The organism is Thalassotalea montiporae, assembly GCF_053485855.1.
The window spans coordinates 634386-692056 of record NZ_JBQRUO010000002.1; the positions used below are offsets into that span (position 1 = coordinate 634386).

The window sequence follows — 57671 nt, forward strand, 5'->3', positions numbered from 1 at the left end:
ATTGAAGCGGTGCATGAGCGTAGCTCCGCGCTCAGCCGCCCCGATGTTTACGATGGCTTAAAACCCGTCGCTGCCAATATCAGCCAAATCATTATTGTCACCACGGTGCTGCCTGCGTTTAATCCAGATATTATCGATCGCTACATCGTGGCTTGTGTGCAAACCGGCATCAAACCCGTTATTTTGATGAATAAAGCCGATCTTATTGACGAAGAGTTAGCGGAAATCGTTGAAGATCAGCTCGATATTTATCGCGCGATTGGCTACCAAGTGTTATATGCCAGCAGTGAATCCGGTGATGGCATCAAAGAACTTAGAGCCCAGTTGGTCGATGAAACCAGTATATTTGTTGGCCAGTCTGGCGTTGGCAAATCCACCTTGGTTAACACCTTAATGCCAGAGCTTGGCTTATTAACACAGCAAGTGTCGGAAAACTCAGGACTCGGTCAACATACGACAACAGTTGCCCGCCTTTATCACTTTGAGCAGGGGGGCGATTTAATTGACTCGCCCGGCATCCGTGAGTTTGGCCTATGGCATTTAAGTCCAGAGCAAGTGGCAGATGGTTTTATTGAATTTGACGACTATTTAGGCACCTGCAAATTCCGTGACTGCAAGCATGTTAACGATCCCGGCTGTGCCCTGATTGCCGCCGTTGAAAGTGGCGAAATTCACCCCGAGCGATTGGCGAGCTTCCAGCGCATTGTCGAAAGTTTATCGAGCAATACGCTAACGACCCGTTTTAAAAACTAAGCTTAGCCGAACGAACATCAACAGCATTAACATTAACGAATAAATAAGAAGTAACGAGGAAGACTCAGTGATAGACAAAATCAAAATTGCCTTTCAATACCTGCTACCTAAGCATGGCATTTCACGCTTAGTCGGCAAATTTGCCGCAGCAGAAGCTGGCTGGTTCACCACACAGGCAATTAAGCACTTTATTAAGGCTTATGACATTAATATGGAAGAGGCCAAGCTAAAGCGCCCTGAAGATTTTGCCACCTTTAACGACTTCTTCACCCGCGAGTTAGAAGATGGCGCACGTACCATTGACGACAACCCGATGACACTATGTTATCCCGTTGACGGCACCATTAGCCAACAGGGTGATATTGAGCAGGGCCAGCTTATTCAAGCAAAAGGCTTTAATTACAGCCTACAATCGCTACTTGGCGGCGATGAAAAAACAGCTGCGCCTTTTCAAAATGGTAAATTTAGCTGTATCTACTTAGCGCCAAAAGACTACCACCGCATTCACATGCCAATGGATGCCACCTTGCGTGAAATGATTTATGTGCCAGGCGAGCTATTTTCTGTAAACCCGTTAACGGCCAACAATGTGCCTAACTTATTTGCTCGCAATGAGCGCGTGGTAACGATTTTTGATACCCCGCATGGCTCACTTGCCATGGTATTGGTAGGTGCAACTATTGTTGCGAGTATCGAAACCACATGGGCGGGCACCATTACGCCACCTGCAGGCAAAGATATTTTTAGATGGCAGTATCCAGCGGATGGCGCTGGCGCCATTAAATTTAAAAAAGGTGACGAAATGGGCCGCTTTAAGCTGGGTTCAACCGTTGTTTCAACCTTCTCACCTAATATGGTGGAGTTTAACAGCCAAGCTCATTCGGGCATGACAACACGTTTAGGTAAGCACTACGCTGATGTGGTTGCTCAACTAGAAGAAGCAGTTAAATAACGTGTAGCAGGAAACTCAACTATGCTGGTTATCGCGCATCGAGGTGCTAGTGGTGAATACCCTGAAAATACCAAAACCGCCTTTGAGCAGGCGATAGCCCAGCAAGCTGATGGCATAGAATTAGACATTCAGTTTCACGCCGAAACTGGCACTTGGTGGTTAATGCACGACCTTTACGTGGACAAAACCACCAATGGCCAAGGTCAATTACAAACTCTACCAGATGAGCAATTAGCTGAGCTGCGCACCCAAGATAACCAGCCCGTATTGCAATTAGCGCAGGCGCTCAAAATCATTAATGGTGCTTGTGTTGTGAATATCGAAGTAAAGATCGCTAATGGCAACGCCACAGAACTATCGAAAATTACAAAGCACTTAATTGATGAATTACACCTTGTTGTAAAACAAGGGTTTTGTGATTGGTCAAAACTCTTAATATCGTCATTTAATCACGGCTTCTTGGCTGCTTTAAAGCAACAACAGCAGACGCTAGCAATTGGTGCTTTAATTGCTCATTGCCCATATGACCTTGCCGCTAGCGCCCAATTACTTAACGCTAAAAGTATTAACCCAAGTATTGATTGCCTCAACAAAGAGCTGGTTGATGACGCTCACCAGCGTGGCTTAGCCGTTTGGGTATATACCGTCGACCGCCCGCAAGATATAGCATTTTGTGCCCAAATAGGTGTTGATGCTATTTTTACTAATTATCCCGCAAGAACTCAGCAGTATTTGCAAAGCCTGAACTACTAGTATAAATACCAATTTCAATAAATACTTGATCATTATGCCTGGTTAAAATGCTCATTAACTGCGTTGTTATTTTTGAAATTAGTAAGTTCGACCAAGCTGACCTTTCATAAACACTATTTATGAAAATAATTTGCTCATTTATTCGGCAGAGGATACGATTAATCTCGTACGTGTACTTAATATACAAAATGGAAGGAAGTTTACATGGCGAGAGATAAGTCTAGTATCAAGCCGACTGAAGCTGAGCTCACATTGCTCAATGTGTTATGGAAAATAGGCCCAGCAACCGTTCGACAAATACATGAAGCAGTGAGCGAAACGCAAAAAACTGGCTACACGACTGTACTCAAAATTTTGCAAATCATGCACGAAAAAGCATTGGTGATTCGCGACGAAAGTAATCGTGCTCATGTTTATGCTGCCGCGAACAGCGAAACCCAAACACAATCATCGTTGATCAAAGACCTGATCAGTAAAGCTTTTGGTGGTTCAACATCAAAGCTGGTAATGCGTGCCTTAAACGAATCAACCAGCAAACAAGAAATTGAAGATATCCGTCAGCTGTTAGACACTTTAGATAAATAACACAAAAAGTTAAAATAACAGCAATACTTAATAAGTAATGCTTGATATGTACTACTTTTAAGCGAACGGGCACACAACAATATCGTTAATACAAATTAAAAAATATTGCGAATTAGAGCAACATGATATCAACACTGATCACTAACAGTCCTGAGGTTCAAGCGTTTACACAGGCGCTGACCATGACATTGCTGCACTTTCTGTGGCAAGGGCTAGTGATAGCTGGTGTGCTAAAAATTGCATTGTCACTGATTTCAGTGCAGCGCTCTAGATTGCGATACGGGTTAAGTTGTTTAGCCATGGGGGTAAACTTATTACTTCCCGTTGCGACTTTTAACTATTTGTTCCAGCCATTGAATAGCTCGATCCTCAGTCCAACAAACTCTATGCCCATCGCGCAATTTCAACATGTATTGCAACAACAGCATGGGGTGACTTGGTACAGCCAAAGCCTTGACTATGTGCCGTATCTATCCGTCGCTTGGTTTGTTTGTGTGCTGTTCTTAACCAGCAAGCTGTTAATTGAAGTAACGACTACGGGGCGGTTAGCACGTAATCAAACAATACCAACAGATCCGAAACTTTTAGCGAGACTTAGTGAGCTCGCAGCGCAAATTGGGTTAAACCATACCCCACGTTTAGTTATTTCACTGAAAGCACAAGTACCAATGGCTATCGGCTGGCTAAAACCTGTTGTATTGATGCCGGCACAAATGCTAATGGGGCTAAACCAAGCGCAGTTAGAAATGCTACTACTGCATGAACTGGCCCATATTCGCCGTTATGATTACCTTGTTAACTTCCTGCAAACACTGATCGAAATATTATTATTCTTCCATCCCGCGGTGATCTGGGTGTCTAAGCAAATGCGCCAAGAACGTGAATATTGTACTGATGACATTGCAGTGTCGCATTGCGGCAATGCTGTAGCTTATGCTCACACCTTGGCCGACACAGCATCATTGTGCCAAAGCCACCATTGTCAGAACCGTCGCCATGAGACTATTCCAGCGATGGCCGTGGCGGCATCTGGCGGCGATTTAAAAGCACGCGTGGTTCGTTTAGTTGACCATTCTTGTACTAACGAACAAGCCCCAGGGCGATTGCTTGCTGCACTGGTCATAATTGGCTCGCTGCTAGTGTTAAGCATTAAGCAGCTAGTGAATTCACCCTTGCTAGAAATATCAGGTCTAAAAGTGGCTGCTTTTTCAGATAGCTATGGCCAATCTTCAGGTTATAACAGCCACCAACAAAGCTTTAACGACGCTTCGCTGCAACAAGACTCTATTGCTGGTCACTTATTGGCAGATCATTTATTGGCGCTGCCGAGCTGGTCGGCAAAAACAGAATTGAACTTGCGCAAAGACACAAGCCTAGAGCAGTCGGAGCTCGCTTTTGTTCCCAAAATGGAAAAAGAGCAGCAAAGCAAGGATACAAGGACTTCTCATGTAAGCGATCACGCACAAAGCGAAATTGCCTTGGCATCGCCAAGGAAAGAACAAAAATTACCTGCTAGCGAAGAGCTGCCTAGCGCTACGCAAAATGTTAAAACCGCAGCAACTCATTTAAACATCGACGCTAACACTAACATCGACGTAAACGCTATCGCATATAACAAACAGAAAGTTGGAAACTCTGAGATAAATAAATCGAGCGCACCAGCGACAGAACTGTTAGCGTCAACAAGCAATAGTTCAGACGGTGAGCAAAACCTAGCAGCTCAGTCTTCATTCATTAATGAAAATGATAGCATCGGTACAACTGAAAATAGCTTAGCCAATGATGATAGTGAACACGTTACGCTAGCCAAAATCGTACCTACATTGAGCAGTCCGCATCAGTCACTGTTTGAAGCTCCGGTATCAAAAGTAAGCTTATTTGAACAACGTTACCAGCGTACTCCTACCCCACAATCGAATGTCATTCAAAACTTGGCACCAGCTAAATTGATGAATGCCATTGACCCACGTTATCCATCAGTCGCTAAACGCAAAGGAATTGAGCTTGATGTGCAAGTCAACTTCACCATCGATGAATTTGGTCGGGTGACTAATATTGAATTTGAGCAGCAAAGCAAGCTCAGCTACTTCCGCTCGGCAATTATTAGCGCAATCGAGCAATGGCGTTTTGAGCCAGCTCGCGCAAATGGCGAACCAGTAGACAGTAAAATGTCAAAAATTTTCTCATTTAGTATGAGTTAAATTTGGCGAATTTGATTGAGCTAGCACTGCCCTCAGCTAGCTCAACCTGCTCTCATTAGAGAGTGATCTAACCTCTATTAGCTTCGCTCTGAACTTCTACGAGCTTTACGTTTTTCCTGAAATGCTTGCCATTTCGTTTGTTGCTCTGGCGTTAACACTTGAAAAATAGCATGACGAGTTTTCGCTTTTTGCAGTGCAAGTTGTGCAAAAGTCTCCTGATATTGCAGGTAAGTAGCGCTGAAAGCCGTCTCATCAAATTCACTACCCGATTGCTGATTTTTAACCTCTGTTTTAAACGCCTTCATGGCCGTGCGCAGTGGTTCGTTTTCTGTTTTGCTTTGGCGGCGAATTTCTTTAATTTGAGCAACCTGCTCATCGCTCAAATCTAGATAACGCGCCATTTTCCTCAACATCTTTACACCGTGTTGCCCTTGTTTCATGCGATGACCGCTATGTGCCTTTTTATGCTGATGCTCATAGCCTTGTTGATGCTCATCACTAAACGCAGCGGGAGCTGCCAGTAAACCTAACGCTGTAAATAACGCAGCTGCCTTAACGGTTGTTTTTCTCATTGCTGTTGTCATGTTATGCCTCACAATTTGCTTCAAGTAATAATTCAAGTTCAGTATAAAAACTGCAATGCAAAGATGCGCAAAGCCAGTGTAAAACTGTGTAAAGATAACAATCGTTGGATTAATAAACTGATAAAATGATGGCTATCAACCATAGGGTAATACCAAAACGTTATGACAAAGCATATCTTGATTATTGATGACGATATTGAATTAAGTGAGCTACTTACCAGTTATTTATCTGCAGAAGGCTTCACTATTACTTGCCGTCACGATGGCGCCAGTGGTTTGGCAAAAGCCTTTGACCAGAATATCGACTTGATTTTGCTCGATGTCATGATGCCTAAGTTAAATGGCTTTGATGTCTTAAAAGCCCTAGGCGGTAAACACCATATCCCCATTCTAATGCTGACCGCCAAAGGGGATGACAGTGATCGTATTCTCGGTCTTGAATTAGGGGCCGACGACTACCTACCTAAGCCTTTTCACCATCAAGAGTTGCTCGCCCGAATCAAGGCGATATTTAGACGCATTGATATCACTCAGCAACAAACAGGAACAGGGCATGTACTGAACGTCAATGGTGTACTCATTGACAATGCGACACGTCAAGTTAAGTGTGAAGAACAACTTATTGAACTAACTGGCACGGAATTCGAGATTCTATTCGAGTTGATGACGCAAAACAGCGTGATTGTCAGTAAAGAGCAACTTTCGGAGCAAGTACTTGGGCGAAAACTTAGTCCATTTGACCGCAGTATTGACATGCATGTCAGCAATATTCGCCGCAAGTTAAGCCAATATACGAGTGACGATAAGATTAAAACCGTACGCGGCTCAGGTTATATATTTTTAGCAGGAGAGTCGCTTGTATAACCTTACCAAGACGAATGCGATTGGCAGTATTCGCCGCCACTTGAGCTCCATCAAAGTAAAGCTGTTTCTCTGGTTTTGGATTGTCACCATTTGTGCAATTGCCGCCACGCGATTCGTTTCTATTCAATTGAGCCAGCAGTATGTAGAAATTGATACAGATAAAGGTGATTTGCGCCGGCTAACGCGAATATCTGATGTCATACATCAAGCTCAGCCCAGAAATTTGGCAAAGTTTATCCACAACAATCGTCACCGTCGAACCAAGCGCAGTTTTAAGCATTTAATGGTTAAGCCGCTGAGTAACAATCAACCTGTCATAGGCGGTCATCCTGAGCATCCGTACGTAAACCAGTTTATTCAGGCAAATGTATTTGATAACACCACGACTTGGATATTTCCACATTCACAAATCACGGGGCCTGTAAAACTCGAGGTACGCGGCCAACAGTATTTAGCCTTTTACAAACGCCACACCAGCCGTATTCGCACCATAGGCTTTTTTATGCAGCAATTGCCTTATTGGGCAAGAATTGGTACGCCAGTCATTGTCAGTTTCGCGCTATGTTGGCTGCTCGCCCGCTCACTTAGCAGGCCACTGTCAAACATCACCAAAGTGGCTGACCGTTTTGGTCAAGGAGACCTAGCCGTTCGAGTAGAAAATGACGATAAACGCAGTGATGAATTGGGCACACTCGCTAAAGCCTTTAATCAAATGGCGGATAAGCTATCTGACAACGTTTCAGCGCATCAACGTTTGCTCGGCGATGTCTCTCACGAGTTACGCTCGCCATTAACCCGATTACAAATGGCATTAGCACTTGCGCAAAAACACAAGGACGATCACGAAACCTTAGAGCAATACATTGCGCGCAGCGAACGTGAAGTCGCTCGCTTGGATGAAATGATCGAACATGTACTTACCTTATCTCGCCTTGAAAATAGTGCTCAAGCAATAAGTAAACAGCCATGCTACCTTAAGCCTTTACTCGATCATTTAGTCGATGACGGTAACTTCCTTGGCCAAGATAAGCAGGTTCAAGTCAACCTTAATGCGGCAGGCAATCCGCAATTAAACCTTGATGAAGCCCTTATTGCGAGTGCCGTAGGAAACATTATTTGTAATGCTATCAAGTACTCACCATCAGCAAGTATCGTGCTAGTTGAACTAACCGAAACTGCCGAGCACGTTGTGATCAGCGTCAGCGATCAAGGTAATGGCGTGCCTGATTTAGTACTTAGTAAGTTGTTTGAGCCTTTCTATCGAGTCGCTTCTGCCCGCGATAGGTTAACAGGTGGTACAGGATTAGGATTAGCGATTGCCAAGCAAGCAGTGCTGGCTCACCGCGGTGAAATTTCCGCAAAAAATAATAGTGAAGGCGGCCTAACGGTCACTATCAGCTTACCTAAGGTTTAGTTAGGGCGTGTTGACCATATAATGACCTTTGAATAAAACCGAATAGATCGGCAAATAGCTCATTGAGGTGTGCGTAAATGGGAACGTAAATTTAACAGGCTGCAATGCTGGTTTTTTCAACAAAATTGCGTAACATAATGCAGGCATTTCACAATATTAATAACAATATGAAAGATTTACTGGCAGGATTACTCGCAATTTCTATGACGCTAATATCAGTAACGGCATCAGCCATGAGCTCACCTTGGTCGATTACCTCAGAGCAAGAGCTTACCACTCGCTACGAGCGGGAAATAAAAAGCTTTTGGCAAACGGGCCAATTTAGCCAATTTAGCGGTGTTGACGACATTAATATTCGTTATGCGCAATTTGTATCGCCTGATCGCGACAAATGTTTAGTACTAGTGCCAGGGCGCTCTGAAGGTTATTTGAAGTACCAAGAACTCGCTTTTGATCTTACCAATGCGGGCTACAACTTATTTATCATCGATCACCGTGGCCAAGGGTTATCTGGGCGCATGCAAGCAGATCAACACAAAGGCTATGTCGCTATGTTTGATCACTACAGCGACGACCTCCACTACTTCGTGAGTAACATCGTTCAGACACAATGCCAACAAGATATCTATTTGCTTGCTCACTCCATGGGTGGAGCAATCAGCGCGCGTTATATGCAGCGCTACCAAACGCCAATTAAAGCCGCAGTATTAGCTTCGCCAATGATTGCAATAAACAGTGGCGGCATCCCCAATTGGCTCGGCGAATTTATTATTAGCGGCGGTGATACCTTATCTAAATGGTTGAGCAATGACTCTTGGTATTTTCTTGGCCAAGATGGTTACAGCAGCAGGCCGTTTGCCGACAATGCGTTGATGCAATCTTCTGTGCGCTATGAAATTTTTACTAACCTATACCAATCGACGCCTGAGTTGCAGTTGGGTGGTGTCACCTTCCGCTGGTTGGATGAAGCCGTCAAAGCGAATAAAGACATATTTGCCGATATCAATAAACTAACCACGCCGACCCTAGTACTTCAAGCTGGCAGTGATACGGTTGTTGATAACGGTGCTCAGGATGACTTTTGCCGCGCATTGCATGCAGCTCACCCACAGTCATGCCCCAATGGCAAACCAGAGGTCATTGCTGGCGCTCGCCATGAAATCTTTTTTGAGCTAGATGAATACCGTGTTGATGGTATTGTTAAAACCCTTAACTGGTTCGAACAAGCAAACAACTAATACCGATTTGCTATAACACACGCTAAATAGAGCCATGCCATTAACTTAAGCGGCGGATTAACGATATAATGCGTCGCAGTATTCGCTTATTGATTATTTGTTATGTTAGATGTTGTGCTGTTTCAGCCAGAGATTCCACCAAACACTGGTAATATTATTCGCCTATGTGCCAATTCAGGGTTCCGTTTGCACTTAATTGAGCCACTAGGCTTTTCAATAGAAGACAAGCGACTAAAGCGTGCTGGGCTTGATTACCATGAATTTGCGAACCTGAAGCGCCATGAAAACTTTGATGCATTTCTCGCTAGCGAACAGCCCCAAAATTTATACGCCATTACCACTAAGGCAACACGTTACCATCATCAAGTTTCCTTTGAACAAGGTGACTATGTAATGTTTGGCTCAGAAACTAAAGGTTTACCTGATGTCGTGCGCGATCAAATTCCTGACGAGCACAAAATTCGCATTCCTATGGTCACTGGCAGTCGCAGTATGAATTTATCTAATTCAGCGGCAGTGATTATTTATGAAGCGTGGCGTCAGCTTGATTTTGATAATGGGATCTAGTCAGCTTCAAATAACTAAATGTGGTTGAAGATACGAAAAGCTGAATGAAAGAGTTAGTAAGATAAAGAGAAGTAACAGCAAACGCTGTTACTCAAATTTCTTTTCGCGAGATAGTAAATCAGAAGCTGCTTTTAAGGCGGGTTTACCTTGATAAAGCACTTGGTAAACTTGCTCAACAATTGGCATTTCAACCCCTTGTCGCTCAGCCAGCATAAAAACTTCTTTGGTATTGCGATAGCCTTCAACTACTTGGCCAATATCAGCCATCGCAGTATCCACATCTTTACCCTGTCCCAACGCTAAACCAAAACGACGGTTGCGCGATTGGTTATCAGTGCAGGTTAACACCAAGTCACCTAAGCCAGCCATGCCCATAAAGGTAGCAGGCTCGGCTCCCAATGTTGCCCCTAACCGCGTCATTTCAGCAAGACCACGTGTGATAAGCGCTGTTCGAGCATTAGCGCCAAAGCCAATGCCATCAGCCATGCCAGCACCAATGGCAATCACATTCTTGACTGCGCCACCGAGCTGAACACCAATGAAGTCGTTATTGCTATAAACTCGAAATGCCTTTTCACAATGCAGCAATTCAGAAAGCTCAGTAACAAAACTATCGTCAGTTGATGACAACGAAATAGCTGTTGGTAAGCCCGCAGCCATTTCTTTGGCAAAAGTTGGCCCAGATAACACACCAAGGCTAATATCATCACCGAGAATATCGCGCGCCACTTCTTGCAATAAATGGCCAGAGTCAGGATCTAACCCTTTAGTTGCCCATGCTAGCTTAGCGTTGTCGTTCAGGTGGGGCTTAACTTGGCGTAGCATATCGCCAAAAACATGGCTTGGCACCACCACTAAAACAATATCGCTGGCCTTTACCACACTGGCAAAGTCAGGCTCGATAATTAAGCTTTCAGGAAACTTGCTGCCAGGCAAATACTTTTCGTTACTGCGAGAAGATGCCATTGCTTGCATTTGCGCTTGATCTCGCCCCCACAACACCGTTGGGTGGCCATTTCGGGCAAAACATATAGCAAGGGCAGAGCCGTAAGACCCTGCCCCTATCACAGAAATTTTGGCTGTTTGCACAGTCATCGCCTCAACTAGTGAGCTTCTGTGCTCGCCGCTTCTTGTTGTGCTTGACGCTGTTGCAAGTAAGAAGCAAATAATGCATCGAAGTTAACTGGTGCTAAGTTAAGTTGTGGGAATGAACCACGGTTAACTAGGTTAGCAATCGTTTCACGAGCATATGGGAATAAGGTATTCGGGCAGAACGCACCAATCATATGCGCTAATTGGCCTTCGTCAATATTACCAATAGTGAAAATACCCGCTTGTTGAACTTCCGCTAAAAACGCTGTTTGACCTTCAACAGTTGCCGTTACGGTTACTGCTAAAACCACTTCATAAGTTTCATCATGTAACTTGTTTGAGCGAGTGTCGATGTCTAACTTAACTTCTGGTTTCCATTCTTTTTGGAAAATAGCAGGAGAGTTAGGCGTTTCAAAAGAAATGTCTTTAGTGTAAACACGTTGAATCGCGAACTGTGGTGCCGCTTGCTCTGCTGGGTTTTGATGTTCATCAGCCATTTGAAATATTCCTATAATTTACTGCACGGCAAGGTTCACTGTGCGTTTTCTAACTAAAATCTGTTTTGGTATTAGACAAGCTTACTTTTCAAGTAAAGCGTCCAATTTCTTCGCGTACTCTAATGCTACCAAGTCATCACAGCCGCCAATATGCTTGTCGTTAATGAAAATTTGAGGGACAGTGCTACCACCGTCAGCACGCTTGATCATCACATCACGCAATTCGCGTTGCTTATCAATGCGAAATTCTGTGTATTCTACTTCTTTGTAATCAAGCAATGATTTAGCTCGGCTACAGTAAGGACAATAACCTTTCGTGTAAATTTCAATTTTTACTGCCATAACGACCTCTTAAAATATTCGCCTACTTCTTGGTTACTGGCAGGCCAGCACCAACCCAGGCATTCATGCCACCTTTTAGCAAACTTACTTGTGAGAAACCCGCTTTAAGTAACTGATTTGCCACTTTAGTTGCCGTTAAGCCAGCAGTACATACGACAATAATGGGTTTGTCTTTATGTTTTTCAAGGGCAGCAAAGTCATTTTTATTAGCTTTTTCTTGAGACAGGTGCAGCGCATCAATAATACGGCTTGTTTTGAATTCTTTGTCTGTGCGGATATCAACAACAACACCATTTTCTTTGTTCACCTGAAAGGTTAACTCTTGCGGTGATACCTGTTTTACCGGCGACATTTTAATCATCACTGTAATAACAATAATCGCAACCACAAGCGCAACCCAAGCGGTGCTTAACAATGGGTGATTTGCGGCAAAAACCATTAATTGATCCATAAATACGTACCATGGTGGAATGAAATTTTAAAACGGGCACAGTATACAGACTTCATTAACCAAACCCAAATGACAACAGGATGTTCAAATGTACACCAATAAATTTGAGGGCTTGGCTAGTGCTATTCGCCGCTAACTGTGTAAAATAATCTCAGTTTTTCGCCAATCTAGATTTAGGAAATTTCGAATGCCAACTAAGAAGCCAATGGTTCTGCTTATTCTTGACGGTTGGGGCTATCGTGAGCACCAAGAGTCAAACGCCATTTTTCACGCAAAAACTCCGGTGTTAGATGACTTAAAGGCACGTTTTCCTAATATGCTAATTGGCACCTCAGGAATGGCCGTTGGTCTTCCTGAAGGTCAAATGGGTAACTCAGAAGTCGGTCATGTTAACTTAGGTGCTGGCCGTATTGTTTACCAAGACTTCACCCGCATCACCAAAGCAATCGACGATCAAACCTTTAGCCAAAACGCTGCGCTTTGCAATGCCGTAGATAAAGCACAGCAAGCCGGCAAGGCGCTCCATATTTTTGGCTTAATGTCTCCAGGTGGTGTGCATAGCCACGAAGATCATATTTTTGCGATGATGAAATTAGCAAAAGCTCGCGGCGCTGAAAAGGTATACCTGCATGCATTTCTAGACGGTCGTGATACTCCGCCACGTAGCGCTCACGAATCATTGCTTAAAGCCCAAGAAAAATTTAACGAGCTTGGCAATGGCCAAGTAGCTTCAGTGGTAGGGCGATACTACGCAATGGACAGAGATCAGCGCTGGGAGCGTGTTGAAGCGGCATATAACTTAATGGTTAGCGGCCAAGCACAATACCAATTTGGCTCAGCCGTTGACGCGCTAGCGGCAGCTTATGAGCGCGATGAAAATGATGAATTCGTGCAGCCAAGCGTGATCACTGACGCGCAAGGCCAAGCAATCACCATTGAAGATGGCGACGCCTTGGTATTTATGAATTTTAGAGCAGATCGCGCACGTCAATTTACACGTGCTTTTGTTGATTCTGACTTTAATGGCTTTGAGCGCAGTAAAGTGCCTGCCATCAGTGATTTTGTCATGCTAACCGAATATGCCGCCGACATTCATACGAGCTGTGCCTTCCCACCTGAGCCACTGAATAATGTTATGGGTGAATGGTTAGCGAAACATAACAAAACACAACTACGTATTTCAGAAACAGAAAAGTACGCACACGTAACTTTCTTCTTTAGTGGCGGCAAAGAAGATGAATTTGACGGTGAACAGCGTATTTTGGTGCCATCACCACAAGTAGCAACCTATGACTTGCAGCCAGAGATGAATGCACCCTTACTTACCGACAAACTTGTTGCTGCAATTGAAAGTGGTGAGCATGATTTCATCGTTTGTAATTACCCCAATGGCGATATGGTTGGCCATACTGGTAAATTTGAAGCAGCAGTAAAAGCTTGTGAAGCTGTAGATACCGCCATTGGACGTGTAGTTGACGCACTACAACAGGTAGGCGGAGAGTGTTTAATTACTGCCGACCACGGTAACGCTGAGCAAATGGTCAACCCAGAGTCAGGCCAAGCGCACACTGCCCATACTTGCGAGCCTGTACCTTTGATTTATGTTGGTCGCCAAGCGACGCCAGTTAACGATGGTGCGCTTAGTGATATTTCACCAACACTGTTAAGTTTAATGGGGCTTGAACAACCAGCTGAGATGACTGGCAAGGTCTTAATGCAGTTAAACTAAACCCTGTCGTGCGTTTTTTAAAAAAACTAACAACCACTGTGCAATGTCTAGCGTGGCTAGTCATTGCCAGTGCGTTTACTCTCGTATCTGCACAAGCTCAATCTGCATCATCAGAAGACGCAAAAAAACAGCGTTCAAGTGAGCAGTTATCAACGGTCAAAAGCGAAATTGCCAAGCAAAAATCGGCAATCGTGCAAGTAAGTAAAAAACGCCGTCAACTCAATGCCCAGCTGAAAAAAGATGATTTTGCCATTGCGAAGGTGGCAAAAGCGATGAACAACACGCGCAATTCGCTCAAAGCAACCCAAGATAAACTCACCAGCCTCGCAAAAGAAAAAGCACAACTCAATCGAGATAAAGTACAACAAGAAAATGCATTAGCGCATCAACTGAGAACGGCTTACACCACTGGGCAGCACGACTACCTAAAAATGCTGCTTAACCAAGAAGAGTCAAGCCAAGTTCAGCGCTCGCTCACCTATTACCAATATTTAAGTAAAGCGCGAATAGCTGAAATTGAAGCGTTTCAGGCGACCATTGCGCGACTGTCTGAGGTAGAGGTAGAGCAACAGCAAAAAGCTAAACAATTAACCCAACTTCAGCAAACTCAACAATCACAACGCGCTGCACTAGAGAAAAATAAAGCGCAGCGCAAGAAAACCTTAACAGCATTACGCAAAGAACTGCTTTCAAACAAGCAACAATTAGCAAAGCTAGAACAAGAAGAAGCAAACTTAGTTGCAGAACTTGAACGCTTGGCACGCCAAAGCGCATTGGCAAAAAATTTACCTGGCCTAGATAAGCTAAAACGAAAGCTGCGCTGGCCAGTTTCAGGTCGCATTAAGCACTCATTCGGCACCCGAAAACAAGGCTATTTACGCTGGAAAGGGGTATTACTTTCGGCGGCTGTTGGTAGGCAAGTCACCAGCATCTATTCCGGCAAAGTACTATTTTCAGATTGGTTAAAAGGTTATGGCTTAGTCACAGTGATCGATCATGGCAAGGGCTATATGAGCTTGTACGGCCATAACCAAGCTTTATTAAAAAATGTTGGCGATACCGTTGAACCGGGTGAAGCAATAGCCATTGTTGGTCAAAGTGGTGGGCAAAGCGAGCCTGGCCTCTATTTTGAAATTCGCCATCACGGCAAAGCAGTTAATCCGAAGCTTTGGTGTAGATAGCCAACTGTCTGCATTAATAATGCGTCGACCTGTTTCGGTAAAGCTGCTAGGCTAGTCTTACAAAAATAAAAAATAACTACATCCGTGATTCGTTTTCTCTCATTTTTATTGTTTATTACAGGCTCTGCTGCGTTTGCTAACGCCGCACAGGTTGCCATTGTAATTGATGACATCGGTTATCGCATGACCGATAAACAAGTGCTCACTATTCCCGGCAATATCACCTATGCTGTACTACCAAAAACCCCTTATGGTAAACGTATTGCCGAGGCAGCTAACCGTCGCAACCAAGACGTCATCTTGCATATTCCAATGGAATCAAGCCAAGGTAAAAAGCTTGGTCCTGGTGCGTTGACTGCTGATATGAGTGAAGCGGCAATTAAAGCCAGTTTGAATGAATCACTGCAAGAAATTCCCTTTGCTGTCGGCATTAATAATCACATGGGCAGTCATCTCACAACGTTGGCTAAGCCAATGTTGTGGACGATGAAATTTCTTAAAGAACGCGAGCTGTTGTTTCTAGATAGTGTGACAAGTTCCAAAACACTAGGAAGAACCATCGCTGATCGTATGGGCGTACCTGCAATGAGCCGCCATGTATTTCTCGATAACCAGCTCTCTCACCAATATATCGAAGGCCAATTTAAGCAACTGATTAGCAAAGCGAAACGCCAACAAACAGCAATCGCGATTGCTCACCCTCACCCTGAAACCGTGGCAGCATTGACGAAGCTTATTCCGCAACTAAAACAACATAATATCGACTTAGTACCATTGTCAGCACTTTACCAAAAGCCCAGCTTTAGTGAGCCATTAACCGCGAGTACCGAGTAGCGACTCGCTTATCAACACGCCCTAGTATTCAGGTACCTGATTATCACGCATTAATTTGCGTAGGTGGCGCACGGGAATGGCATAGGTAATACCGCTCGGATTAGAAATCACCGCCTCTTTGGTGCTTTGTACAAAAACCTTGTTAATCACCCCTATAACCTTGCCCGTTTCATCATAAAGTGCGCTACCACTGTTGCCTGGATAAGCCGTTCCATCTAATTGATAAACCATGTAGGGATCGCGTAATCGCTTCAACATGGCTATCGACATTTGCCGTGTATCTTTCACCGGAATCACCACGGGCGTAATACTCGCTAACATGGCCTTATGGGTTACTGGAAACAACCCTAAAATCGCGCCAATTGGAAAGCCGGTAAAGCCAACTTCACTGCCTTCTGGATAAAATTCATCCCCAGCTAATGGCATAGCAGGTAACTTGTCACCTTCAACCTTGAGAATCGCCAAATCGTGATAGCGAGAGGAGGCAACAATTTTAGCTTTGCGTGCCTTGGCTTTTTTACCAACCCCAACAAATACCACCATTTCCTGTAAACGTTCAGTATCAAGTACCTCAGGCAAAACATGGTGATTGGTCGCCACGTATTGACCATTACTGATCACAAACCCCGTTCCACGCAATTCATTTTTAGGTTGTCCAAGTGGCGTATAAACACCAATACCCACCACAGATGGCTTGACCTTCTTTACTAGGCTAACCATGTCGTGTCCATAAGCTGTTTTTACAATAAAAATTAATGCAAGCAGTGCAGCAAAAAGGCGCATAAACCTTCCTTGTGTCGTTTTTCGTTCAGTTGTAAGTCTGTCAATTTTAGGCAAGTTTTCCAACTATAAACCATAATATTTGTAATTGTTGGCGAGGTAGAGTTATGACAACAAAAATTATTCCCATCATGGCCGGTGGTGGCACACGTTTGCCTGCTCATATCGGTATTTTAAAAGCGCTCGAGCAACTGGGCGTAGAATTTGGTGATATTGTCGGAGTATCTGGTGGCAGCATTGTCGCCAGCCTATATGCAGCCGGTCACTCATTGGAAACAATGAAGCAAATAGCGATTGAAACCGATTACAATCAGTTTAGAGAATTCTCGTTGTTAAAATTGCTCCGCAATGGCGGCTTAAGTTCTGGGGACGTTTTCGAGCGCTGGGTAGATAACCTCTTGGACGGGAAAACTTTCGCACAAATGGACAAGTCACTACACATTGTTGCTACCGACGTAAAAAGCGGCCAGCCCGTTGTTTTCGATCGAGAAACTTCTCCCGACATGAAAGTGTCTCTAGCCGTACGATTTTCGATGTCGATACCTCTAGTCTTTAGTTTCAAGCCATTTGGTAAACGTATTATGGTTGATGGCAGTATTCTTTCCGAAGATGCGTTACACCGTGATTGGGATGGCCAGGCGACGCCAGTACTTTGCTTTAGGCTGCGCGGTGAACACGAATACCAAGATCTAAAGGTAACGGGTTTCTTGCCCATTTTTAATTACATTACGCTGTTAATTCGCACCTTTATGACCACCCTTTCACGCGAGTATATCAATGAGGCTTTTTGGCACAGCACAATTGTTGTTAATACTGGAGAGTGCTCAGCTGTCGACTTCAATTTGACCAGCGAGCAAAAAAATCAACTGTTTGAAACGGGTTACCATACGGCAATGGACATCATCCCCATCAAAACTAAAATTAAAACGGCGCCATTGCAACACTTATCAGGTATTAATGGCTAATTTAACCTCAGCTCTGGACAACTAATGTGCTTCTAGCGGCTATTTTTGATGCTACCAGCGTTAGATTTAGTTGCAATAGGCCAGCTATTGACGCGCAAATTTGCCTTGATATCAGAAAAAACTTCTCGCTAGAAGATAGAGTTGAGCATAACCACTTGAATTGATTTGCTATTCACTATTTTTTATCCAAATCTAAGGTTAATTTAGCAGCGTCAAAGCCTTGTTAATAGCCTGTGAACATGGTCATAATAATAGGTGAAAGTGCGAGTTAATGCGCTTTGACTGACATTGTTTTCAGGATGAAGAATGACCAAACTATTACACGAACTGATTGAGCTAAGTGCTAAGAAAACACCAGAATCGATTGCACTGCACCTTAAAAATCAGCAACTGACATACAAAGAACTCGCGCACGAAATAAAGCATATCGCAAAGTGCTACCAATCATTAGGGCTAACTCGATACGGCCGCGTTGGCATTTATCTTCCCAAAAGCCTAGAAACAGTTTCCGCTTTGTTCGCCTGTTCTGCAGCCGCAGGGGTTTTTGTACCAATTAACCCTGTACTCAAAGCACCACAAGTAAGTCATATAGTGGCTGATTGTGACATTCAAATATTAGTCACTAATAAAGCAAGATTATCGCCTTTAATCGAAAATTTAGCGTCACTGCCCAGCCTAAAATACATAGTACTTGTTGACGGAAAGCCAAATGACGAACGCCAATTAGCGCAGGCTCAGGTCATTAGCTGGGATAATTTCTATGCTGACGCGGCAAAGCAATTATCAGTACCTGCACAAACATCTAACGATATGGCTGCCATTCTATATACCTCTGGCAGCACTGGAAAGCCGAAGGGTGTTGTGCTCTCTCACAGTAATATGGTTATTGGCGCACACTCAGTGGCAGAGTACCTAGAAAATACCGCTGACGACGTTATTCTCGCGGTATTACCACTGAGCTTTGATTATGGCTTGAGCCAGTTAACGACAAGTTTCTCTGTCGGTGCCACCTGTGTGCTGTTGGATTATTTATTGCCTCGGGATGTGCTCAGTGCCGTTGATAAATATCAAGTTACGGGCCTCGCCGCGGTCCCCCCTTTATACAGTCAATTATGTAGTTTGCAATGGCCTGAAAACAGCGGTCAATCCATTCGATATTTTACCAATAGTGGTGGCGCGCTAACCCAAGCCAATTTAACAACCCTGCGAGAAAAGCTACCGCAAGCAAAGCCTTATCTAATGTATGGTTTGACCGAAGCTTTTCGCTCAACTTATTTACCGCCAGCGCAAGTGGCTCAAAAGCCAGGTTCGATGGGCAAAGCAATCCCAAATGCCGAAGTAGTCGTTGTCCGTCCTGATGGCAGCTATTGCGAGCCGGAGGAACCAGGCGAACTTGTTCATATGGGGCCACTGGTAAGCTTAGGCTATTGGAATGCACCGGAAAAAACCGCAGCACGCTTTAAACCAGCACCGGGAAAGCCAGCGGGAATTATGCTGCAAGAAATGGCGGTGTGGTCAGGTGACACGGTAAAACAAGATAAAGACGGTTTTTTGTATTTTGTTGCACGAGCTGATGAAATGATCAAAAGCTCAGGTTATCGCGTCAGCCCTATGGAAGTAGAAGAGATACTCTATCAGTATCCAAGCATATCCGAGGCAGCGGTCATCGGCGCACCACACCCAGAACTTGGTCAAGCTATTGTTGCCTTGATCTTGGCAAGTGATACTGAAGGCACTGAAGACCAAGAAACTTTAACTAAGTCAGTGACTAAGCACTGTCAAAAACACTTAGCAAATTACATGATACCCAAACAAGTTATCGTGCTCGACAGCATGCCTCACAACGCCAACGGTAAGATAGACCGTGCTGCACTTAACCGAGATTACCAAGGACTTTTTACGGATTAACTTTATGAAAGCACATGACACGCTAACCCCGTTCGAGCAAGAAGAGCATCAATTAAAAATTGGCAATAAAACGCTTTCACAGATTGAAATGTTAGTCGGCAGCACCCCTTATTACGCTTACGATCGCTCAATTCTTTCAAAGACCGTTAGTTCACTTAAAGAAACATTACCAGAGCAAATTTCACTGCACTACGCAATTAAGGCGAACCCTTACCCACCACTGGTAAATTTTATGCGCCCGCTAGTGAGTGGCTTTGATGTTGCCTCAGCCAAAGAGATGCTGTTAGCTATTCAATCAGGTATGCCACCCAGCGATATTAGTTTTGCTGGCCCAGGAAAGACCGAAGATGATATTCGCGCAGCAATTGTTGCCGGTATTACCTTGCATGCTGAGTCGACAACAGAAATTCAACGGGCAGTAGATATTGGTAAACAGCTTTCGATTAAGCCCAATATTGCGATTCGCATTAATCCCGCATTCGAGCTAAAAGCATCAGGCATGAAAATGGCAGGTGGTGCCAAGCCATTTGGAATAGACGAGGAACAAATACCAAGCATTCTGGCAGAGCTAGACTACCAAATGCTGAACTTTCGTGGTTTTCATATTTATGCCGGTTCACAAAACCTCAAAATTGAAGCCATTATCGAAATGCATCAAAAAACCTTTGCACTAGCGGAGCGGCTCGTTTCCATTACCCCAGTTCAAATTGATTACATTAATATTGGTGGTGGTTTAGGCATTCCATATTTTGCTGGTGAAACACGACTCAATCTTGCCCCTGTTGCCGATAATCTAGCCACACTAATAGCTCAACATTCATCACTGTGTGATATTGAGCTCATTATGGAATTAGGGCGTTACCTAGTTGGTGAAGCAGGTGTGTATGTGAGTAAAGTCGTCGATATAAAAGCCTCTCGAGAAACGACCTACGCAGTTTGCGACGGCGGCTTACATCATCACTTAGCAAACTCTGGCAACTTCGGCCAAGTGATCCGGAAAAATTACCCAGTCGCGGTTGGCAACAAAATGGACTTACAAAACGCTGATACGGAAACCGTCACTGTTGTTGGCCCACTTTGCACACCGCTAGACATTATTGCTGATAAAGTTCAATTACCAGCACTCGAAATTGGTGACTATATCGCCGTTTATCAATCTGGAGCATACGGCGCATCAGCAAGCCCACAAAGCTTTCTAAGCCAACCAGAATTGAGTGAAATTTTACTCTAATATCATTAGCTTAGGCTGTTGTAAAATTTTCAGACATTTGCAGATTAATGGGTGAAATATCAAAATAACTTGTTATAGTTAAACAAAGGCGTACAAATAAGCGTCAATTTTCGAAGTAACAAAAGTGGGAAAAGTATGGCCGGATATTCATTAGCAGAAAATTTCGCCCAATATTTTCAGGTAAAGTTCGCAAATACTAAAGCGTTACGCCAAGAAGCTTTCAAAATTAGGTATGGTGTTTACGCAGCTGAACTTGGATGGGAACCGGAAAACGACAGTCATATGGAAACAGATGACTGTGACGATTACGCTTTCCACTGTTTACTCGAACACAAAAGAACTGGCGTTCACGCAGGTTGCGTAAGATTAGTGATTCCTCCAGCCAATGAACCTGATAAAGAACTCCCGTTTGAAGCTCATTGCCTAGAGAGTGCGCGTAAAGACGTTATAGATTCGACTCAACTGCCACGCGGTAGTTTCGGTGAAATATCAAGGTTAGCTGTGCTTTCTAGCTTTAGACGCCGTGAAAATGAGAAAAATGTTCCATTCGTATTGAATAGCATCAACCCGAAAACTGTTTACTCTGAAGAAGAACGCCGCAATTTCCCGAATATCGCAATGGGCTTGTATCTTGCTGCGGTTGCCCTTTCCGATATCTGCAACCACAAAGGCATGTTCGTGATGATGGAGCCAAGACTCAACCGTCGCCTAACACGTTTTGGCTTGCCCTTTGTTCAATGCGGAGAGGAGATGGATTACCACGGTATTCGCGCTATGTTCTACCTCGAGCGTGCTGGTTTTAATTCCGAACTAAGCCCCGAAATATTAGAGTTTTACAACTTGATATACCAACAGCTAGTAGATCAGATTTTCCTTACCCCTTTCACAAATCCTTTAGACAAATAATTTGGAAGCTTTATGAGCCATATGTTTGATTACGATGTCGCCTTTTCTCGCAATATTGGTTGGGTTACAGAAGAAGAGCAGCAAATCATAAAGAGCAAACGTATTGCGATTGCTGGTATGGGCGGTGTCGGTGGCGACCATGTATTAACACTAGCGCGTCTCGGGATCACCAAGTTTAATCTTTCCGACTTTGACGAATTTGGCTGTGAAAATACCAATCGACAAGTAGGTGCCACTGTTGATACCTATGGTCAGAAAAAACTCGATACCATGATAGCAATGGCGAAAGCCATTAATCCGGAGATTGAGTTCAAAACCTTTCCTGAGGGAATAAACGAAGAAAATACCGAAGAATTTTTAAAAGATGTAGACTGCTATGTCGACTCACTCGATTTTTTTGCACTCGAAGCGCGTAAACGCGTATTTCGACTTTGTGCAGAGAAAAATATCCCTGCGACAACAGCCGCCCCAATAGGTATGGGCACCGCCTACCTCAACTTTTTGCCTGGCGGAATGACATTTGAAGAGTACTTTCGCTTAGATGGTTATAGTGAAAACGAGCAATATCTACGCTTTTTCCTTGGCCTTACGCCCGCTGCATTGCAGCAAGCCTACCTAGTTGATCCAACCAAGCTAGATCTCGCTAACAAAAAAGGGCCTTCTACCACAATTGGCTGTAAGTTAGCCGCTGGCGTCACGGGTGCTAATGTTGCCAAGATTCTTCTAAACCGCGGCGACGTTATACCAATACCTCACGGCTTGCACTTTGATGCCTACACTAACCAATATAAGAAAACTTGGCGACCGGGCGGGAATAACAACCTAATCCAAAAGCTGGCATTTAAGGTTGCTAAAAAGCGCTTACTAGCTCCACAATCAAATCAGGAGGCAGCGTCTAGCGCTGAGCCGACTATGTCCATAGTTGAGAAAGTTTTAGATTACGCAAGATGGGCTCCTAGTGGAGATAACACACAATGCTGGCGTTTCAAAATAACTGGTGACAACAGCTTTACTATAATTGCTAACGATACTCGCTCGCATGTTGTTTATGACTTGGACGGCCATTCAAGTCATCTAGCGCACGGTATTTTAATCGAAACTATCTCTATTGCTGCCACTCAGTTTGGGCTAAAAGCTACTTATACAGAAGACCTAAGCAACCCTGAGCAACTATTGTTTGATTTTACATTAGAAAAAGATAACGCAAACATAGTTAGCCCACTTGTTCCCTATATAAAAACTCGTTGTGTGCAACGACGTGCAATGGGAACGCGCTCGCTGTCGGCTGCAGAAAAACGAGAGCTGGAAGACAGCTTACCTAAAGACTATTCAATTCAATGGTTCGAGAGTAAACAAGATAAGAAGTCTATTGCAAAGCTTAATTTTTGTAATGCGAAAACCCGCCTAACAATGGAAGAAGCGTTTTATGTTCATCGTGAAATAATAGAGTGGCATACGCAATATAGTAAAACTAAAATCCCTGAACAAGCACTGGGTGTTGACTGGCTAACAGCGAGAATAATGCAATGGATGTTTAAAAGCTGGTCTAGAGTTAAATTCGCCAATAAGTTTTTGGCTGGGACTTACGCACCAAGAATAGCGCTAGATTATATACCCAGCCTAAAAAGCTGTGCTCACTTTGCAATTAGAGCAGATAAAGAGCCTCAATGTATTGAGGACTATATAGATGCAGGTAGAGCAATTCAGCGCTTTTGGTTAACGTCAGCCAAACTTGGATTCGGCTTCCAACCAGAGCAGACTCCAGTCATTTTCGCTAAATACCTAAGAAATAATATTAAGTTCACAGCTCAGCAAGAAGTAATTGACAATGCCCAACAGGGAATGAAAATGTTCAATTCTATTGTCGACAAACCAGAGCAAGTGCACTTTTTGGGGCGATTAGGCCGTACACAACTTCCGAGATCCCGATCAACACGAATGGATTTAAAAGATCTTATCATCGAGTAGCTATGTTTGAGTTTTTGCTAATAAATGAGGGAACTCAGACAACGTGTTAAACGCATGGGTGGGTGTATACTCGTGCTTGGATAAGACAAATTAACACCTAGATAATCTTGTAGCAGTATTTTCACACAACCTAGAGAGTATCTTTACTCTCCAGTATACTATCTATTGCGATACAGCTTTATCGCAATGTTAAATTACCATAGTGTTGCAAAAGAGCTGACATAATTAAGCTTAATGCAACAGATATTCAAACAGTATTATTCATACGAACACTTTAGTATTCAGGAGTGCACATAGATCCTTTGGGCTAGCTGGGTCATTCTAAAAAACTGTCATACAAGACTCCAGCAGCGTGACATCGCGTTAGTTAACAACAAAATAAAAGCAACGAATATATAGCTATAATTGGCAATCCAAAAACCTGATTAAATTCAGTATTAAAAGTAGGCAACTTGGTTTATTGCTCTTAAACCACAACTAGCTTTAAGATGATTCAGATGTTAAAGAGATTAAAGAGCTCTAAATTATCTTAGTTCTCCAATCTATCAACTAAAAGTTATTTAAGTAGATAATAGCCAAGAACGAATTCTTACAATGAACTATCAATAAAAAAGCCGATAACTACAGAGTTATCGGCTTAATCTTTATATTCGACTTTAATAATCTGTTATTTATGATTTACGACGTAAACCTGCAACACCAAGTAGGCCCAATGCCATGATTGCAATTGAAGCCGGCTCAGGTACAACTTGTGCAATAACCGTTGTACCATTGTCTTTTGTAAATATAGTTAAGAATGGAGTCGCATCGCCAAGGTTAGCTGTATCAAAAGTACCATTTGGACCAGCAGAACCAGTTAACTGAAGTGTGAAGTTTGTAGGGTCAATTAAATCACCTCCATCTTGGCGCCAAACATTGTCAAGGGTTGCTTGATTTGCAAGCACCCATGCTTCATCAAAAGCAAACTCAAATACAAATGCAGAGTTTGTGTTTGAACCATCTAATGTTACAACAGGAGTATTTACTTGCTCTACCAAGTCAAATTCACCTATAACACTGCCCAACCAAGAGACAGTAAGCGCAACATTTGCGTTAGCAGAGCTTAAATCGAAATTAGTTTCAAACGAAGTTGCTGCCAGATCGGTGAATAAATCTGCGTCACCGAGAGTTGGAATGCCAGCACCATACATTACGTTTTCAATCGTGCCTTCCAAGTTCAACGAGAACTCTAACGCATTTAATGGAAAAATGACGTCTGGGCTACCCGTGTTGTTATTATTGTTGTATGTGAATGACTCTGTAAACCTATCACCAGAGTCTAATTGTGTATCATCTGCACCGCCATCAAAAAACTGTTGCACTGATACAGGATCATTTGGGAATAAGCCTAAAGTCAATACTTCAGAATCCAAAAAAGTACCGTCTTGATCGGGGTCAAACTCAAATGTAATGGCAGAGGCATTAAACGCCGTCGCACTCGCTAGCAATAATGCTGTTGTTAATTTTTTCATTTCCATTCCCTTCTTTATGAAAGTTGTCTGTTATGAAGTCTAAGCAATTTATTTTCGAATCCGAGTAAACAAAAGCAAAGACAATACCAGCTCAAAAAAAACCATAAAATACAATGCAATAAAATGAAAATCCGTTAATTTACTGTCTTAACAAATAAAAATTGTAAAAAATATAGACAATTAGCTTACTAATAGGTTAATCGCCCTATTAGCCCTTATTTATTAATTCAAAGTGCGACCTTATTTCTTTGTTGTTTGGCGCGAGTTTTTTAGCTTTTGCAGACGAAGTTTTTGCTAGCTGAAGGTTCCCTTTTTTAAAATAAATCATTGCTAGAGTATCTAATATAATTGCTTTATTGGGCGCTAAATCATTAGCTTTCTCAGCATACTTCAGCGCTTTGTCAAAATTATTTAATCGATACTCAAGCCAAGCTAAATTATTTAAAAAAACAAAATTACTTGGAAATTCGCTAACAAGTGACTGATATAGCATGCGAGCCTTAGCTTCATTTCTGCTCAGCAAATATTCGGCGTAGAAAGCGGTTGTTACAGTATCTCTAGGAAACACTTTTAAGTGACTTTCAATAAAAGATAGACTTTCTTCTATTCGACCTAACTTAAATAAAGATGTATAGATAAAGCCTGCTCGGCGGAAATTAGGTCGATACTTGTAATAAGCTTCTAGCTTAGGAAGGGCTTCTTCATAATTACCTTCAGAGAACATTACCTCAGCTTTCATTCCCTCAATAAAGACAGCAGGAAAAAGACTAGTATCAAGTTCACTTAGGCTCTTTTTGGCAGCTTGAAACTCTTTATTTAGCAACTGATAGTAAGGTAAAAAAACTGCCAATTTCGGTCTGTGAGGCAAAACAGTAAGCATCTCTTTTACAGCTGCGACTGTACCAGCTGTATTTCGTGAATTTTCTAGGATAGACAAGTGGTTGACCCAAGCCATTGAATCTACCGGATACTTTTCAATCCATTGTTGACTGACTTCAAGCGCATCAGAGTACCGTTCGATGCTAGTTAAACTGCCTACCAATAACACATAATAGCGTCTAGGCGGCTCAACTCTGTTAACCTCCCAAGTTCTTAATACCTTCTCAGCCTGCTCAAAGCTTTTATTCATAAATAGGACACTAGCATAAAACAACTTAACGACATGGTTAGTCGATTGCCGCTGATATGCTTTTGATATTAATTCAAGCGCTTGTGTAGTATCTTTTTGCGCCAGCTCCATTTTGAAAAATAAACCAAGTAAACCAATATGGTCAGGAAACTCTACCAACAATCTGTTTAATTGAATTCCTGCTTGTTCGTATTCACCAGTGTTAATGTGTTTACCAATAAAGTATTGGTGAGCGTATAAGTTTTTGCTATCTAACTTAAGTGATTCACTAAGCACTTGATCTGCTTCATTAATTTGTTTGTTCTTTATAAGTAATTTAGCCAGCATATTTACAGCAGTTATACTTGTTGGAAAGTCTACGATCCACTGCTTAGCGAACTCTATACCTTTCTGCAATTCATCAGCGTTGTAATACGCACTAGCAAGCGCTATTCGCGCTTGCTCTGAGGATGAATCAAGCTCAACTGCCTTTATAAGCAAATCAAAACTTGCTTCTTTATCAATGCCAGCTTTTAACAACCCCAATTGGCTCATTTGCTCAGCAGGGCTTTTCGAAACTACTTCTTCATCAGAAAGTATCTTCTCTACTTCAGCAATCAAACCTGCACGCGCTAAACCATAACTGTCAGAAACTAATTGCTGAGCTTCTTCCTTAGTTAGCTGCAATCCATCTTCTTCAGTAAAGTAGCCTAATTTGATTTTTACAAAATTAGTAATACTACTAAGTGGGCTATTTTCTGCCAAATGAGGTTCTAACATGCTCAAGTGCGCAAACGCCTGCTCATATTTTTCTAGATGGAAGGCACTTAAACCAGCAACACTTCTTGCCATGATCATATTTTCACTAGACTGAAGCGACTTCTCTGCAAACTCTTGAGCAAACGCATAATTTTTCTTCTGAAACTCGGATCTGGCACGATAATAAAGGGCAATCGCAGAGTTAGGTTGCCTAGCTAAATATCGATCAATATATGTTTCAGCATCACTAAAGTTTTCGTCAGACCATAAGCTATTTATAAGAAAAAGTAAGAATTGGTTGTCTACTGGAGCTTTTTGATGAACAACCTTAAAAGCTTCAGATGCCTCTAGAAATTTCTTATCAGCAAATAATAGATGCCCCTTTGCAAGCATTGCTTCAAAATAAAAGCCACTTTCATCTGATACCAGTGAAGCCTCTTCTAATCCGAGCTCATATTCTCCCTGCGCGTAGTGTTGATAAGCTTTGGCTAATTTAACGACATCATACTTAGAATCAAAGACACTAGCTTGCGCCAAAAGATCTGACGCACGTTCTAACTCGTTGTTGTTGTATGCGGCAATGGCTGCATAAAACAATATCGTTAAATATTGCTCATCTTCTAAAGAAACGCCTTGCTCCAGAAATGCATAGAGTTTTTTAGTGTTACTTTGTCGAGAGTATAACTGCGAAAGCTCACCGGACAACTCGGAAAAGTCAATCCCCAAACTTTGAGCACGTTCTAACTCTTTTTCTGCGCTTACATAATTGCCAATCTTTAGATAGAGCTTCCCAAGCGATAATCTTACCGCTGCATTCTTTGGCTCCATTTTTATTGCATTTTTCAGCTCTATAATTGCAGTGTCAAACTTATTACTTGCAGCTAATTTTTCAGCAGCGGCTACATATTGTTCCGCTGTCTTATGCTCACTACAAGCTGTCAACGACAATGCAACAGCAATAGCGATTGCAGATATTGAAACCTTATTCATAGCTAAGTCCCTCTATGATGAAATTTGTTTTTCCAGTACTGCTATTTTTTCTTTTTGTATTTGCTCTTGTGCATTAATAGAAGCAATAACCTTGCGCGCTTGATTGAAACGGTTATTGGCAATTAAAGACTCAACATAGTTTATTGCTATATCTGTATCACTAGCATTGGTAAGTTCGTAAGCTTTTTGAGCTTGAACTAGTGCTTTGCGAATTTGACCAGACTTCAATAGAACTTTGCCATAAGTATCAATAACACTTGCCACTTCAGGTGCAAGAGCAACCGCTTTCTCAGCATACGTAAGTGCTTGCTCTAGCTGGCCTTGTTCCATAAAAAGCCACGCAGTATTGTTAAGAGCAATGACATTACCCGGCTCTTTGTCTGCCATTTGCTGGTAAACGTTTAACGCATCTGTCGATAGACCTGACTCTAACATTAAGCTACCAAGCAATGAGCCAACCCGAGAATCGTAAGCATTTTCAGCCAAGTAAGATTCTAATATAGCAATTGCCTGTGGCTTTTGCTTCGCTCCAGTATGAGCACCAGCTAGCAATAACGCATTTCTAGCACTTGGTTGAACTTTATAAAATTGAGATAAATGCAATTCAGCGGTTGTAAAATCACGCTCGAGTAGCGCTAGTCGACCGTATAAACCATGTCTAATTTGGCGATTAGCAATATCCTCTTCCAGCTCAGCAAGTAATTCGCGAGCCTCCCTAGCCTTGCGCGCATTAATTAACACTTCTGTCTTAATTAACTTCAACGGTAAACTTTCAGGCTGTTTTATCAAGCCGCTTTCAATTGTGCGAAGAGCACCGTCAAAGTCTTTTTCCAGCACATACACTTCAGCCAAATAAATATAAGGTTCTATGTGATATGGATTGACCTTTCGCCATTCATTTAACGTTGTCTTTACTAAACTGCTGTTTTGGCTATAACGATACCCAGCAACTTTTAACTGCCAATAGAACTTAGGCGTCTGGATATTGGGTGTAATTGTGTTTAGTTGGGTTAACGCGACTTCAATCTGTTCTTTTCTATATAGCGCTTCTGCATAGACAAGAATCAAGTTAGTGTTTTCAGCACTTTGGTTTATCTTTGCTTTTATCTCATTCAGCGTAGCATCAGTTTGGTCTAGCTGAAGAAGCGAACGTAAAACTCTAATGTTATCAGGAGAAATAGTATTTGCTTGTTGCAGCAACTCTAGTGCTTTTGCTTGATTTTGTTCAATTAACGAAAGTTGAGCTAATTGCAATAAGGCATAAACGTTGGGCTCTACCGTTATTGCCTGCTCTAAGAGCGCTTTACCCACTTTACCCTTGCCCTGTTTTAAAGCGATGGCTGCGGATAGGTTTAACCCGTCCGGTTTGTCAGGGTAAACTTTTTGCCATTTATTAGCGATGCTCTCTGCTTTAGCGAAGTCACCAGCATTTAACGCCATATAGGCGATAGCTAATTCTGCTTTTACCAACTCAGGGTCAAGCTCAACGGCACGCTCTAATGAGGCAAGGGCTTTTTCATCATTCACCATTAGCTTTAGCATGCCATCTTTAAGTAGCTGCTGTGGCGAGTTCTCGTCAATATTGACCGCTTCAATAATTGCTTTGGCTTCTTGTTGCGCGCCCGCTTGCAGCAATTTAAAGCTTAACGCTGAATAAAAATCTGCCCCAGTTACTGCGTTTTCATCAACGCTGCCAAGCGTTGCCGCAACACCTTCAATGATACCGAGCTCAACTTGACTCACTACCAGCATTTTTCGCGCAAAATGATCTTCAGGGAGGTATTTGACTAACGGCTTGATGTAAAGCATTACTTGTTCATATTTATTTAAGTAAAAAGCACTAACACCTGCTACTAACCTCAAATTGGCTTGGTTCAAATTGTTATTAATTGCCTTTTCAGCATGTTGCAGCGCTAATTCGTAGTCTTGATCTTGTACTCTAACCATAGCTTTAACATAATTTGCCAGTGGTTGGTTAGGTAAAGCTTTTAACATGCGATCTGCGTAATTCTCGGCTTGCTCAAACTTTTCAGCCTTTAAAAATGCATTGGCAACGAGTAACTCTACTACTCGCTGGTGAGGTTGAAGTTCTAAATATTTAAGAAAATTTTCACTCGCGAGTACGTAATTTTCGTTAGCTGCTGCAATGTTACCAAGCAGTAAGATAGCCTCTGGCTGACCAGGTACTTTTGATAATGCCCCTAGCGCTTCTTGCTCTGCTTGCGCTAAGTCTTGCTGTTCGTAATGGATAAATGCATTGGCCAGAGCGGTGTAGCCATTTGCTTCGTTGGCCTGCTGCATTTCTTGCTGTACTGAAGTTGCTTGCTCTAAGTTACCCTGTCGAATAAAGGTTAGTAATTTATAAAAATGGGTGGTTAATAAAGCGTCAGGGGTCAGTGACGACTGAGGTAATGCTGAAACCGCTTCAAAATCTTCAACTAAATAATAGCTTCTCGCGATGAGAGGGCTAACTAAATTAGCGTCATACTTGGCCTTTTGTGCACGTTCAAATTCTTTGGTCGCGTTGATTGCGTTGCCCTGACTCAAATAAAGTTGGCCAAGAAGAAAACGTGCCTCGCCATTATTAGGCTCAAGTTTAATCGCATTCTTTAAAGCAATTATTGCGTTACTCGGTTGCAGGTTTTGCTTGGCAGCTTTAGCTTGTTCAAGGTAACTAGCCGCATTCTCCTGTTCGCTGCAACCTGCTGCTAATACCCCAGCAACGGCTAAGGCAATAATTGTACGTTTATTCATTATTATTTATTTCCATATACTCTCTTATACAAAAAAGCTCATCATGTGATGAGCTTCTTAAAATTTTATGTCATTAAGACCTAGTATTGATTAAATACGAGTCAACTTGCAACTCTCTGTAGTCAGAATGATCTGTCACAAGAATTAATACATCTGCCCAACTATCGAGTTGTGAAAGTTCTGTTTCACGCTCGCATAGCCATTCTGGTACATAAGGGTCATGATATTTCACTTCTATACTTGCTTGATTAAAGTAATGCAGAATAGGTTCCGCGGGTGTTTCACGACAATCATCAACGTCTGCCTTATATGCAACACCAAGTATACCTATCTTAGTCTGTCCAGGTTGGAGCCTCTCAATAGCTTGCTGAGCGACTAATGCTGGTCTTGCGTCATTGATAGCTCGAGCTTTGCGTACTAGCTCACCAGATTTCGTATTTTCGACCAAGAACCAAGGATCAATTGGGATACAATGACCACCAACACCTGGGCCAGGATTCAGCACATTTACCCTTGGGTGACGGTTCGCTAGTTTGATAACTTCGTAAACATCGACGTTTAACTCCTGACATATCTCCGCCAACTCGTTCGCAAAGGCGATGCCAACATCTCGTGACGTGTTTTCAACCAATTTCACACACTCTGCCGTGGTCAAATCGGTCAAGAAGACTTCACCTTTTACGAAGCTTTGGTAAATACCCTTAACTTTTTGTTGAGCTTGGCTGCTAGTCGCGCCAATAATGCGATCATTATTGACCAGTTCATGCAATGTTTGCCCTGGTATTGCACGTTCTGGACAGTGAACAAGATCAACTGATAAACCAGCAGATTTAAACCTATCTGCCGCGGCCAAACTGGTTTGCGGCGAGATCGTCGACTCAATAATAACCGTTTGGCCATTGCTTGCGACTTTCGCAATTGCATCAACCGCACTAAATACATATGAACGGTCGCACGCATTTCCCTTATGTGGAGTAGGAACAGCAACTAAATAAGTATTACTGTTCACCACTTGGGTTGATGCCTTTAATAAGCCTTGGCTAACAACTTTATCTAATAATTCAGGTAAACCAACCTCATCAAATGGGCAAGTTGCACTATTAATAGCTGCCACTTTTTCTGCATTTAAATCAACACCTGTGACTTGATAACCAGCCTGCGCTAGTAAACAAGCAATAGGTAAGCCCATATACCCCATGCCAACGACGGTTATCGACTCTCCATTGCGAACAATTTCTGTTTGTTCGTTACTTGCTGTTGCCGTATCTCCTAAGCAAATATCAATAATGCGCTTAGCAACATGCCCGTCACCAAATGGATTTTCCCAGCTAACACTGCCCTCTGTATTTAACCACTTAGCGGCCGCAGCAAGCGCTTTATCAGCATCACGGCCAACTAAAACATTAGCGCCGACTTCAATCGACTCTGGACGTTCCGTATTTTCTCTCAGTGTAATACAAGGAACACCCAGTAAACATGCTTCTTCTTGAATACCGCCTGAGTCAGTCAAAATAAGCTGAGCATTTTGCTGAAGCTGAATAAAATCGAGATAGCCAATTGGTGGGCTTAACTTAAGATAGTTGGGAACTGGAATACCAAATTCCGTTAGTTTAGCTTGAGTACGCGGATGAATTGGCCACACGATAGGTTGCTCATACTTCTCATGCAAGCGTTCAAATAGAACTAAAAGCTCTCTTAAGTGAGCAGGAATATCGACATTAGACGCACGATGCGCCGTCACTAAGAAGTAATCCTTTTCAGTTAAACTAAGGTCGTCTAGGATTTCGCTTTTATCAGCAGCAATTTCAAGATGTTGGAAGAGCGAATCAGAAACGGTATTGCCAACCGTATGAATCTTGTCTGCTAAGATACCTTCTTGATTTAAGATCTGCTCTTGATTTGGGCCAACGGCAAATAAGAACTCGCTCATATGATCAGTAAGAATACGGTTTGTTTCTTCTGGCATCATACGATCATAGCTTCTTAGGCCAGCTTCAATATGACCTACTTTGATATTAAGCTTTGACGCAGCAAGAGCACCTGCAAGAACCGTATTCGTGTCACCTTGAACTAGCACTATATCTGGCTGCTCATCAAGCAAAATAGGCTCCATTTTGATCAAAATATTGCCTGTTTGATTACTGTGCTGCCCTGAGCCTACACCTAAATTGTAGTCCGACGCTGGTAGCTCTAATTCATCAAAGAAAATGCTATCCATCTCCTCAGAATAATGCTGATTAGAGTGAATAATAAAGAACGATATCGAACGCCTTTGGCACTCACGAATTACAGGTGCCATTTTAATTATTTCTGGTCGCGTACCGACAATAATCCCAATTTTCATCTAAATTTCCTTTTGAATTTGTAACCCTATTCTTAACTTTACACTTTAAAGCCTTTTTATAGACGTTTATCAAGACTTCATTAATAAATTTAACACTTCTTGTGTTTTTTCTTTCATCAGCCCAATATCGCCTTTTGACTCAACATTTAAGCGCACAACGGGCTCGGTATTACTGCTGCGAAGATTAAAACGCCATTTGGGAAATACCATGCTGATGCCATCAGTTTCGTCAGCGCCTATAGCCATTGGCTGATAAAATGCTTTCACTCGTTGAATGGCTTGAGGAGCGTCTTCAACCCGATTGTTAATCTCACCAGAAGAAGGGAACATCGCAATTCGTTCGTCAACTAACTCAGATAGCCGTTTACCTTTAACACTGACTAACTCGGCTATCAAGAGCCAAGGAATCATGCCGCTATCACAATAGAAAAAATCTCTAAAATAATGGTGGGCGCTCATTTCACCGCCATAGACAGCGTTTTCCTTGCGCATACGCTCTTTGATAAAGGCATGGCCTGTTTTACTTTGAATAGGGTGGCCACCAGCATTACTGACAATATCAATCGTATTCCAAGTCAGCCTAGGGTCGTGAATTACCGCCGCTTGAGCATTCTTGGCAAGAAAGTTCTCTGCCAGCAAACCCACAATGTAATAACCTTCAATAAATTGCCCATGCTCATCAAACAGAAAACACCGATCAAAATCTCCATCCCAAGCGATACCAAAATCGGCTTGATGCTCAATCACTGCTTGTTGTGTTGAATCTCTATTCTCGGGCAGCAATGGATTAGGAATGCCATTAGGGAAAGTACCATCTGGTTGGTGATGCACTTTGATAAATTCGACTGGTACTTGGTGAGAGTGAAAATACTGTTCAATAAAATCTAACGTTGGTCCTGCAGCGCCGTTGCCCGCATTAACGACAATTTTCAAAGGAGAAAGCTGCCCTGAATCAATATAGGTCATCAGGTGCTCAGTAAATGCCGCATCAATGTTCAATTCGCGTTTAGTACCAAGGCGTTCAGGCTTTTTAAATTTATTGGCTTCTGCTAGCGCTTTAATATCAAACAGTCCAGAATCGCCGCTTATTGGCTTACTTTCACTGCGCACTAGCTTCATACCATTGTAATCAATTGGGTTATGGCTCGCTGTCACGCATATGCCACCATCGCAGTTTAGGTGAGAAGTCGCAAAATAAATATGTTCAGTCCCGCACAGGCCTAAATCAATAACATTAGCCCCACCATCCATTAACCCTTCTGCAAGCGCTGCCTTAAGCGATTCTGTACTCAGGCGAACATCCCCCCCGATAACAACTGAGCGAGCAGCTAAGTGTTGTGCAAATGCTCGCCCAACACGGTAAGCAACATCTTCATTGAGTTCATCGCCGAGTTTGCCGCGAATATCATATGCTTTAAAACAGGTCAGTGCGGACACTAGTTTTGCTCCTGTTCACGGCCGTATCGATCTTCCAAGCGCACTATATCGTCCTCTCCCAAATAGCTTCCCGATTGCACTTCAATCATCTCTAAAGGCAACTTGCCTGGGTTTTCCAAAGCATGAACAGCGCCCACTGGAATATAAGTTGATTCATTCTCAGTCATCAAAAAGGTGTCGTCATTAATTGTCACCTTTGCCGTGCCAGAAACGACAATCCAATGCTCTGCACGATGATGATGCATTTGTACAGACAACTTAGCGCCAGGTTTGACGACAATTCGTTTCACCTGAAAGCGGGATCCGTTGTCGATTGAGTCATAACTACCCCAAGGTCGATATACCTGACGATGATGATCAACCTCACTGCGTTGCTTCAGTTTGAGTTCATTGACAATATGCTTTACTTGTTGAACCTGAGACTTCTCAGCCACTAGCACCGCATCTGAGGTATCAATCACAACTAAATTGTCGATACCAACAGTTGCTATCAGCTTGTTGTCACTGTGCAAATAACTGTTGGAGGTTTCGTGGGTCAGCACATCACCTTTGCAAACATTACCATCTCCATCTTGCTCACTAACTTCCCAAAGTGCGCTGTATGAGCCGACATCGCTCCAACCTGCATCTAACGGCACGACCACAGCTTGTTCGGTATGCTCCATCACAGCATAGTCAATTGATTCATCAGGACACTGTTCAAACGCCGTTTTATTCGGGCGAATGAAGTCTAAATCCGTGACACAATCAGACATGGCCGCTTGACAGGCCTGGTAGATATTCGGTCGATATCTATTCAATTCCGCTAAATAGCGACTTGCTTTGAACATAAACATGCCGCTATTCCAAAGATACTGACCGCTAGCTAAATAGGCTTGGGCAGTAGCTAGGTCGGGCTTTTCAACAAAGGTATCAACATCAGCGATTCCCTGATCCAGCACGCCATGTTTAATATAGCCATAGCCCGTTTCGGGCTTGGTAGGCACAATGCCGAATGTTACCAATTTGCCTGCTTCAGCAGCTGCTTGTGCCTGTACAACAGTATTTTGAAAGGCAAGCTGGTCATGAATAACATGATCCGCCGCTAAAACGAGTAAAACTGCATCGTCATCTTCGGCAATTGCTTTAAATGCAGCTAACGCTACCGCAGGTGCTGTATTTTTTCCTTGTGGCTCTAATAAAATACTACCTTTGTTATCAACAGCATTAATTTGCTCAGCAACCGTAAATCGGTGGGCCTCGTTACAGATAAAGATTGGCTGCTGACAGCCGCTAGGTAGTCGCCCTAAAGTATCTTGCAGCATAGTCGTTTGATTGACTAGCGCTATGAACTGCTTAGGCAGTAATCGACGTGACAATGGCCACAAACGGGTTCCGCTGCCGCCACACATAATCGCAGGGTAGATTTTCATAGAACTTTAACTCCTTATTCCTGCCAGCAATGTAAAAAGCTTAGCCATGCAAGTTCAAGCCATATTTTTCAATTAAGCTATATAAGGTCGGGCGAGTAATGCCCAGTAATGCAGATGCTTTAGACATATTCCCGTCAGTTAATGCGTAGGCTTTTTGAATTGCAATGGTTTCAGCCTGTTCGCGTACAGTGCGTAAATTCAACGACAGCTCATAGTTATCGTCACCTGAATTTAATAACCCTAAATCTATCGCACTGACTTGGTTGCCTGCCGCCATAATGACTGAAGATTTGACCTTGTTTTGCAGCTCGCGAATATTTCCTGGCCAGCGATGCTGTTTGAGCGCTTGTATTGCATCATCGGCAAACCCTTTGATGTTGCGCTTATATTCAGCCGCATATTGTTGAAGGAAAAACTGGGCAAGAATTATCACATCCTCCTCACGATCACGCAGTGGTGGGATATTAATCGTAATTTCGCTGATGCGATAAAACAAATCTTCTCGAAACTCTTTATTAGCAACCATTTCTTGGAGGTTTTGATTGGTTGCACACACCACTCTGACATCGACAGGAATTTCCTGCCGCCCGCCAATACGTTCAATTACTTTTTCCTGTAAAAAACGTAATAGTTTGGCCTGCAAATTAAATGGCATATCCCCAATTTCATCTAGAAATAACGTACCACCCTGTGCACACTCTATTTTTCCCTTTGTGGTGCGATGGGCGCCAGTAAATGCCCCTTTTTCAAAACCAAATAATTCACTTTCTAATAAAGTTTCAGGAATGGATGCACAATTAATCGCAATAAAAGGTTTTTTAGCGCGATCGCTCACACTATGCACAGCTTTTGCGGTGACTTCTTTACCTGTGCCACTTTCACCCAATAACAGAACAGAAATTTCTGTTGGTGCAACCCGTAAAATCATTTCTCGCATGCGATCTATCAAGGTGCTATTGCCGATAATCCCTGTTTCAGCACCGGCAAATTGCTTCATCGTGCGATTTTCTTTCTCCAAGTTCGCGAGTGACATCGCACGAGAAACAATGACATTAATCACATCGGAATCAATAGGTTTTTGATAAAAGTCATATGCGCCAAGCGCAATAGCTTGCAGTGCAACATCGTGATTATCGTTACCTGTTATCACGATAATTTTGGTATGTGGCGCTATTGCCAAAATCTCTTGCAAAGCAGCTAGTCCCTCGCTCGCATTGGCTGGATCTGGCGGCAGCCCTAAATCTAACGTAATTACGCTAGGCTCAAAGCGTCGAACGGCGGCAATCGCTTTCTCACGATTTTCTGCAAACACCACATCGTAATCCGATAAGCTCCATTTTAGTTGCTTTTGAATACCGGTATCGTCATCAACTATTAGTAATTTTTCCATAAATATTGTTTTGCCTTATTCAATCACGCACATGGTATGTTCAAGATAAAGGTACTTCCCTTGTGTTCTTCACTCGTCACCGAAATTGTTCCACCTTGAGACTCTACGAATTGCTTCGCCTCAAACACGCCAATCCCCATGCCAGCGTTACCTTTAGTTGTATCGAAGGGCTTAAACAAACGGTGCTTGATAAATGACTCACTCATACCTATGCCACTATCGCTAACAATGATCTCTACTTTATTATTTTTAGAAGCGATCTGCACTTTCACCCAACCCTCATCGTCTGTCGCCTCCTGCGCGTTTTGCACAATATGGTTTAGAACAGGGCTAAGCTCTTCATTTACTTCGATGTTTAATTCTCCATCAATTTGAACGTCAACACTAGGTTTATTTATATTTCTTTGTGCAAGCACTTTATCGACCAAAGACGACAATAAAACATTTTGATTTCTATGTTCAGAGTGTTGTTTATTGCGCAGTTGTTGAAGCACTTTATCAAGCCGCTCTGTGGCGGATAACACAGTTTCAAACACATCATCAACAAAAGCAGGGTTATCACGATGTTTCGAAACATTGCTGTTAATCAAAGCTAGTTGGCCCTGAATATTCTTAAGATCATGTACCAAGAATGCCGACATTCGATGAAAAGCTTCAAACTGTTTTGATTCTGCAAGCTCGCTGTTCGCTTCATTCAGCGAGATAAAATTGCTTAATTGTTTAGTGACCGCAAACAGCAAGTCGCGATCTTCCCAATTGAGGAATGTTTGATTTTTTCCTCTCGCCAACATGAACAGTCCCCATATCTCATTGTTATGAATTACAGGAATAATCAAATCAACATTGGCTTCACGCAATGCAGTTAACTCAAGTGATAATCCTTGGTACGCATCCTCAACAAACAGATATTCTTGCACATCGATGATCCAGCCAGACTGATGGCAAAAATCAGCAATAGTCGTCAAATTTTTATGCACTTTTTCATCAACTGACATATCCATATTGATGGTACTAACTACTTTAAAGTGGTGATCCGCGCTTTTTTTAACTAAACAGCCGCCAGGTGCATCAATCGATGAACAAATAACTTTTAAAGCCGTTTGATAGCTGTCTTCACTTTTACTTGCTTCAATTTGCTCAATTGAGCGAAGCCACTCAATGCGATAATCATACTTATTGGCAAAAAAATGTTTAGTAATAAAGACTTTAACTTCTCGACGTAACTTCTCAGTTAGTAGCAAGGCTGCCAGTACAGCCATTCCAAGTGCCGCAAAAGAGATACTGAGCACATCGCCCCATTCACCACCAAACAGTTTCAACGCGTAGCCTGCGAATGACAACGTAAGTAAGTAGCCACCGGCGATTAATATCATTGAGCTGTAAAAAACGACTTCGCGCGAGACAAAAACATCAACAGACCAGTCTTTAATGCGCCGAGCACTAACCAAGAAAAATGGCATGCCTAGCGCAATAACATACCCGCGTGCATACCAAAAATTGAAATCAAGCTGGTCGAGCATTGAGGCTTGCGCAAAGATAATAAAATCAACCACAGTAATTACACCAAGCGAAATCACTAATGGCCAAAGCATCCATTTTTCTCGTGATTCGGCGTTACGATAAAGTTGCTCTAGGAGCACAATGACAAATAGATTTAAGACGAGAAATAACAAAAAGAGTGAGTTACTGCCAAGTTCTGTGTGATGAGCAAGCCCCCAAGTAGCTGCGGATAATACAATTAGACTCACTACATACTTGAGCAACCAAGTTTGCTGTAGTAACTGTGACCATGCAGTTAACCTAGCACGAGCCGCAAACAAAAATATGATTAAGCTTAATAATTTAACATTTTCTGCAAGCAAAACCGGCTTCAGCGAGTCACTAAAATAAACTTGAACCAAACCAGCTACGGTGGCGATCAAAGTAAAGAATACGCTGCTGGCAATCAACACCGCGATGAATGACTTCTTTCGAATAACAATAAGTAAAAAGAAAAAGACTAAATAAGCAAGCGACGCCGCGCCATAGCCAGTAATAGCAACCCAATTCATATTATTCCCTATACGTTATAGGCTAACTACAATGATATAGTTGCCTCATCTTTCTTCTTAAATACTCCAGCAAATGCTTTATATGTTAAGTGTGGCAGCAAGATATTGATCGGCATCTTTAACCAATGAGAGCGTACAAATAAGCACAGTGACGCCCATTTGTATTTAAAGCTTTGCCTCACTTTTAGATCAGGGTTCAACACGGTAGTAAATGCGTTAACTATTCGATTAGCAATAGTTTTTGATGGCAACCCTGACTCTAGATTTTTCATAACGAATGCATCCACTTGAAATGAAAAAAAGGCTTGTTGCAACCTAAGAGAGTAATACAGAAGAAAGCTAACATTCAGCGCTTCAGCACGTCGACAAAGTCGCATTTGAAAATCATCATCGCTTTGTTGAAATTCAATTAGCATCAGATAGATATCATGAATATCACGAAAGCCATGATTAAACTCACCATCAAGTAACAAGTGAATTATGCTATGAAGTACTTTATCCTCATTACACAATGTGTTGGTGCTATGCTTATTTTCGGTGTCAATTTCCAATAGCTTATCTGAGTTAAATGAAACTCGGCTAACAATTGGTAATAAATGATGATGAAGGTCTAATGTCATACCCGTTTTGGTGTTCACCATCGGCGGTAACTCATGCATCCAATCTCGGTAGTACTTTTGGTCATGCTCATCAAGTGACTTGACTTGCCAACCATTCCAACCAAATATTTCCTCTGCCGCTTTGAGCTCTTCTTTTTTAACAAATACATCGATATCAGAAAACAATCGACCTTCACTACAAGTGAGCTTTTCCAGCAAATACGCACTGCCCTTTAAATAAACAGGTGTGATGCCTACCATACCTAACGTATTGTTAATTTTTTCAACCTCCCTTATCGCATCGTCGCGATGAGCAATGAAGACCTTATTCGCTGACTCAAAGTGCCATTTCATTTCATCCGGCACATGACAGAACAATTGTTGCTTAATAAGCATGGCATATACTCGAGCTAGCATGCCCGTATAATAGCTTTGCTCAATCAATTGTTGCCACTGTTCAGGTCGCCAAGCTTCCACTTCAGTGGGAGTGCTAAGAAATTTAATCAGAGGAGTTATCGGTATACTCATTCCACCAAAGAGTCCATTACACTAATCGCATACTCTAAATTACCGTCATAGTGAAAACTATAACACTCCACTCGGTCGTGGAGTTTGCCTAAGGCACAAAATCCATCGTTAGCTAACACATTATAATTGAAAGAATTCTCAGCTAGTCTCATAAAGCTCTCACCTTTAGAGAGTTCGTTTAGGCTATTTTCAATGTTACGTTGAAACTTTGGGTAAACAATAATTGACGGAATCGCCAATTCACTTTTTGCTTTAAGACTTTCAGAAGGAGCCCTGATATGGGCAACTGAGCCTTTTATAGTATCTTTAACTACGGCAGAAAAATGATCATTGCCAATATAAGATTTAATCAAATCAATAGACTGATTTTTTAGACTGATTGGTCTGGGGTTGGGGTGAATATATGAATCATTTATATTTACCATTGTGAGTTCATCAGATAATAAGCGCCAGCCGCCTAATTCGACTAAGGCAGCGCACAATGTGCTTTTTCCTGCTCCAGGACTGCCAGGAAGAATCAACGCCTTACCATTTTTTTCGACGACAGCGGCATGAATAATCAAATATCGATGATCATGACTCGTCACACACCAATTAAGCCCCCATTCAAATAGCGGGAAGGCTTGAGTGCATGGTAATGGGCTAAAAGGCTCTATTCCATTAAAGCTGAATTGAACTTGTGGCTTTAGAAGCTTACGAATACCTGACGATCGTTGCAAAGAAACATTAAAATCAACTATTCCATCAACAATGGCGGCATTGCGATAAAGCTTTTTAATACCTCGCGCAACACTTACTATGTTCGACGAAAGTTTAACCGCGTAAGATCCTGCTTCGAATCTCAATCCAGTTGTTGTTAATTGATAAATTAACTCTTTCTCAGATAAATCTTTGATAATCACTCAATACGCTCAATCAACTGCAATCGCTCCAGTGTATCAAGAGATTGTGACAAAGAATCCAGTTCAAACCTTTGATGATTTTCTAACGACATCAGTAACTGCTCTAGAGTCAACAAACGCTCATCTTCCAATGCAAAAAAAACCGCTGTTTCAATTGCTGGCAGCAATATAGTTTCTTTAGATAGCGTATCAAATAACACCAATTCAGGGGGGCAAGCATAGGATAAAAGCTGTCTATGCTTGGTTTTTGTAACTCTCAAAATACTGATTAATGGTATAACTGAGCAAAGAACTTTTGTAGATCGAGTGTATCTAAGTTCAACACAGCACCAGTTGTTGTTGTGTAGGTTTGTTGCATTGAAGTGTAAGCCATGTAGACACCACGAATATCAATGGCATTGATTTTACCGTCGCCGTTACCCCAATTATAGTAATTGGCATTAAGGAAATTAGAAATCATATGGAATTCTAAAGTGCCAGGGTTTTTTAATAATACGTCGTGCAATGTATCTGAAGGGTCTACATACACACTAGGCGTTGCACCACTAAAGGCTTCCCATGCATAAAACAAAGTACCATCGGGATCGTCGGGATATATACCTTTCTTAGTATTGTAGCTTAACGAACCAGCTTTTCGTGGATTAGGGTAAAAACCAGCCTTAATCCAATTATCTCTGCTGCCATCTTGGTTTCCAGTCTTGTAACCATTTTCTTTCCAACCACCAGGGCTGATTCCACCACAACCAACATTATGGCGAGCAACCCCCGAAGGATTAACAGATTGGAACCCGGAAAGGCTGCAGACGGCACCATAAGCTGGGCGACTAGCTAGCGTAATAGCCAAAGGCGTACCAATCACAGCCTTTTTGAAAAGGCTTCTACGCCCTTTCTGTTTCTGTGATGCTGAATTCACTTCCGCTGTAGACTTTTTAACGCTCATATACCTTCTCAACTCTAAATGCCGCTAATGACTATTGGGGGCAACGACTTTTACAAAATTCAAGCAAAAAACAAACCATGTCATGAATAACGCATAACTACAGCGCTTCAACAACTATAACGATTTTTAGAATCCCTAAATTGTCAAAATTACTGACACTAAATGTAGTTAATTCACTGACTTTTAGTATAGTAATCTCATTAATAAGAGCTATCAATAAATAACATTTATTGCAGTAACCGCCTAGACACATGGCTTCATTATCTATACTATTTCGCCCGCTGCACCCATAGCTCAGCTGGATAGAGCGCTGCCCTCCGGAGGCAGAGGCCGCAGGTTCGACTCCTGCTGGGTGCGCCATCGCTCTATTATTCTCTTCTTGCTTAGCTTTCATAAATTCTTCAATGATTCCATTCGTCACTAACTCGTAAGTAAACCGTAAGCATTTGTTTAAAAAAACGTCACAACTCTGACATAAAGCACTTCTAGCATAGCCCCCGTAAGTTCGGTTATCGGCAATACGACACCAGCAAAATTTACCGACAGCATTATTTTCCAACGGCATTGAGCAGAGCGCACTATGAGGCAACATCATCGCACGGTTTGGTTATCTGATATTCATTTGGGCTGCAAAGATTGCAAAGCAGACTTGCTGCTCGACTTTCTTCAATATAACACCATGGACACACTCTACCTAGTGGGTGATATTGTTGATTTTTGGGCATTAAAGCGTCAGTTTATGTGGCCAGAAAGCCACAACCGTTTACTTCACGTCTTGTATCAAAAGTCGCTTGATGGCACACATGTGGTCTACTTACCAGGCAACCACGACGAAATCATTAAGCCATATGCCAATATGCTATTCGGCAATATCGAAATTAAAAAACGCCTTGTGCACACTACAGCACAAGGTAAGAAACTATTGGTATTACACGGTGATGACTTTGATGGCGAAGTTTGTTTGGGCAAATGGCAAGCTTGGCTTGGCGACAAACTATATGATGTGCTGCTCTGGCTAAACCGCAATCTCGATCATTATCGCAGAATGCGTGGCTTTCATTATTGGTCACTGGCCGCTTACATTAAAAAACGCATCAAAAAAGCAAACGAAGCCATCGCCCGCTATCGTGACGCAACACTTAAGGAAGTTGCCCGAAATAATTTAGATGGCGTGGTATGTGGTCATATCCACCACCCCGAAATTGTTGAGCAAAATGGCTTGCTATATTGCAATGACGGTGACTGGATTGAAAGCTGCAGCGCCCTTACTGAAAATGCACATGGTGAGCTTAATTTATGCTACTGGACCACAATGCAACCTAAGCTGACCGTTGTCTCTATGGCGAGTTAATCGTTACGCTAAGAATTTTAGCTTAAAGCTCGTTAAGCACTTTTTAGGCATAACTAACAGCCCCTTTAGAGTCTCACTAACAATGGTCATAAAAGCATCATCTAGCTGTCACCTTTTATTCATCTGCTTCACTTAACGTGCACAAAAGCTTGCCACAGAGCGAGTATTTCAGGTGTAAGGAAAGAATATGTTTCGAGTTGATGATGTAGTTGCACAAAACCTACCCACACTTAATGATAAGCCTTGGTTAGCCAAACCAGTAAAAGCGGCTTTAAGAGGCTTGTTGCACGAAAAAGAGTTCTTAGATTTCGAACAAAGATATCCTCACCTCACCGGCTTAGACTTTGTCGAACAAGTGCTGAACATGTTCAATACCAGCTATTCAGTGCGTGATTCAGAACGTGAAAATATCCCCTCAACAGGACGCGTCGTTATCATTGCAAATCATCCTATTGGCTCGCTCGACGGCCTTGCGCTAATCAAAATGGTTGCCGATATTCGCCGTGACGTCAAAGTAGTAGTTAACAGCTTGTTGATGAACATCAAACCGCTCAGCCCGATGTTATTACCGGTTAATAATATGGGCGGCAAAACTCCCAAAGAAAACTTGCAAGCTATTCACGAGCACCTAGCGCAAGACAGCGCTATTATTGTGTTTCCAGCTGGCGAAGTGTCGCGTATTCGCCCAACTGGTGTTAGAGATACCAAGTGGCACTCAGGCTTTCTAAAATTTGCACAAGCGGCGAAGGCTCCCATCGTACCTGTTTATATCAAGGCGAAAAATTCCGCGGCCTTTTATGGCGTTTCTATGATGTATAAACCGGCATCAACTTTGCTCCTAGTCAGCGAGATGTTTAAACAACAGCAAAAAGACATCCCGATGCGCATTGGGAAGCAAATTCCATTTGATAGCTACCACGGTATGCCGCTTGATATTAAAACCAAAACTAAGCTGTTTAAGAAGCATCTTTATCGCCTGAAAACTAATAAGGCCGACATATTCCAAACACAAAGCGCAATTGCCCCGATTGAAGATCGAAAAGTGCTGAAAAAAGCTATTAAGCAATGTGAATACCTAGGCACCACTCAAGATGGCAAAGGAATCTACTTACATCGCGCAGTTGAGAATGACCCGATCATGCGAGAAGTCGGTGTGCTGCGTGAAATTGCCTTTCGTATGGTCGGCGAAGGTAGCAACTTACGACGTGATATCGACAAATACGACAGCCACTATTTCCACTTAATTTTGTGGGACAACGAGGAGCTAGAGATCGTAGGCGCCTATCGCCTAGCTGACACGCAAGCGGTACTTGAACAGCAAGGATTATCCGGTTTATACACTCATTCGCTCTTCGAACTAACAGAACAAATGTCACCTTATTTAACACAAGGTTTAGAGCTTGGTCGCAGCTTTGTGCAACCTAAGTACTGGGGTAAGCGCAGCCTAGATTATTTATGGTATGGCATCGGGGCTTTCTTACAAAAGTACCCGCATTATCGCTATTTGTTTGGACCAGTAACCATGAGTAATGCACTGCCGCAATCGGCCAAAGAACTGCTAGTGTATTTCTATCAATTGTACTTTGGTGCAGACCGCGATATCGCGCCATCGCGATCTCCATTTACTTTAAACCAGCCAGCGATGGAACAGCTAAAGTCACAATTTGTCGGCGATGATTACAAAGCGGACTTCGCCAAACTTAAGCACCTACTTGCCAATATGGGAACATGCGTGCCAACACTTTATAAACAATACAGTGAATTGACTGAAGCTGGCGGAGTGAAATTTATCGACTTTGGCGTCGACAAAGACTTTAACGACTGTATTGACGGTTTAGTATTGCTCGATATCACTCAACTTAAACGAAAAAAACGCGAGCGCTATCTCGGTGAAAACGAATAAAGCGTCACAAAGGTTTACTTAATAGCACCGATTGATTGACAGTATTTCAGGTGCAGTTTAAGTGCTGTCATATAGCTGCCGTAAATCTTTCACAAAGTAAATACAGGGCACTTTTCGTCTATTAATCAATGCCCATCAAGCGTACCAATAACGTTTGATAGATTGCTTGTAGTTGTTGCAGGTCAGAAATTTTTACACGCTCGTTAACTTGATGAATTGTGCAATTTGGCACACCTAATTCAACAACCTGACAACCAGTCTGAGCGATAAAGCGCCCGTCAGAAGTACCACCTGAAGTCGATAACCTTGGAAAACGCTTGGTTACTTGATAAATCGCTTGTTCGACCTCGCCAATTAAGTTCTGCTTATTATCCACCACTTCAGTCAAATAAGGACGGCAAGGGCGCAACCATTCAATCGCGACCGTTTTTTGAATTTGACGTAAGCCATCCTCTATTCGTTGCACTATGGTTTGTTCGCTGTAAACATGGCTATAGCGAATGTTGAAACACAATTTACTTTGGCCAGGAATGATATTGTCAGTCCAACGACCAGTATCAATAGCGGTAATTTGCAAACTTGTACCTGGAAAATCATCACTCCCCTCATCCCAAGATAAATGATTCAACCAAGAGGCAATATCCGCCACCGTATGTGCTGCATTGTCGGCGAATTGGGGGTAAGCAGCATGACCTTGTCTGCCACTAATAGTCAATTCGGCAGAAATTGCGCCACGCCGCCCAACTTTGATCACATCACCCGTTTTCTGGCTGGCCGTAGGTTCGCCGACAACACAGTAATCAGGCAATAAATCATGTGCCGCTAAGTGATTCACTATCGATTTTGTGCCAAATTCAGCTTCACCTTCTTCATCGCTAGTGATCAATACTAAAAACGTGAATTTTTGTGTATTAATGCGATTAATTTTGGTTGCTATGGCTGCAAGCATCGCGGCGACTCCACCTTTCATATCGGCTATACCGCGACCAATAATCTCATCACCTATTAAGGTTGCAACAAAAGGGTCAGTGAGCCAGTTATCTTCATCGCCAGCAGGCACCACATCGGTATGACCAGAGAAAGCAATTTTCGTATCACCTTCGCCTATTGTCCCAACTAAATTAGCAACACCGTTATCGGTAAATTGATGTGTTTTAAAACCAAGCCTACGCAAAACCTCACCAATGTAGTCCTGACAACCGGCATCCATAGGCGTTATCGAGGGGCGATTGACTAAATTTTCAATGTGTTCGAACAGTAGATAGTGTTCAGACGAAGAAAATTTTAGTGATGAAAGAGACATAACAACTCATACACTTTGCCAATTTTATCGTCAGCTTAGAAGACGTTATTGACAGTTCGGTGACAGTTCGGTGTCAATGGTATGAAACACTGACAAACCTCACTTTGTAGTAATTTGTATCAAGGCTTTTAAAGCACCTTTTAGGTGAGTAGAATGCCGTCAACTACAACAGGATCAATAGAAGTATTTAAGCTATGTCTGCAGAAACTTTCGCTGAAAACAGTGCCCTACAAAATACCGCAACCTATGCCGAGATTACTGGCTGGGGTAAATGTGTACCACCAGCTGAATTAACTAATGATGATTTAGCTACATTTGTTGATACCAGCGATGAGTGGATCACCACACGTACCGGCATTAAAGCGCGTCGAATTTCCCACGTAAATACGGCTGAATTAGCAGCGCTTGCCGCAAAGCGTGCTATGGCAGCGGCCGGCATTAGCCCAGAAGAAGTTGACTTAGTTGCGCTAGCTACCTCTTGTCCAGACACCATAGTGCCGAATACAGCTTCTAAAGTGCAGCAATTGATTGGCGCTAAAAACGCCGCAGCGTTTGATTTAAACTCAGCATGTACTGGCTTCCTTTACGCCCTGCAAAATGCGACTGCACAAGTACGCTCTGGCATGATCAAAAAAGCAGTTGTTATTGGTGCCGAACGTATGAGTTGGTGGGTAAACTGGGCGCTACGTGAAACCGCAGTTTTATTCGGTGATGGTGCAGGCGCAGTCGTGATTGAAGCTAGCGATAAACCAGCAGGATTAGTCCACGCTAAGCTCGGCTGTGATTCAGAAGCTAGAGATATTCTTGAAATTCGCGGTTTTGGTACTGATATGGATCGTTACGAAAACCCACCTTCAGCCTTAGATGTACACTTTATGGGGCCTGACATTTTTAAACGTGCTGTACGTGCAATGGGGCAAGGCTCTGAAACCGTGCTTAAACAAGCACAGCTTAATGTTGAAGATATCGACCTGTTAGTCCCGCACCAAGCAAACTTGCGCATCATTGCATCCCTACAAAAACAGTTTAAGCTAACTGATGATCAGGTCATGGTAAATATCCACAACTACGGCAACACATCGGCGGCTACGGTGCCAATTGCACTTTGTGAAGCCGTTGAATCTGGTCGTGTAAAACCTGGCGCGAATATTATGACAGCTGCATTTGGTGCGGGTTTAACATGGGGTGCAGGTTATATTAAGTGGGGCGAGCGCGTGACACCAGTGAGCACCTGTGATGAAGAGCTGCCAGCCAACGATAAGTCAGCGAAAGAGTTACTGTCGATTGCAATTAAGCACTGCCTTAACCAATAAAACAATTAACCGTCTAATATCAATTAATTAATTCAATTGGTATGAAACTATGTTTTAATTAAAAAGCCGTAACCACGGCTTTTTTTGTTTGTGTTGAAGAGCTAAAACCTATGTCTAGATCTCGCCATCAGTTATGTCAGGTAACCTTACTGGGCAACCTGGTCGCTAAGCCTGAAATTCGCTATCAAGCGAATCCCGTACTTGCTGTTACAGAGTTAACACTGGCGACAACTCATCGATGGCAAGACAAGCAGCAACAAACCAAAGAGTGGACCAGCTACCACCAAATCAAAGTTGTTGGTAATGCCGTTGAAGAGGCGCTCGCACAGGCTAATAAAGGAGACTTGCTACTCGTCAGTGGTTACTTAGCAACAAATTCAATCAACCGCAGTGAGATTGTTCACGCAACAACTGTTGAGCACTTTGCGAAAGGCTTTACTCCAAATATTAACCAAGTATTTTGCAGTGCAGAACTTGTCTCAAACGTAGAATTGGTCACCAGCGAACGTGGTCAACCCCTCGCACATTTTGATGTCGCCATCTCGCACCAAGCCTATAGCGAACAAAAGCAACAACTTATAGATCACAAAATCACTCGAACAGTACAAGTTTGGGGGCACACCGCTAGCCAGCTTCATCAACAAGCGAGTTTGGGTGCAAACTTAGTAATTGAAGGGCGACTCACTTATGCTAACGACGCTGAAAAAACACAGCAAATTACCGCCAAGAGCGTTCACGTGTTACTCAAATAAACCTTTAGAAACTGTTGATTTTTCGGTCATTAACAACGATTATTAGAGGATAATAACAAGCTACCAACAAGATCAGTTCAAGTAGATTGCAGTCGGTTGAGGTGCCAATTTTAAGACCAAATGTAGGTTAACTTTACGACACTGTAAGTATGAATACACTTCGTATTATAATTTTTTTAGCCTTTTACTTTTTGCTAGTCGCTTGGAGTTCAAGCGCAGAATTAAGCTTCAAACCTTTTGCTACCTTGCCGAAGCATATTGCCGAGCAGGTGATCGCTATATATCCCACTTCGAAATACGATCAACATTTCATAGTCGCTAGCGCATCTGGAGAGTTATTTATTCTTAATGCGAGTAAAGGTCAGCCTGAACTGACACCGCTGAACCATAACTTACTCACTGAAAAAGATAACTCAAGACTTCTTGCCATTGCACTACATCCTAATTTCGACACACGCGAGCAAAACGGCTACCACAAGTTTTATAGTGCTCATCAGGTCGCAATTGATCAAGCCAACACTAAAGCCAGTCGAATTGTAGGTCGGCAATTCAACAAAGACTCTCTGGAGCAAGATATTGTGCTTAAAGAATGGCAATTAAGTGACAGCATTGATCTAGAAGAGGTCACTGTACGAGAGGTACTGAGAATTGGGTTACCAACATCGACCACTGCAAAAGTACAACTGGCATTCAATCCGTACCATAGAGCGTGGGATGATAATTTTGGTCTACTCTATGTAGGCCTAAGTGCAATTAAAGGTTTCGCAACTTCACCACTTTATTCGGGCAGCATATTGCGTATCAAACCCGAACAATTTGGTTTAAAACCTTACACTGTTCCTCCAACTAATCCCTATGTGGAAAACGCAGAGATTAACCAAGAAATTTTTAGGTTCAAACTGTCACAACTCGGTCATTTCACTTGGCCCGATAGAGTCAATGAAACACTTTGGATTGATCATCAAGACGAACAAACACACAAGATCAGCCGGGCTTCTAACCCTTTATCCACCGTGTTTCGTTACAAAAACTTTGAGATCAGTGACTTTCAAATACTTCCCTATTACGGGAACCAAGCAGACCAGCTTTTTGGCTCAACCCTAGTGGTAAGTATGCATCAAGACCAACCATATCTAGTAAGCCTAACCAAGCATGCCAGTAGCAATGACTATCAATTAACACCAATTATACCGCTCGGCGTTGAGCTACCAGTAAAATTGTTTCACGATGCCGTTGGCGGCGTGCTGATGTATCAACCTTCGACAGGCATATTATCTCGTTTAGTCAATAACCTTGCCGATTCAAAAGAAACATTAGTAACAGACTCCAATACTGGGTTAGATAAATTAATCGTTTTTCTGATAATGCTATCGCTGACAAGCTGGGGATTATGGCATACCTATCGCCGAATTAATAAGCGTAGATTCTCTGTTACCACATTTTACCAACAACAGTTTAATCACCTAGAACTATCCAGTGATCACAGCGTAATCCATCTGTTTAAACCGCACCAATCCGTCCCTAGTAAAAGCTTAGCAATTGGAAACCTTGCAGGGATTAAACTGCTTATCAACAATATCAGCGTGGTTGAGTTGTCCCATCAACAAGGCATGACCAATGACTTTGATAATATTTGGCGTCAGACATGTAATGTCGAGAAGCGAGAGAAAATGACTGACGGAAAGTTAAGGCATATTCAATTAGCTATAACTGACAGTGAGCGGCAAATATATTTAGTTAGTCTTTATCTGCGCAAAGGTGACAATCGTATTTCAAAAGCGAGCTATCAGGCAGCTTTGATCAATGCAGTTGACTGGGCATGGCGTTTGTCTGCATTAGTTGCACCTGAAACGACGGAGCAAAGGGAAACGTCATCGGATGTAATTATCGATAAATCAAGACCTATAAAAACGCGAAAGACGTTTTTAAACTGCTCTGCACTCGCAAATACAAAGGCAAGTAGTCCGCTCTATAGCGAAAACACCGTAAACAATTCAGACAACGAGAATGAAGAAAAGTGTGTAGAAGAAAGTAAAGTGGAAGCCAAAACAGAGCAAATAGCAGACACTACCCATGCTCAAAAAGCTGATGTTGATGATTTCCATTTACTTTCAACAACGAATACAACTGAAGAGTCTGGAGCCCTTGCCGAAAACAATGAACTAACCCGTGGCCAAACTGACGCGCAAATCATTTTAGCGCTGGAAAAGTTGGTCAGCCTAAAAAAACAAAATTACCTGACTGAAGAAGAGTTTGAACAAGCAAAAGCTAAGTTACTTAACGGCTTGATGTAAGCGTGTAAGTAATAAATCTAAATCCTGAAGCTTGCACTTAGCGGGCTCCCTTAATGCCCCTGCTTTGTGTTTTAACGGCCGCCTCTTATAATGCCAACACTGCCATTTACACCACGAAAAGTAGTAGAGCGCCAATATCGACAGCCTAAGCCAATTTATCACGAGTAGTACTTGGTTCACCGCCACGCCATCAGGCTTTTTATTTTGCTATCTTATCTTAAGTTTAGCGACTGGGGTGGGGTTACCACGGCAAGTAGCGGCGTTATCTACAGGGATGCTGTTTGGCGCGAAGGCAGGTTTCCTGGTGGCTACAGCCGCCACAATTTCTGGCTGTATGCTAACGTTTTTAGCCAGCCGATATTTATTCGCCCGCTGGGTCTACCAGCGTTTTCCACACAAATCTTCGGTTATACATCGCTTTTTATCCATTAATACTTTTACAAAAGCACTGATCATTCGAATTTTACCGCTGGGTAGTAACTTCATCACTAATATTGTCGCAGGTGCGACAAAAATACCTTTTGCTCCCTATGTTGCCGGCTCTGCGCTGGGCTTTATTCCACAAATGGTGATTTTCTCACTGGCAGGCGCAGGCATTAAATTAGCAGCAGAAACTCAACAGCAAATAAGCGTCGCACTAGCTGGGTTAGCGCTAGGGTTAATGCTCATGCTCTATATAAAGCATAAATACAAATTACAGGCGAAAAAAAAGCTTAGCCAAGGCTAAGCTTTTCGAAATCATCATTTTAGCTATGAGCGCTATTAGCCCTCTAGCGTAGACAAATACTTCACAATGTTAATGTAGTCTTGTTCGAAGTTATTGCGGTCTAACTTATCAGCATTGATACGGTATTTACCGTTTACAACGACTGTTGGAACGCCCGTTAGTGCGCGTTTTTTCACTAAGTCGTTTTGCATTTTCTTCATCAACTTAGCTTTGCTATTCACTGAAAAGCTTTTAAATGCTTTGTCGAATGCCGCACCATCTACACCGTTTAATACGAAGATGTTGCGAATATCTTTTTCTTCGGTAATAGCACCGCGTTGTACTTGAATGTAGTTAAAAATCGCCGCTGAAATTTTGTCTTCAACTTTTAATTGTTGTGCAGTGGCTAACGCTTTAGTGACCATAAATTGGATTTCAGGCGTTGTAAAGCGTAAGAAATCAACGTGGTTACGTTCAAAAGACACACCTTCTGGCAGGTTCTTTTTCACGTTTGCAAAGAAAGGTTCAAAACGTAAACAATGTGGGCAATAAAAAGAAAAGTACTCACGAACTTCAGGCTTTTTCGATAACTGGTCACTCACTTTAGTGTACTGGTTACCTTCTTGGTAATTCGCGGCTTGTGCGGCAAATGGCAACAACATAACCATTAACAAACTAGCAAAAATTTTTTTCATCTCTGTTCCTTTACGGTAATAAGCTTAGCGGTGCCTGCGTTAAGGCAGCGTGTTGCTCTTTCAACACTAACACCTGTTGTTCCCAGTATTTATCGGTATTAAACCACGGGAAGTTACGCGGAAACGCTGGGTCTTGCCAACGTTTGCTTAGCCAAGCAATGTAATTGACTAATCGCATTGTACGCAAAGATTCTATCAAGACAAGCTCGCGCGCATCAAATGAAAAGAACTCTTCGTAACCGCTTAACATGGTGTCTAATTGTAACAGTTGTTGCGATCTGTCACCGGACAACATCATCCATAAATCTTGGATTGCTGGGCCTTGTCGACAATCATCTAAGTCAACAAAGTGTGGCCCTTGCTCGTCACGCCACAAAATATTACCAGCATGGCAATCGCCATGTAAGCGTATGCTCGATTTTGGTTGGTACTGACTTAACGCCAGCTGAATCACTTGATCGAGTACTGTAAAAAAAGCATTTTCGATATGCATTGGCACAAAGCCACTATTGGCGATAGTCTCGCGTGCCTCAAGCAAAAATTCATTGGTGTTAAATGATGGGCGGTGCGCAAACGCTTGCTTGCTACCTACGGCATGAATGCGGCCAACAAATCGCCCCATCCATTCCAATTGATCTAAGTTGTCTACTTCAAAGATTCGCCCGCCACGACATGGATAAAGCGCAAAGTGATAGCCTTGGTGTTCAAATAGACTCTCGCCATCAAGCACAATCGGCGCAATTACTGGAATTTCTTGTTCAGCTAACTCCAGCGCAAAATCATGTTCTTCTTGAATTTGCGCCAGCTGCCAGCGCTGCGGCCGGTAGAACTTAGTGACCCAGCGCTCACCGTGTTCATCCTGAAACTGATAAACACGATTTTCATAGCTATTAAGTGCTAATAAACCCGATTCAGCATAAACGCCAATGCTTTCTAAGCCGTCTAGAATGAGATCGGGCGACAGTGAAGAAAAATCAAAAACCGCCATTAGCGCTTCTTAAAGAAGCGACTATCGTGAGCTAAACGCACATCACTATCTTGCTCGGCAAGTTCAACAACAAAGGTAATATCAGTCATATAGTCTTTCAATTCGTATGGGTCAACGGCAATACTAATTGGCAGAGTATATACTGATGCCGCCTTAACAAACACCTCGCTTTCACCAATCCACTTGGCACCGTCAATGCCTTCAACAGACAAGCGATAAGTGTTGTCTTGCTGCGACTTATTCAGAATTTTCAGGGTGTAAACGTTTTCCACTTCACCGTTAAAATTCTCGCGAGCTAACTCATTGCGGTCGCGAATAATGTCCATCGAAACGGGGACGCGAGTGGCAATTTCATAACCCAACAATGAGGTCATAATGATCATCAAGGTTGCATAGCCAACTAATTTGCCACGCAAGATATGGACTTTTTTGCCTTTAAGCTCATGTTCTGTAGTGTAACGAATCAAGCCAGGTTCGTAGTTCATTCGCTCCATTACGCCATTACAGGCATCGACACAAGCGCCACAGTTAATGCACTCGTATTGTAAGCCGTTGCGAATATCTATGCCGGTTGGGCAGACCTGAACACATAAATTGCAGTCAATACAATCACCCAAACCTAAAGCTTTAGGGTCTTGTTTACGGCCACGTGCACCGCGATTTTCTCCGCGATTGTAATCATATGAAACCGTCAATGTGTCTTTATCAAACATTGCTGATTGGAAGCGTGCATAAGGGCACATATGCAAACACATAATCTCTCGCATCCAACCGGCGTTACCGTATGTACAAAAGGCAAAAAACCAAACAAAGCCCGCTGCCATCAGCGAGGTTTCGAGTGTGAAAAAGTCGATAAACAGTTGACGAACAGGAGTGAAATAGCCGACGAAAGTGAGCGCGGTCAGCACGGAGAAAAAGAGCCAACAGAAATGTTTTAGCGCCTTTTTGCGCAGCTTAGTGGCATCCATTTTTTGCGCATCGAGCTTTTTACGCTGATTGGCGGTACCCTCAATTTTTTCTTCAAACCAGATAAAAATAAAGGTCCATACGGTTTGCGGACACATGTAGCCACACCACACACGCCCTAAAAAGGTAGTGACAAAGAACAGTAAAAAAGCGCTTAAAATAAATAGCCATGCCAGCAAGGTTAAATCTTGCGGCCACAAGGTTAGGCCCCAAATATTAAAGCGTTGCTCGCCAATATCGAAGAGTACCGCTTGTTGGCCATTAAAGTTCACCCAAGGAATAGCTGCAAACATAAACAAAAAGACGAAATTCATCTTTTGTCGCAACTGTTGATAGAAGCCAGTGACTTTGCGCACATAAATTTGGTCGCGCGGCTTATAGTGCTCTTGGCTTCCACTTTTAGGTTGATGAATTTCTACATTCTTGACGGGAATTGCTGATTTGCCGCCTAGCTCTTTCTTGTTGTCACTCACTCTAAACCCTAGCCCCCTGGGATGATTGAATTTCGTTATGCAATAGCGTGCAATGTAATCGCTATTTGGAATTTATTCTTTGATGAATTTTGATTATGCTACTGCCACTTCACCATTATATGATAAGCCATGAAAAATATATTGATCTTAATCGTCTTCGCCGCTGTTTTTCTTCACTTTTACCCGCAACCTGAGGTAACCGCTTGGTATGAAGAAAAAAAAGAAGCGATGCTTGAGATGTTCTCAGACGCCACAGACACCAAAGTGCGCCTAAAAGCCGATCGCGTTTTTAAAGATATTGAACCTAAATTCAATCAATTCAGACCCAGCGAAATTAAGCACGTGGAACAAATTACCAGCTCACGTAAAGCCATCGTTAGCTATTACAATGAATATTGCACCAATAAACGCGACACTAAGTTATACGCAAAGAATCAGGCACTTGTTTGCCAAACCATGTCAAAGTATTCGAGTTTCTTCTAAGTTTGGTTGATGTGGCGTGATCACAATGGCGATCGATTTTGAGGTTGGCGTAAAGCTTTGCTGACCAACACTGGCAAGCGGTACTAGCGCGTTAGCCTCAGGAAAATACGCAGCAGTATTGCCCGCTGGCATATCATTAGGAATTAAACGAAAACCCGTGACCTTACGCGTGATTTCATCTGGCCAAAGCGACTCAATATCCACTAATTGCTCCGCGCACATGCCTAGTGCCTTAATGTCGTCTGGATTTATCAGCAATACCTTACGATCACCGGAAATACCGCGATACCTGTCTTCAAAGCCATATACCGTAGTGTTGTACTGATCATGCGAGCGCAGTGTTTGTAAGGTAAACACGCGATCGCTAGATAATGCCCGCACCGACGCAGGCACTATCGCTTCAGGCAATGAATGAGACAAAAATTGTGCTTTTTGTTGCGATGTTTGCCATAAACGTTCTGCAGCACTATTCCCCAAATAGAAGCCACCTGGCGCAGCCAATCGTTGATTCATGTTGTAAAACCCAGGAATGACTTGGCTGATCAGGTCTCGAATGTTGCGGTAATCTGTAATCAACTCCTGCCAGTTAACGGGTGAATTGCCTAACGTCGCCTGTGCGATACCCGCGACAATTGCCGGCTCTGAGCGCATCTCTCCCACCTCACTTGCTACTACACCAGCCGAGGCATGAACCATTGAAAACGAGTCTTCCACCGTAACTTGCTGTGGCCCACTCGCTTGATGATCTATATCTGTGCGCCCTAAACAAGGCAATATTAATGACTGTTTACCGGGCGTTACATGGGTGCGATTAAGCTTGGTGGCAATATGAACGGTTAGTTGGCAATTCGCCATCGCCTGTTTGCTTAATTCGGTATCGGGTGTTGCCGCCACAAAGTTACCACCAAGACCGACAAAAACTCGACTGTGACCTGACAGCATAGCTTCAATGGCTTGCACGGTATTGTGACCATGGGCTCTTGGGGGTTCAAAGTCAAAAACCGCCGCTAATTTTTCTAAAAATGCAGGTTCTGGCTTTTCGTTAATCCCCATGGTGCGATCTCCTTGCACATTCGAGTGCCCACGTACCGGACACAACCCCGCACCGCGCTTGCCAATTTGACCAAATAGCAGCTGTAGGTTGGCCATTTCCTGAATAGTTGCCACTGAATGCTTGTGCTGCGTAATGCCCATTGCCCAAGTGAAAATCACGTTGTCGGCATTTTGATAGAGCGTTGCCGCTTGTGCTAGCTGCGACCGACTTAACCCAGATTGCTGCTCGATATGCTGCCAATCGGTGGCGTCAACTGCAGCTAGATAATCTGCCATTCCTTCAGTGTGCGCCGCAGTAAAGTCGAGATCGAATACTGAAGCGCCTTTTGCTAGCGCCTGTTGATGACGTTCAGCTAGCACTTTCACTATGCCGCGCACCGCCGCCATATCACCACCAAGGTTCGGCTGAAAGTAATGACTGGATATTTGGGTGGCACCACCTGTAAGCATTTCGGTGGTTGATTGCGGATTCGTAAAGCGCTCTAAACCTCGCTCTTTTAACGGATTAAAACTGACTATCGTAGCGCCTCGGCGTGATGCCTGACTTAACGTATCCAACATACGCGGGTGGTTCGTACCCGGGTTTTGCCCAAAAATGAATATCGCATCAGCGTGTTCAAAATCGGTTAAGGTGACAGTTCCTTTGCCAACACCAATTGCTTGTTTTAGCGCTACACCACTCGCTTCATGGCACATGTTGGAGCAATCAGGAAAATTGTTCGTACCATAAGCGCGCACAAATAACTGATATAAAAATGCCGCTTCGTTGCTGGTACGTCCGGAAGTATAAAATTCTGCCTGATTTGGGTTTTCTAGCTGTGTTAAATGCTCGGCAACTAGGGAAAATGCCTCATCCCAGCTAATCGCTTGG

47 protein-coding genes and 1 tRNA gene (2 of these 48 cut by a window edge) are annotated in these 57671 nt (G+C 42.8%); 25 read left to right on the forward strand and 23 right to left on the reverse strand.

The features are described 5' to 3' along the window. The 5 genes from rsgA to ACSLUR_RS09355 form a co-directional block, all read left to right on the forward strand. Window positions 1–753, forward strand: partial view of a small ribosomal subunit biogenesis GTPase RsgA gene (gene rsgA / locus ACSLUR_RS09335; RefSeq protein ID WP_448553896.1) — the 3' portion only. Its footprint begins 285 nt before the window's first position; only the last 753 of its 1038 coding nucleotides appear in the window; its start codon lies beyond the left edge, outside the window; the stop codon is at window positions 751–753. 70 nt (window positions 754–823) lie between these two features. Further along, entirely contained in the window at window positions 824–1705 is an 882-nt protein-coding gene (gene asd / locus ACSLUR_RS09340) for an archaetidylserine decarboxylase (RefSeq protein ID WP_448554373.1), read from the forward strand. A gap of 21 nt (window positions 1706–1726) precedes the next feature. Next, window positions 1727–2458, forward strand: coding sequence for a glycerophosphodiester phosphodiesterase (locus ACSLUR_RS09345; RefSeq protein ID WP_448553898.1), 732 nt, complete (start codon window positions 1727–1729; stop codon window positions 2456–2458). 204 nt (window positions 2459–2662) lie between these two features. Continuing rightward, the gene (locus tag ACSLUR_RS09350; protein ID WP_116002037.1) at window positions 2663–3043 is read left to right on the forward strand and encodes a BlaI/MecI/CopY family transcriptional regulator; all 381 of its coding nucleotides are present in this window, start codon (window positions 2663–2665) and stop codon (window positions 3041–3043) included. Window positions 3044–3165: 122 nt separating this feature from the next. After that, window positions 3166–5244: a TonB family protein gene (locus ACSLUR_RS09355; RefSeq protein WP_448553901.1), complete on the forward strand. Its 2079-nt coding sequence runs from the start codon at window positions 3166–3168 to the stop codon at window positions 5242–5244. A gap of 77 nt (window positions 5245–5321) precedes the next feature. On the opposite strand, the gene ACSLUR_RS09360 is transcribed toward ACSLUR_RS09355, so the two are convergent. Further along, on the reverse strand, window positions 5322–5828 hold the full coding sequence (locus ACSLUR_RS09360) for a Spy/CpxP family protein refolding chaperone (RefSeq protein WP_448553903.1): 507 nt from the start codon (window positions 5826–5828) through the stop codon (window positions 5322–5324). A 162-nt stretch (window positions 5829–5990) separates the two neighbouring features. Here ACSLUR_RS09360 and ACSLUR_RS09365 point away from each other — a divergent pair, with 162 nt between their 5' ends. The 4 genes from ACSLUR_RS09365 to trmL all read left to right on the forward strand — a co-directional run bounded on the left by ACSLUR_RS09365 (window position 5991) and on the right by trmL (window position 9911). Further along, a complete protein-coding gene (locus ACSLUR_RS09365; RefSeq protein WP_116016369.1) occupies window positions 5991–6692 on the forward strand; it encodes a response regulator in 702 nt (233 codons plus the stop codon). After that, window positions 6685–8106, forward strand: coding sequence for an ATP-binding protein (locus ACSLUR_RS09370; protein ID WP_448553906.1), 1422 nt, complete (start codon window positions 6685–6687; stop codon window positions 8104–8106). Before ACSLUR_RS09365 ends, ACSLUR_RS09370 begins: the two co-directional genes overlap by 8 nt. Before the next feature lie 137 nt (window positions 8107–8243). Then, on the forward strand, window positions 8244–9344 hold the full coding sequence (locus ACSLUR_RS09375; RefSeq protein ID WP_448553908.1) for an alpha/beta fold hydrolase: 1101 nt from the start codon (window positions 8244–8246) through the stop codon (window positions 9342–9344). Window positions 9345–9446: 102 nt separating this feature from the next. Next, the gene (trmL, locus tag ACSLUR_RS09380) at window positions 9447–9911 is read left to right on the forward strand and encodes a tRNA (uridine(34)/cytosine(34)/5-carboxymethylaminomethyluridine(34)-2'-O)-methyltransferase TrmL (protein ID WP_448553910.1); all 465 of its coding nucleotides are present in this window, start codon (window positions 9447–9449) and stop codon (window positions 9909–9911) included. Between the two features lie 87 nt (window positions 9912–9998). Here the strand turns inward: trmL and gpsA are convergent, their stop codons facing one another. From gpsA to ACSLUR_RS09400, 4 genes are all read right to left on the reverse strand, one after another. Beyond that, complete coding sequence (gene gpsA / locus ACSLUR_RS09385) at window positions 9999–11006, reverse strand: NAD(P)H-dependent glycerol-3-phosphate dehydrogenase (protein WP_448553912.1); 1008 nt, start codon at window positions 11004–11006, stop codon at window positions 9999–10001. Window positions 11007–11014: 8 nt separating this feature from the next. Continuing rightward, window positions 11015–11500: a protein-export chaperone SecB gene (gene secB / locus ACSLUR_RS09390; RefSeq protein WP_116002045.1), complete on the reverse strand. Its 486-nt coding sequence runs from the start codon at window positions 11498–11500 to the stop codon at window positions 11015–11017. A gap of 81 nt (window positions 11501–11581) precedes the next feature. After that, a complete protein-coding gene (gene grxC, locus ACSLUR_RS09395; protein WP_116002046.1) occupies window positions 11582–11842 on the reverse strand; it encodes a glutaredoxin 3 in 261 nt (86 codons plus the stop codon). Between the two features lie 22 nt (window positions 11843–11864). After that, window positions 11865–12293 (reverse strand): rhodanese-like domain-containing protein, encoded by a 429-nt coding sequence (locus ACSLUR_RS09400; RefSeq protein ID WP_116002047.1) that lies wholly within the window; start codon window positions 12291–12293, stop codon window positions 11865–11867. A gap of 187 nt (window positions 12294–12480) precedes the next feature. Here ACSLUR_RS09400 and gpmM point away from each other — a divergent pair, with 187 nt between their 5' ends. From gpmM to ACSLUR_RS09415, 3 genes are all read left to right on the forward strand, one after another. Beyond that, on the forward strand, window positions 12481–14022 hold the full coding sequence (gene gpmM / locus ACSLUR_RS09405; protein ID WP_448553915.1) for a 2,3-bisphosphoglycerate-independent phosphoglycerate mutase: 1542 nt from the start codon (window positions 12481–12483) through the stop codon (window positions 14020–14022). A gap of 38 nt (window positions 14023–14060) precedes the next feature. After that, window positions 14061–15203, forward strand: a complete 1143-nt coding sequence (locus ACSLUR_RS09410) for a murein hydrolase activator EnvC family protein (protein WP_448553917.1) — start codon at window positions 14061–14063, stop codon at window positions 15201–15203. Window positions 15204–15287: 84 nt separating this feature from the next. Further along, on the forward strand, window positions 15288–16037 hold the full coding sequence (locus tag ACSLUR_RS09415; RefSeq protein WP_448553919.1) for a divergent polysaccharide deacetylase family protein: 750 nt from the start codon (window positions 15288–15290) through the stop codon (window positions 16035–16037). 21 nt (window positions 16038–16058) lie between these two features. On the opposite strand, the gene ACSLUR_RS09420 is transcribed toward ACSLUR_RS09415, so the two are convergent. Further along, window positions 16059–16820 carry a S1 family peptidase gene (locus ACSLUR_RS09420; RefSeq protein WP_448553921.1) on the reverse strand — a complete coding sequence of 254 codons (762 nt, stop codon included), beginning with the start codon at window positions 16818–16820 and terminating at the stop codon, window positions 16059–16061. Between the two features lie 104 nt (window positions 16821–16924). Here ACSLUR_RS09420 and ACSLUR_RS09425 point away from each other — a divergent pair, with 104 nt between their 5' ends. The 5 genes from ACSLUR_RS09425 to ACSLUR_RS09445 all read left to right on the forward strand — a co-directional run bounded on the left by ACSLUR_RS09425 (window position 16925) and on the right by ACSLUR_RS09445 (window position 23795). Next, the gene (locus ACSLUR_RS09425; RefSeq protein ID WP_448553923.1) at window positions 16925–17782 is read left to right on the forward strand and encodes a patatin-like phospholipase family protein; all 858 of its coding nucleotides are present in this window, start codon (window positions 16925–16927) and stop codon (window positions 17780–17782) included. 306 nt (window positions 17783–18088) lie between these two features. Then, on the forward strand, window positions 18089–19690 hold the full coding sequence (locus ACSLUR_RS09430; RefSeq protein ID WP_448553925.1) for an acyl-CoA ligase (AMP-forming), exosortase A system-associated: 1602 nt from the start codon (window positions 18089–18091) through the stop codon (window positions 19688–19690). 4 nt (window positions 19691–19694) lie between these two features. Then, entirely contained in the window at window positions 19695–20921 is a 1227-nt protein-coding gene (locus ACSLUR_RS09435) for a pyridoxal-dependent decarboxylase, exosortase A system-associated (protein WP_448553927.1), read from the forward strand. Window positions 20922–21056: 135 nt separating this feature from the next. Further along, window positions 21057–21827, forward strand: a complete 771-nt coding sequence (locus tag ACSLUR_RS09440; RefSeq protein ID WP_448553929.1) for a PEP-CTERM/exosortase system-associated acyltransferase — start codon at window positions 21057–21059, stop codon at window positions 21825–21827. A 12-nt stretch (window positions 21828–21839) separates the two neighbouring features. Continuing rightward, complete coding sequence (locus ACSLUR_RS09445; protein ID WP_448553931.1) at window positions 21840–23795, forward strand: ThiF family adenylyltransferase; 1956 nt, start codon at window positions 21840–21842, stop codon at window positions 23793–23795. A gap of 671 nt (window positions 23796–24466) precedes the next feature. Here ACSLUR_RS09445 and ACSLUR_RS09450 read toward each other — a convergent pair. The 12 genes from ACSLUR_RS09450 to ACSLUR_RS09505 all read right to left on the reverse strand — a co-directional run bounded on the left by ACSLUR_RS09450 (window position 24467) and on the right by ACSLUR_RS09505 (window position 42520). After that, on the reverse strand, window positions 24467–25306 hold the full coding sequence (locus ACSLUR_RS09450; protein ID WP_448553933.1) for a PEP-CTERM sorting domain-containing protein: 840 nt from the start codon (window positions 25304–25306) through the stop codon (window positions 24467–24469). A 208-nt stretch (window positions 25307–25514) separates the two neighbouring features. Next, window positions 25515–28163 (reverse strand): XrtA/PEP-CTERM system TPR-repeat protein PrsT, encoded by a 2649-nt coding sequence (gene prsT, locus ACSLUR_RS09455; protein WP_448553935.1) that lies wholly within the window; start codon window positions 28161–28163, stop codon window positions 25515–25517. Between the two features lie 12 nt (window positions 28164–28175). Next, entirely contained in the window at window positions 28176–30917 is a 2742-nt protein-coding gene (gene prsT / locus ACSLUR_RS09460) for an XrtA/PEP-CTERM system TPR-repeat protein PrsT (protein ID WP_448553937.1), read from the reverse strand. Between the two features lie 73 nt (window positions 30918–30990). Continuing rightward, window positions 30991–33261, reverse strand: a complete 2271-nt coding sequence (wecB, locus tag ACSLUR_RS09465) for a non-hydrolyzing UDP-N-acetylglucosamine 2-epimerase (protein ID WP_448553939.1) — start codon at window positions 33259–33261, stop codon at window positions 30991–30993. A 69-nt stretch (window positions 33262–33330) separates the two neighbouring features. Next, window positions 33331–34698 carry a phosphohexomutase domain-containing protein gene (locus ACSLUR_RS09470; RefSeq protein ID WP_448553941.1) on the reverse strand — a complete coding sequence of 456 codons (1368 nt, stop codon included), beginning with the start codon at window positions 34696–34698 and terminating at the stop codon, window positions 33331–33333. Then, window positions 34698–36110 (reverse strand): mannose-1-phosphate guanylyltransferase/mannose-6-phosphate isomerase, encoded by a 1413-nt coding sequence (locus ACSLUR_RS09475; RefSeq protein WP_448553943.1) that lies wholly within the window; start codon window positions 36108–36110, stop codon window positions 34698–34700. The genes ACSLUR_RS09470 and ACSLUR_RS09475 overlap by 1 nt, the downstream gene beginning before the upstream one ends. A 40-nt stretch (window positions 36111–36150) precedes the next feature. Further along, the gene (gene prsR, locus ACSLUR_RS09480) at window positions 36151–37500 is read right to left on the reverse strand and encodes a PEP-CTERM-box response regulator transcription factor (RefSeq protein WP_116002063.1); all 1350 of its coding nucleotides are present in this window, start codon (window positions 37498–37500) and stop codon (window positions 36151–36153) included. A gap of 23 nt (window positions 37501–37523) precedes the next feature. Next, window positions 37524–39551: an XrtA/PEP-CTERM system histidine kinase PrsK gene (gene prsK / locus ACSLUR_RS09485; protein WP_448553945.1), complete on the reverse strand. Its 2028-nt coding sequence runs from the start codon at window positions 39549–39551 to the stop codon at window positions 37524–37526. 26 nt (window positions 39552–39577) lie between these two features. Further along, complete coding sequence (locus ACSLUR_RS09490) at window positions 39578–40678, reverse strand: nucleotidyltransferase domain-containing protein (RefSeq protein ID WP_448553947.1); 1101 nt, start codon at window positions 40676–40678, stop codon at window positions 39578–39580. Further along, a complete protein-coding gene (locus tag ACSLUR_RS09495; RefSeq protein WP_448553949.1) occupies window positions 40675–41580 on the reverse strand; it encodes an HprK-related kinase A in 906 nt (301 codons plus the stop codon). Before ACSLUR_RS09495 ends, ACSLUR_RS09490 begins: the two co-directional genes overlap by 4 nt. After that, window positions 41577–41747 carry a hypothetical protein gene (locus tag ACSLUR_RS09500; RefSeq protein ID WP_181901782.1) on the reverse strand — a complete coding sequence of 57 codons (171 nt, stop codon included), beginning with the start codon at window positions 41745–41747 and terminating at the stop codon, window positions 41577–41579. The genes ACSLUR_RS09495 and ACSLUR_RS09500 overlap by 4 nt, the downstream gene beginning before the upstream one ends. A gap of 101 nt (window positions 41748–41848) precedes the next feature. After that, a complete protein-coding gene (locus ACSLUR_RS09505) occupies window positions 41849–42520 on the reverse strand; it encodes a hypothetical protein (protein ID WP_116002067.1) in 672 nt (223 codons plus the stop codon). A gap of 283 nt (window positions 42521–42803) precedes the next feature. Here ACSLUR_RS09505 and ACSLUR_RS09510 point away from each other — a divergent pair. The 3 genes from ACSLUR_RS09510 (at window position 42804) to olsF (ending at window position 45774) form a co-directional block, all read left to right on the forward strand. Next, window positions 42804–42880 (forward strand) — tRNA-Arg (locus ACSLUR_RS09510). 220 nt (window positions 42881–43100) lie between these two features. Further along, window positions 43101–43871 carry a UDP-2,3-diacylglucosamine diphosphatase gene (locus tag ACSLUR_RS09515; RefSeq protein WP_448553952.1) on the forward strand — a complete coding sequence of 257 codons (771 nt, stop codon included), beginning with the start codon at window positions 43101–43103 and terminating at the stop codon, window positions 43869–43871. Between the two features lie 187 nt (window positions 43872–44058). Then, the gene (gene olsF, locus ACSLUR_RS09520; protein ID WP_448553954.1) at window positions 44059–45774 is read left to right on the forward strand and encodes a bifunctional ornithine lipid synthase OlsF; all 1716 of its coding nucleotides are present in this window, start codon (window positions 44059–44061) and stop codon (window positions 45772–45774) included. 121 nt (window positions 45775–45895) lie between these two features. On the opposite strand, the gene dapE is transcribed toward olsF, so the two are convergent. Beyond that, the gene (dapE, locus tag ACSLUR_RS09525) at window positions 45896–47077 is read right to left on the reverse strand and encodes a succinyl-diaminopimelate desuccinylase (protein WP_448553956.1); all 1182 of its coding nucleotides are present in this window, start codon (window positions 47075–47077) and stop codon (window positions 45896–45898) included. 194 nt (window positions 47078–47271) lie between these two features. Between dapE and ACSLUR_RS09530 the strand changes: the two genes are divergently transcribed. The 4 genes from ACSLUR_RS09530 (at window position 47272) to ACSLUR_RS09545 (ending at window position 52163) form a co-directional block, all read left to right on the forward strand. Then, a complete protein-coding gene (locus tag ACSLUR_RS09530) occupies window positions 47272–48390 on the forward strand; it encodes a ketoacyl-ACP synthase III (RefSeq protein ID WP_448553958.1) in 1119 nt (372 codons plus the stop codon). 110 nt (window positions 48391–48500) lie between these two features. After that, window positions 48501–49142, forward strand: coding sequence for a single-stranded DNA-binding protein (locus tag ACSLUR_RS09535; protein WP_448553960.1), 642 nt, complete (start codon window positions 48501–48503; stop codon window positions 49140–49142). 149 nt (window positions 49143–49291) lie between these two features. After that, entirely contained in the window at window positions 49292–51436 is a 2145-nt protein-coding gene (locus tag ACSLUR_RS09540) for an SHOCT domain-containing protein (RefSeq protein ID WP_448553962.1), read from the forward strand. Between the two features lie 235 nt (window positions 51437–51671). After that, window positions 51672–52163 (forward strand): TVP38/TMEM64 family protein, encoded by a 492-nt coding sequence (locus ACSLUR_RS09545; protein WP_448553964.1) that lies wholly within the window; start codon window positions 51672–51674, stop codon window positions 52161–52163. 35 nt (window positions 52164–52198) lie between these two features. On the opposite strand, the gene ACSLUR_RS09550 is transcribed toward ACSLUR_RS09545, so the two are convergent. The 3 genes from ACSLUR_RS09550 to ccoG are packed head-to-tail and all read right to left on the reverse strand — an operon-like array spanning window position 52199 to window position 55264. Further along, window positions 52199–52837 carry a thiol:disulfide interchange protein DsbA/DsbL gene (locus tag ACSLUR_RS09550; protein WP_448553966.1) on the reverse strand — a complete coding sequence of 213 codons (639 nt, stop codon included), beginning with the start codon at window positions 52835–52837 and terminating at the stop codon, window positions 52199–52201. Window positions 52838–52847: 10 nt separating this feature from the next. Then, a complete protein-coding gene (locus ACSLUR_RS09555; protein ID WP_448553968.1) occupies window positions 52848–53825 on the reverse strand; it encodes a serine/threonine protein kinase in 978 nt (325 codons plus the stop codon). Continuing rightward, window positions 53825–55264, reverse strand: a complete 1440-nt coding sequence (ccoG, locus tag ACSLUR_RS09560) for a cytochrome c oxidase accessory protein CcoG (RefSeq protein ID WP_116002077.1) — start codon at window positions 55262–55264, stop codon at window positions 53825–53827. Before ccoG ends, ACSLUR_RS09555 begins: the two co-directional genes overlap by 1 nt. Before the next feature lie 129 nt (window positions 55265–55393). Between ccoG and ACSLUR_RS09565 the strand changes: the two genes are divergently transcribed. Further along, the gene (locus tag ACSLUR_RS09565; RefSeq protein WP_448553971.1) at window positions 55394–55747 is read left to right on the forward strand and encodes a hypothetical protein; all 354 of its coding nucleotides are present in this window, start codon (window positions 55394–55396) and stop codon (window positions 55745–55747) included. Here ACSLUR_RS09565 and ACSLUR_RS09570 read toward each other — a convergent pair. Beyond that, a protein-coding gene (locus ACSLUR_RS09570) for an FdhF/YdeP family oxidoreductase (protein WP_448553973.1) crosses the window boundary here: on the reverse strand, window positions 55724–57671 show its 3' portion. 389 nt of this gene lie beyond the right edge of the window; only the last 1948 of its 2337 coding nucleotides appear in the window; its start codon lies off the right edge, out of view; the stop codon is at window positions 55724–55726. The genes ACSLUR_RS09565 and ACSLUR_RS09570 overlap by 24 nt on opposite strands.

What these genes read in the sequence shown, in the direction of transcription:
- ACSLUR_RS09345 (WP_448553898.1), top strand. Translation starts at nt 1,727, where the DNA reads ATGCTGGTTATCGCGCATCGAGGTGCTAGTGGTGAATACCCTGAAAAT.
- ACSLUR_RS09350 (WP_116002037.1), top strand. Translation starts at nt 2,663, where the DNA reads ATGGCGAGAGATAAGTCTAGTATCAAGCCGACTGAAGCTGAGCTCACA.
- ACSLUR_RS09355 (WP_448553901.1), top strand. Translation starts at nt 3,166, where the DNA reads ATGATATCAACACTGATCACTAACAGTCCTGAGGTTCAAGCGTTTACA.
- ACSLUR_RS09360 (WP_448553903.1), bottom strand. Translation starts at nt 5,828, where the DNA reads ATGACAACAGCAATGAGAAAAACAACCGTTAAGGCAGCTGCGTTATTT.
- ACSLUR_RS09365 (WP_116016369.1), top strand. Translation starts at nt 5,991, where the DNA reads ATGACAAAGCATATCTTGATTATTGATGACGATATTGAATTAAGTGAG.
- ACSLUR_RS09375 (WP_448553908.1), top strand. Translation starts at nt 8,244, where the DNA reads ATGCAGGCATTTCACAATATTAATAACAATATGAAAGATTTACTGGCA.
- trmL (WP_448553910.1), top strand. Translation starts at nt 9,447, where the DNA reads ATGTTAGATGTTGTGCTGTTTCAGCCAGAGATTCCACCAAACACTGGT.
- gpsA (WP_448553912.1), bottom strand. Translation starts at nt 11,006, where the DNA reads ATGACTGTGCAAACAGCCAAAATTTCTGTGATAGGGGCAGGGTCTTAC.
- secB (WP_116002045.1), bottom strand. Translation starts at nt 11,500, where the DNA reads ATGGCTGATGAACATCAAAACCCAGCAGAGCAAGCGGCACCACAGTTC.
- grxC (WP_116002046.1), bottom strand. Translation starts at nt 11,842, where the DNA reads ATGGCAGTAAAAATTGAAATTTACACGAAAGGTTATTGTCCTTACTGT.
- ACSLUR_RS09400 (WP_116002047.1), bottom strand. Translation starts at nt 12,293, where the DNA reads ATGGATCAATTAATGGTTTTTGCCGCAAATCACCCATTGTTAAGCACC.
- gpmM (WP_448553915.1), top strand. Translation starts at nt 12,481, where the DNA reads ATGCCAACTAAGAAGCCAATGGTTCTGCTTATTCTTGACGGTTGGGGC.
- ACSLUR_RS09420 (WP_448553921.1), bottom strand. Translation starts at nt 16,820, where the DNA reads ATGCGCCTTTTTGCTGCACTGCTTGCATTAATTTTTATTGTAAAAACA.
- ACSLUR_RS09425 (WP_448553923.1), top strand. Translation starts at nt 16,925, where the DNA reads ATGACAACAAAAATTATTCCCATCATGGCCGGTGGTGGCACACGTTTG.
- ACSLUR_RS09430 (WP_448553925.1), top strand. Translation starts at nt 18,089, where the DNA reads ATGACCAAACTATTACACGAACTGATTGAGCTAAGTGCTAAGAAAACA.
- ACSLUR_RS09435 (WP_448553927.1), top strand. Translation starts at nt 19,695, where the DNA reads ATGAAAGCACATGACACGCTAACCCCGTTCGAGCAAGAAGAGCATCAA.
- ACSLUR_RS09440 (WP_448553929.1), top strand. Translation starts at nt 21,057, where the DNA reads ATGGCCGGATATTCATTAGCAGAAAATTTCGCCCAATATTTTCAGGTA.
- ACSLUR_RS09445 (WP_448553931.1), top strand. Translation starts at nt 21,840, where the DNA reads ATGAGCCATATGTTTGATTACGATGTCGCCTTTTCTCGCAATATTGGT.
- ACSLUR_RS09450 (WP_448553933.1), bottom strand. Translation starts at nt 25,306, where the DNA reads ATGAAAAAATTAACAACAGCATTATTGCTAGCGAGTGCGACGGCGTTT.
- prsT (WP_448553935.1), bottom strand. Translation starts at nt 28,163, where the DNA reads ATGAATAAGGTTTCAATATCTGCAATCGCTATTGCTGTTGCATTGTCG.
- prsT (WP_448553937.1), bottom strand. Translation starts at nt 30,917, where the DNA reads ATGAATAAACGTACAATTATTGCCTTAGCCGTTGCTGGGGTATTAGCA.
- wecB (WP_448553939.1), bottom strand. Translation starts at nt 33,261, where the DNA reads ATGAAAATTGGGATTATTGTCGGTACGCGACCAGAAATAATTAAAATG.
- ACSLUR_RS09475 (WP_448553943.1), bottom strand. Translation starts at nt 36,110, where the DNA reads ATGAAAATCTACCCTGCGATTATGTGTGGCGGCAGCGGAACCCGTTTG.
- prsR (WP_116002063.1), bottom strand. Translation starts at nt 37,500, where the DNA reads ATGGAAAAATTACTAATAGTTGATGACGATACCGGTATTCAAAAGCAA.
- prsK (WP_448553945.1), bottom strand. Translation starts at nt 39,551, where the DNA reads ATGAATTGGGTTGCTATTACTGGCTATGGCGCGGCGTCGCTTGCTTAT.
- ACSLUR_RS09490 (WP_448553947.1), bottom strand. Translation starts at nt 40,678, where the DNA reads ATGAGTATACCGATAACTCCTCTGATTAAATTTCTTAGCACTCCCACT.
- ACSLUR_RS09505 (WP_116002067.1), bottom strand. Translation starts at nt 42,520, where the DNA reads ATGAGCGTTAAAAAGTCTACAGCGGAAGTGAATTCAGCATCACAGAAA.
- ACSLUR_RS09515 (WP_448553952.1), top strand. Translation starts at nt 43,101, where the DNA reads ATGAGGCAACATCATCGCACGGTTTGGTTATCTGATATTCATTTGGGC.
- olsF (WP_448553954.1), top strand. Translation starts at nt 44,059, where the DNA reads ATGTTTCGAGTTGATGATGTAGTTGCACAAAACCTACCCACACTTAAT.
- dapE (WP_448553956.1), bottom strand. Translation starts at nt 47,077, where the DNA reads ATGTCTCTTTCATCACTAAAATTTTCTTCGTCTGAACACTATCTACTG.
- ACSLUR_RS09530 (WP_448553958.1), top strand. Translation starts at nt 47,272, where the DNA reads ATGTCTGCAGAAACTTTCGCTGAAAACAGTGCCCTACAAAATACCGCA.
- ACSLUR_RS09535 (WP_448553960.1), top strand. Translation starts at nt 48,501, where the DNA reads ATGTCTAGATCTCGCCATCAGTTATGTCAGGTAACCTTACTGGGCAAC.
- ACSLUR_RS09540 (WP_448553962.1), top strand. Translation starts at nt 49,292, where the DNA reads ATGAATACACTTCGTATTATAATTTTTTTAGCCTTTTACTTTTTGCTA.
- ACSLUR_RS09550 (WP_448553966.1), bottom strand. Translation starts at nt 52,837, where the DNA reads ATGAAAAAAATTTTTGCTAGTTTGTTAATGGTTATGTTGTTGCCATTT.
- ACSLUR_RS09555 (WP_448553968.1), bottom strand. Translation starts at nt 53,825, where the DNA reads ATGGCGGTTTTTGATTTTTCTTCACTGTCGCCCGATCTCATTCTAGAC.
- ACSLUR_RS09565 (WP_448553971.1), top strand. Translation starts at nt 55,394, where the DNA reads ATGAAAAATATATTGATCTTAATCGTCTTCGCCGCTGTTTTTCTTCAC.